This window comes from Streptomyces sp. NPDC006798, from assembly GCF_040635975.1.
In the GTDB taxonomy this organism is placed as follows: Bacteria; Actinomycetota; Actinomycetes; order Streptomycetales; family Streptomycetaceae; genus Streptomyces.
Genome location: NZ_JBEYIS010000040.1, coordinates 1 through 57365 on the forward strand (window position 1 = coordinate 1; position 57365 = coordinate 57365).

General features: G+C 71.7%; 49 protein-coding genes and 4 pseudogenes (1 of these 53 running past the window's edge). 27 read left to right on the forward strand and 26 right to left on the reverse strand.

Features of this window, described 5'->3' with window-relative positions; all coding sequences use genetic code 11:
- Together ABZ714_RS24535 and ABZ714_RS24540 are read right to left on the reverse strand one after the other, a co-directional pair.
- Positions 1-1262: cation:proton antiporter (locus tag ABZ714_RS24535; RefSeq protein ID WP_358827472.1), on the reverse strand; the 1262-nt coding region annotated here is incomplete at its 3' end.
- 55 nt (positions 1263-1317) lie between these two features.
- The gene (locus tag ABZ714_RS24540) at positions 1318-2181 is read right to left on the reverse strand and encodes a (2Fe-2S)-binding protein (RefSeq protein WP_358827473.1); all 864 of its coding nucleotides are present in this window, start codon (positions 2179-2181) and stop codon (positions 1318-1320) included.
- Positions 2182-2924: 743 nt separating this feature from the next.
- On the opposite strand from ABZ714_RS24540, the gene ABZ714_RS24545 reads away from it, so the two are divergent.
- From ABZ714_RS24545 to tgmB, 7 genes are all read left to right on the forward strand, one after another.
- Positions 2925-4193, forward strand: a complete 1269-nt coding sequence (locus ABZ714_RS24545; protein WP_358827474.1) for an ATP-grasp domain-containing protein — start codon at positions 2925-2927, stop codon at positions 4191-4193.
- Positions 4190-5962 carry an IucA/IucC family protein gene (locus tag ABZ714_RS24550; RefSeq protein ID WP_358827475.1) on the forward strand — a complete coding sequence of 591 codons (1773 nt, stop codon included), beginning with the start codon at positions 4190-4192 and terminating at the stop codon, positions 5960-5962. The genes ABZ714_RS24545 and ABZ714_RS24550 overlap by 4 nt, the downstream gene beginning before the upstream one ends.
- Positions 5959-7719, forward strand: a complete 1761-nt coding sequence (locus tag ABZ714_RS24555) for an IucA/IucC family protein (RefSeq protein ID WP_358827476.1) — start codon at positions 5959-5961, stop codon at positions 7717-7719. The genes ABZ714_RS24550 and ABZ714_RS24555 overlap by 4 nt, the downstream gene beginning before the upstream one ends.
- Entirely contained in the window at positions 7716-9032 is a 1317-nt protein-coding gene (locus ABZ714_RS24560) for a type III PLP-dependent enzyme (protein WP_358827477.1), read from the forward strand. Before ABZ714_RS24555 ends, ABZ714_RS24560 begins: the two co-directional genes overlap by 4 nt.
- Before the next feature lie 233 nt (positions 9033-9265).
- Positions 9266-10255, forward strand: coding sequence for a phosphotransferase (locus tag ABZ714_RS24565; protein ID WP_358827478.1), 990 nt, complete (start codon positions 9266-9268; stop codon positions 10253-10255).
- An 803-nt stretch (positions 10256-11058) separates the two neighbouring features.
- A complete protein-coding gene (gene tgmA, locus ABZ714_RS24570) occupies positions 11059-11250 on the forward strand; it encodes a putative ATP-grasp-modified RiPP (protein ID WP_358827479.1) in 192 nt (63 codons plus the stop codon).
- 14 nt (positions 11251-11264) lie between these two features.
- Positions 11265-12194 carry an ATP-grasp ribosomal peptide maturase gene (gene tgmB / locus ABZ714_RS24575; RefSeq protein WP_358827480.1) on the forward strand — a complete coding sequence of 310 codons (930 nt, stop codon included), beginning with the start codon at positions 11265-11267 and terminating at the stop codon, positions 12192-12194.
- 93 nt (positions 12195-12287) lie between these two features.
- Here tgmB and ABZ714_RS24580 read toward each other — a convergent pair whose 3' ends face one another.
- The 3 genes from ABZ714_RS24580 to ABZ714_RS24590 form a co-directional block, all read right to left on the reverse strand.
- Entirely contained in the window at positions 12288-12506 is a 219-nt protein-coding gene (locus ABZ714_RS24580) for a YbdD/YjiX family protein (protein ID WP_358827481.1), read from the reverse strand.
- A complete protein-coding gene (locus ABZ714_RS24585; RefSeq protein WP_358827482.1) occupies positions 12503-14632 on the reverse strand; it encodes a carbon starvation CstA family protein in 2130 nt (709 codons plus the stop codon). Before ABZ714_RS24585 ends, ABZ714_RS24580 begins: the two co-directional genes overlap by 4 nt.
- A 117-nt stretch (positions 14633-14749) precedes the next feature.
- The gene (locus tag ABZ714_RS24590) at positions 14750-14989 is read right to left on the reverse strand and encodes a DUF3311 domain-containing protein (RefSeq protein ID WP_358827483.1); all 240 of its coding nucleotides are present in this window, start codon (positions 14987-14989) and stop codon (positions 14750-14752) included.
- Between the two features lie 170 nt (positions 14990-15159).
- Between ABZ714_RS24590 and ABZ714_RS24595 the strand changes: the two genes are divergently transcribed.
- The 3 genes from ABZ714_RS24595 to ABZ714_RS24605 are packed head-to-tail and all read left to right on the forward strand — an operon-like array spanning position 15160 to position 17617.
- Positions 15160-16716: a sodium:solute symporter gene (locus ABZ714_RS24595; protein WP_358827484.1), complete on the forward strand. Its 1557-nt coding sequence runs from the start codon at positions 15160-15162 to the stop codon at positions 16714-16716.
- A 50-nt stretch (positions 16717-16766) separates the two neighbouring features.
- Entirely contained in the window at positions 16767-17309 is a 543-nt protein-coding gene (locus ABZ714_RS24600; protein WP_358827526.1) for a sigma-70 family RNA polymerase sigma factor, read from the forward strand.
- Positions 17306-17617, forward strand: a complete 312-nt coding sequence (locus ABZ714_RS24605) for a hypothetical protein (RefSeq protein ID WP_358827485.1) — start codon at positions 17306-17308, stop codon at positions 17615-17617. Before ABZ714_RS24600 ends, ABZ714_RS24605 begins: the two co-directional genes overlap by 4 nt.
- A gap of 77 nt (positions 17618-17694) precedes the next feature.
- Here ABZ714_RS24605 and ABZ714_RS24610 read toward each other — a convergent pair whose 3' ends face one another.
- Complete coding sequence (locus tag ABZ714_RS24610; protein ID WP_358827486.1) at positions 17695-19020, reverse strand: cytochrome P450; 1326 nt, start codon at positions 19018-19020, stop codon at positions 17695-17697.
- Between the two features lie 533 nt (positions 19021-19553).
- Here ABZ714_RS24610 and ABZ714_RS24615 point away from each other — a divergent pair.
- Both ABZ714_RS24615 and ABZ714_RS24620 read left to right on the forward strand, forming a co-directional pair.
- Entirely contained in the window at positions 19554-20984 is a 1431-nt protein-coding gene (locus ABZ714_RS24615) for a cytochrome P450 (RefSeq protein WP_358827487.1), read from the forward strand.
- 111 nt (positions 20985-21095) lie between these two features.
- Positions 21096-21482, forward strand: a complete 387-nt coding sequence (locus ABZ714_RS24620) for a BlaI/MecI/CopY family transcriptional regulator (RefSeq protein ID WP_358827488.1) — start codon at positions 21096-21098, stop codon at positions 21480-21482.
- A gap of 87 nt (positions 21483-21569) precedes the next feature.
- On the opposite strand, the gene ABZ714_RS24625 is transcribed toward ABZ714_RS24620, so the two are convergent.
- The 6 genes from ABZ714_RS24625 to ABZ714_RS24650 all read right to left on the reverse strand — a co-directional run bounded on the left by ABZ714_RS24625 (position 21570) and on the right by ABZ714_RS24650 (position 28673).
- Entirely contained in the window at positions 21570-23126 is a 1557-nt protein-coding gene (locus ABZ714_RS24625) for a M6 family metalloprotease domain-containing protein (RefSeq protein ID WP_358827489.1), read from the reverse strand.
- A 312-nt stretch (positions 23127-23438) separates the two neighbouring features.
- Positions 23439-24320, reverse strand: a complete 882-nt coding sequence (locus ABZ714_RS24630) for a universal stress protein (protein ID WP_358827490.1) — start codon at positions 24318-24320, stop codon at positions 23439-23441.
- A gap of 243 nt (positions 24321-24563) precedes the next feature.
- The gene (locus ABZ714_RS24635; RefSeq protein WP_358827491.1) at positions 24564-25790 is read right to left on the reverse strand and encodes an MFS transporter; all 1227 of its coding nucleotides are present in this window, start codon (positions 25788-25790) and stop codon (positions 24564-24566) included.
- 147 nt (positions 25791-25937) lie between these two features.
- A complete protein-coding gene (locus ABZ714_RS24640) occupies positions 25938-27122 on the reverse strand; it encodes an isoaspartyl peptidase/L-asparaginase (RefSeq protein ID WP_358827492.1) in 1185 nt (394 codons plus the stop codon).
- A gap of 111 nt (positions 27123-27233) precedes the next feature.
- On the reverse strand, positions 27234-27995 hold the full coding sequence (locus tag ABZ714_RS24645) for a nitroreductase family protein (RefSeq protein ID WP_358827493.1): 762 nt from the start codon (positions 27993-27995) through the stop codon (positions 27234-27236).
- A 72-nt stretch (positions 27996-28067) separates the two neighbouring features.
- Positions 28068-28673, reverse strand: coding sequence for a TetR/AcrR family transcriptional regulator (locus ABZ714_RS24650; protein ID WP_358827494.1), 606 nt, complete (start codon positions 28671-28673; stop codon positions 28068-28070).
- 133 nt (positions 28674-28806) lie between these two features.
- Between ABZ714_RS24650 and ABZ714_RS24655 the strand changes: the two genes are divergently transcribed.
- The gene (locus tag ABZ714_RS24655) at positions 28807-29244 is read left to right on the forward strand and encodes a VOC family protein (protein ID WP_358827495.1); all 438 of its coding nucleotides are present in this window, start codon (positions 28807-28809) and stop codon (positions 29242-29244) included.
- Between the two features lie 605 nt (positions 29245-29849).
- On the opposite strand, the gene ABZ714_RS24660 is transcribed toward ABZ714_RS24655, so the two are convergent.
- Positions 29850-31004 carry a HAMP domain-containing sensor histidine kinase gene (locus tag ABZ714_RS24660; RefSeq protein WP_358827496.1) on the reverse strand — a complete coding sequence of 385 codons (1155 nt, stop codon included), beginning with the start codon at positions 31002-31004 and terminating at the stop codon, positions 29850-29852.
- A complete protein-coding gene (locus tag ABZ714_RS24665) occupies positions 31001-31666 on the reverse strand; it encodes a response regulator transcription factor (protein WP_358827497.1) in 666 nt (221 codons plus the stop codon). Before ABZ714_RS24665 ends, ABZ714_RS24660 begins: the two co-directional genes overlap by 4 nt.
- Before the next feature lie 191 nt (positions 31667-31857).
- On the opposite strand from ABZ714_RS24665, the gene ABZ714_RS24670 reads away from it, so the two are divergent.
- From ABZ714_RS24670 to ABZ714_RS24685, 4 genes are all read left to right on the forward strand, one after another.
- On the forward strand, positions 31858-32511 hold the full coding sequence (locus ABZ714_RS24670; RefSeq protein ID WP_358827498.1) for a M15 family metallopeptidase: 654 nt from the start codon (positions 31858-31860) through the stop codon (positions 32509-32511).
- Positions 32512-33201: 690 nt separating this feature from the next.
- Positions 33202-33789 (forward strand): carbonic anhydrase, encoded by a 588-nt coding sequence (locus tag ABZ714_RS24675; protein WP_358827499.1) that lies wholly within the window; start codon positions 33202-33204, stop codon positions 33787-33789.
- The gene (locus ABZ714_RS24680; RefSeq protein WP_358827500.1) at positions 33786-35258 is read left to right on the forward strand and encodes a SulP family inorganic anion transporter; all 1473 of its coding nucleotides are present in this window, start codon (positions 33786-33788) and stop codon (positions 35256-35258) included. Before ABZ714_RS24675 ends, ABZ714_RS24680 begins: the two co-directional genes overlap by 4 nt.
- A 198-nt stretch (positions 35259-35456) precedes the next feature.
- Positions 35457-36875 carry an MFS transporter gene (locus ABZ714_RS24685; RefSeq protein ID WP_358827501.1) on the forward strand — a complete coding sequence of 473 codons (1419 nt, stop codon included), beginning with the start codon at positions 35457-35459 and terminating at the stop codon, positions 36873-36875.
- 98 nt (positions 36876-36973) lie between these two features.
- Here the strand turns inward: ABZ714_RS24685 and ABZ714_RS24690 are convergent, their stop codons facing one another.
- Complete coding sequence (locus ABZ714_RS24690; protein WP_358827502.1) at positions 36974-38002, reverse strand: nuclear transport factor 2 family protein; 1029 nt, start codon at positions 38000-38002, stop codon at positions 36974-36976.
- A 226-nt stretch (positions 38003-38228) separates the two neighbouring features.
- Here ABZ714_RS24690 and ABZ714_RS24695 point away from each other — a divergent pair, with 226 nt between their 5' ends.
- Positions 38229-38795 (forward strand): TerB family tellurite resistance protein, encoded by a 567-nt coding sequence (locus ABZ714_RS24695; RefSeq protein WP_358827503.1) that lies wholly within the window; start codon positions 38229-38231, stop codon positions 38793-38795.
- Positions 38796-38856: 61 nt separating this feature from the next.
- On the opposite strand, the gene ABZ714_RS24700 is transcribed toward ABZ714_RS24695, so the two are convergent.
- The 5 genes from ABZ714_RS24700 to ABZ714_RS24720 form a co-directional block, all read right to left on the reverse strand.
- Positions 38857-39432: a hypothetical protein gene (locus tag ABZ714_RS24700; RefSeq protein ID WP_358827504.1), complete on the reverse strand. Its 576-nt coding sequence runs from the start codon at positions 39430-39432 to the stop codon at positions 38857-38859.
- 255 nt (positions 39433-39687) lie between these two features.
- Positions 39688-40608, reverse strand: coding sequence for an endonuclease/exonuclease/phosphatase family protein (locus ABZ714_RS24705; RefSeq protein WP_358827505.1), 921 nt, complete (start codon positions 40606-40608; stop codon positions 39688-39690).
- A gap of 84 nt (positions 40609-40692) precedes the next feature.
- Positions 40693-40995, reverse strand: coding sequence for a hypothetical protein (locus ABZ714_RS24710; protein ID WP_358827506.1), 303 nt, complete (start codon positions 40993-40995; stop codon positions 40693-40695).
- 255 nt (positions 40996-41250) lie between these two features.
- The gene (locus ABZ714_RS24715) at positions 41251-42444 is read right to left on the reverse strand and encodes a PE-PGRS family protein (RefSeq protein ID WP_358827507.1); all 1194 of its coding nucleotides are present in this window, start codon (positions 42442-42444) and stop codon (positions 41251-41253) included.
- A 424-nt stretch (positions 42445-42868) separates the two neighbouring features.
- On the reverse strand, positions 42869-44572 hold the full coding sequence (locus tag ABZ714_RS24720) for a hypothetical protein (protein ID WP_358827508.1): 1704 nt from the start codon (positions 44570-44572) through the stop codon (positions 42869-42871).
- Between the two features lie 197 nt (positions 44573-44769).
- Here ABZ714_RS24720 and ABZ714_RS24725 point away from each other — a divergent pair, with 197 nt between their 5' ends.
- Complete coding sequence (locus ABZ714_RS24725) at positions 44770-45756, forward strand: aldo/keto reductase (protein WP_358827509.1); 987 nt, start codon at positions 44770-44772, stop codon at positions 45754-45756.
- Positions 45757-45790: 34 nt separating this feature from the next.
- Here ABZ714_RS24725 and ABZ714_RS24730 read toward each other — a convergent pair whose 3' ends face one another.
- Positions 45791-46267 (reverse strand): nitroreductase family deazaflavin-dependent oxidoreductase, encoded by a 477-nt coding sequence (locus tag ABZ714_RS24730; protein WP_358827510.1) that lies wholly within the window; start codon positions 46265-46267, stop codon positions 45791-45793.
- A 193-nt stretch (positions 46268-46460) separates the two neighbouring features.
- On the opposite strand from ABZ714_RS24730, the gene ABZ714_RS24735 reads away from it, so the two are divergent.
- A complete protein-coding gene (locus ABZ714_RS24735; RefSeq protein WP_358827511.1) occupies positions 46461-47186 on the forward strand; it encodes a hypothetical protein in 726 nt (241 codons plus the stop codon).
- 495 nt (positions 47187-47681) lie between these two features.
- On the opposite strand, the gene ABZ714_RS24740 is transcribed toward ABZ714_RS24735, so the two are convergent.
- On the reverse strand, positions 47682-48458 hold the full coding sequence (locus tag ABZ714_RS24740; protein WP_358827527.1) for an alpha/beta hydrolase: 777 nt from the start codon (positions 48456-48458) through the stop codon (positions 47682-47684).
- A gap of 187 nt (positions 48459-48645) precedes the next feature.
- Positions 48646-48855: a hypothetical protein gene (locus tag ABZ714_RS24745; protein ID WP_358827512.1), complete on the reverse strand. Its 210-nt coding sequence runs from the start codon at positions 48853-48855 to the stop codon at positions 48646-48648.
- A gap of 459 nt (positions 48856-49314) precedes the next feature.
- Between ABZ714_RS24745 and ABZ714_RS24750 the strand changes: the two are divergent.
- Positions 49315-50570, forward strand: a pseudogene (locus ABZ714_RS24750) (IS481 family transposase).
- A 180-nt stretch (positions 50571-50750) separates the two neighbouring features.
- Here the strand turns inward: ABZ714_RS24750 and ABZ714_RS24755 are convergent.
- A complete protein-coding gene (locus ABZ714_RS24755; RefSeq protein ID WP_358827513.1) occupies positions 50751-51863 on the reverse strand; it encodes a thioester reductase domain-containing protein in 1113 nt (370 codons plus the stop codon).
- 434 nt (positions 51864-52297) lie between these two features.
- Here ABZ714_RS24755 and ABZ714_RS24760 point away from each other — a divergent pair, with 434 nt between their 5' ends.
- Entirely contained in the window at positions 52298-53299 is a 1002-nt protein-coding gene (locus tag ABZ714_RS24760; protein WP_358827514.1) for an IS4 family transposase, read from the forward strand.
- A 425-nt stretch (positions 53300-53724) separates the two neighbouring features.
- A pseudogene (locus tag ABZ714_RS24765) lies at positions 53725-54018 on the forward strand (hypothetical protein).
- Here the strand turns inward: ABZ714_RS24765 and ABZ714_RS24770 are convergent.
- Positions 53997-54197: a hypothetical protein gene (locus ABZ714_RS24770; protein WP_358827515.1), complete on the reverse strand. Its 201-nt coding sequence runs from the start codon at positions 54195-54197 to the stop codon at positions 53997-53999. The pseudogene ABZ714_RS24765 and the gene ABZ714_RS24770 sit on opposite strands and share 22 nt — an antisense overlap.
- The gene (locus ABZ714_RS24775; RefSeq protein WP_358827516.1) at positions 54187-54450 is read right to left on the reverse strand and encodes a hypothetical protein; all 264 of its coding nucleotides are present in this window, start codon (positions 54448-54450) and stop codon (positions 54187-54189) included. Before ABZ714_RS24775 ends, ABZ714_RS24770 begins: the two co-directional genes overlap by 11 nt.
- 616 nt (positions 54451-55066) lie before the next feature.
- Between ABZ714_RS24775 and ABZ714_RS24780 the strand changes: the two are divergent.
- The 4 genes and pseudogenes from ABZ714_RS24780 to ABZ714_RS24795 form a co-directional block, all read left to right on the forward strand.
- Positions 55067-55275 (forward strand): annotated as a pseudogene (locus tag ABZ714_RS24780) (IS5/IS1182 family transposase); the annotation flags it as partial.
- Between the two features lie 20 nt (positions 55276-55295).
- Positions 55296-55712 (forward strand): annotated as a pseudogene (locus tag ABZ714_RS24785) (tyrosine-type recombinase/integrase); the annotation flags it as partial.
- Between the two features lie 388 nt (positions 55713-56100).
- On the forward strand, positions 56101-57282 hold the full coding sequence (locus tag ABZ714_RS24790) for a tyrosine-type recombinase/integrase (protein WP_358827517.1): 1182 nt from the start codon (positions 56101-56103) through the stop codon (positions 57280-57282).
- On the forward strand, positions 57279-57365 hold the 5' portion of the coding sequence (locus ABZ714_RS24795; protein ID WP_358827528.1) for a hypothetical protein. 264 nt of this gene lie beyond the right edge of the window; 87 of the gene's 351 nt are visible here — the first part of the coding sequence; its start codon is at positions 57279-57281; its stop codon lies off the right edge, out of view. The genes ABZ714_RS24790 and ABZ714_RS24795 overlap by 4 nt, the downstream gene beginning before the upstream one ends.

Sequence of the window (57365 nt, forward strand, 5' to 3'; positions counted from 1 at the left end):
CACCTGCTGGGCCGGGAGATGCGGCCGGAGAAGCTGCTGTCGCCGACGGACGAGCCGCTGCACCCGCTGGACGAGCAGGCCGTGACCGAGGTAGCGGTACCGCGACCGGCCCGCAGCCGCAGCGCCAGCGGGGGGAAGAGCAGGACGGACACCATCGCCGCACCCACCAGCGCCGCCGATTCCCCGGACGTCACGGTCCCCTGGTCGAGCCCGATGGTGGTGATGGCGACCACCAGCGGCAGGCAGGTGGCACAGAGCAGGGTCAGCGCCCGGCGGTCCGCCCGTCCCAGGTCGCGGGGTGCCAGCAGGGCCACCGGAAGCCCCCGTACGACCAGGAAGAGCAGCAGGAACAACGGCAGCAGCGCCAGGGCGCGGCCCCCGGCGAGCAGGGCCGCCAGATCGAACTCGATCCCGGTGACCACGAAGAACAGCGGCACCAGGAACCCGAAGCCGAGCGCCTCGATCCGGCCCAGTACCTCGGGGCCGCTCTCCGGCGCCGCGCGGTCGAGGACGATCCGGGTCAGCACCCCCGCCGCGAACGCCCCCAGCAGGGTGTCCAGACCGAACACGGCCGACAGCGCCAGCATCGACACCAGGAGCAGTATCACGAACCGGACGGCGAACTGGCCGCTGCTGTACAGGGTCTCGGTGATCACCCGGGAGAACCACGGCGGGCGCGGCCGGAGCGCCCAGAGCACCGCGAGCGCCGTCACCACGGCGAACCCCGTCAGCAGCACCACCGACTCGGCCGGTCCGCGGCCGCTCAGCAGTACCGCCATGGCGATCACGGGCCCGAACTCGCCGACGGCGCCGAACGCCAGCATCACCGTCCCGAACCGGCCCTTCAGATCGCCCGAGTCCCGCAGTACCGGGAGCACGGTCCCCAGCGCCGTACTGGTGAGAGCCGTCCCGATGACGACGGCCCGGGCCGTATCGCCACCGGCGAGCCCGAGGGCGACGCCCAGCCCGAGGGCGAGCGCCACGAGCCAGGCCCACAGGGCCCGCCGGAGCGTGTCGCCGCGGACGGCGCCCCAGTCGATCTCGTACCCGGCGAGGAAGATGAGCATGGCGAGACCCAGTTGCGAGAGGGTGTCCACGACGGCGTCCGGCTCGGCCCAGCCGAGGACATCGGGCCCGATGAGGATCCCCAGCACGATCTCGAAGACGACCAGCGGGACCCGGATCCAGTGCCCCGCCGCATGGGCCAGCAGGGGCGCCAGCACGGCGGCCGCCATGATCAGGATCAGTGTCTCCGGGCGCATGGGCCCGTGTGTACCAAAGATCCGGATTCATCGGGACGCGCCGCGCGGGGGCGGCTCAGGCGCCCGGCTCCTCCAGGCGCCGCAGCCGCTCCGCGTCGTCCGTCCGGGGGCAGGTCGCGCATGCCGCGTCGGGCCGGATCGCGTAGTAGAGGCAGCACCCCCGGCGGGTCCGGGTCGGATAGCTCCGCCCGTCACGGCCCGTCAGCCGGCGGAAGTCCGCCCCGCCGTGGAACGGGCCGACCGGTCCGGGCAGCAGCAGCCCCGCCTCGTACACGGCCCGCTCCTCGTCGCCCAGCATCCGGCCCGTGTGCCAGACGGCGGAGACCAGATCGTCGCCGACCATGCCCCACAGCGCCCTCGGCCCCCGGCGCAGCCGCGGCCCGAGCGCCGCCAGCAGCGGCCGTACGTGATCGGCCACGGTCTCCCGCAGCCGGTGGCGCAGCGCGTTCTCGTCCGGGGCGACCGTCACCCCCGGCAGCCCCGCCGCCGGATCGTCGGGCAGACAGACGAAGGGGCCCGGTACGACGGCGGGCCCGGCGGTCGTCCGGCTGAACCGGATGTCCTCGGGGCGCGCCAGCGGCACCCGGCGCTCCAGATACCAGGGCCCGGCGATCAGCAGACAAGCCGCCCACAGGCAGGCGTGCAGCGCGCGGGACGCCACCACGTCCGGCCGGGCGGGACGGCCGTGCAGCTCCTCGATCCCGGCCGCCTCGGCCGCCAGAAAGCCCTCGAGCAGTTCGGGGTGGTAGGCGAGTTCGGCTCCCGAGGTCCAGCCCTGGCGGGTGGGGGAGCGGACCGCGGCCACCTCGATCCGGGGCGTCGCCCCGCAGACCGCGGCGAGCCTGCGGTAGGTGGAGTCCATCAGGGTGGAGCAGCTGAGCGCAGCTCCGGCAGGTGCGGGCGCCGGGGCCAGAGGCACGGGGACTACTCCTCACGGGATGGAACGCGTTCGCGGCGCCCGGCCCGAAGGATCCGCGCGGGGCGGCACCGGGACGGCGGCGCGCCACGGCGGGAAGAGCCGTAGGGCGCCGGCGGACGGCGGGGAACGCGAAACGGGCGTGCGGCGGAACGGAAATGCGACAGAACTACAGGGAGATGGAACGGCGAAACGGCTGAAAAGACACACGGTGCTGCGGTGAGACGGCGAAACGGTGAAAATAGCGCAACAGGCATACGAAGGTGCGACAAGCGGTGATACCGCCGGGCGGCGATTCGGCGAAACGAAGGTACGGCGAAACGGTGATGACGCATCAGCGATACGCCGAATCGGTGGTACGGCGCGTCGGTGGTACGGCGGCCCGGAAAGCGGACGGGGCGGTGAAGGTAAGGCTCACCTTAACCACATCGTCCTACGGTGTGCGAACTGAGCCCACGACACGCGGAATTGGCGCGGTTAGGGGTGCCTAACCTAAGCTCCGGCGCATGATCCAGAGCGACCGGACCGCCGCCCGCCGGGCCGATCCGCGGGACGGACGCCCGGTCGCAGCCACGGCCCCCCGCGGGCCCGGAGCGCCCGCCGCGCCGACCGCCGCCGTACCCGCCGAACGGGACCCCGTCCCGCCCGCCCCGGCCCGCGAACGGTCCGCCGACCCCGCCCGGCCCGCTGCCCCGGCTCTCCCCCGTCCCCTCCCCAGCACCTGGGCGCGCGGAAGTATTTCACCCATGCAGACCACGCAGACCCGTCAGTTCCCCCCGGAAGGACCGGCCCCCCGGCCACGGTCCGGCGACCACCACGGCCCGCCGGCCGGACGGCGGATCTACCTTCTCGCCCTCAACCCGACCGACTCGGTCTCCGAGGGCTTCCTCCCCGCCGCCCGCGCCCTCGGCCTCGACGTCACCCTGCTGACCGACCAGCCCGCCGCCCACCGCGACCGGCACCCCGGCCTCGACGTCGTGGAGTGCGACGTCCGCGACCACCACGCCGTCATCAGCGCCGTCACCGCACGCCGCGCTCCCGACGCCGTCTTCAGCAACAGCGACCACCTCCAGGCCACCACGGCCCTGGTCGCCGACTGGTTCGGCCTCCCCGCCAAGGACTGGCGGGCCGCCCTGCGGGTCAAGGACAAGGCCCAGATGCGCCGCGCCCTCGCCGCCACCGGACACGCCGTCCGCAGTGTGGAACTGGCGGCCGGCCAGGACCCGGCCGCGCTCACCGCCGTCCCCTACCCCTGCGTCCTCAAGCCGCGCGAAGGCGTGGCCAGCGAAGACGTCGTCCATATCGCCGACGAGACCGAGTTCCACCGCCGCTGCGCCGAGATCAGGACCCGGCGCCCCGGCGCCGCCCTGGTCGCCGAGGAGTACCTGCCCGGAGCCCTCGGCACCCTGGAGACCCTCGGCGACGGCGACCGCCTCCACGTCATCGGCGGATTCCGGACCGAACTCTCCCCGCTGCCGTACTTCATCGAGGAGCGGCTGACCTACGAACCCGCCCACCCCGCCCCCGTCGTCGCCCAGGTCCTCGACGCCCTCGCCGTCCTCGGCGTCGGCTTCGGCGTCTGCCACACCGAATTCGTCGTCCACCACGGCCGGGCCCGGATCATCGAGGTCAACTACCGGGCCATCGGCGACCAGTGCGATCTGCTCCTCGAACGCCTGATCGGCATTCCCCTCTTCCAGTACGTCCTCCGCGTCCACCTCGGCGAGGAACTCCCCGCCGACCTCGGACTGCGCACCGGCGGCGCCGCCCGGCTGGACTACCCGCTGGCCGACCGGGCCGGCACCCTCACCGCCGCCCCCGGACCCGCCGATCTCACCCTCGGCGACGTCACCCTGACCTACCGTCCGACCCGGGCCGTCGGCGAGACCCACCCCCTCTACGGCACCAACCGCGACTTCCTCGGCATCGTCCGCGCCCTCGGCCCCGACCAGCCCGCCGTCGACCGTGCCGTGGCCGGCTTCCTCGCCCGGCAGAGCTGGGAGATCACCCCGTGACGGACGCCCCCACCCTCCTCGGCGTCCTCGACGCCCTGCTCCGGGAGGACGCCGTCGGCCTCCGGAGCCGTACCACCCGGATCGAACTGCCCGACGGCGCCTGGCTGCGGCTGCCCGCCCCCGGGGACGCCCTGCTGCTGCCCGTACGCACCACCACGCCCGCGTTCCAATACGGCACCCAGGTCCGGCTGCCCCTGCTCCGCCGCGAATCCGACGGCACCGACCTCACCGGCCCGGCCGCCGTCCTCGGCGCGCTCGCCGCCGTCGCCGACCCCCGCGACCGGCCCGGCTTCGCCGCCCTGGAGGCCGAGTGCCGGCAGGCCGACGCGACCGTACGGCTGCACCGCGCCACCGACGAGACCGTACGGAACGACCTCGGCGAACGGTACGGACCCGACCCCGCCCACTGGACCGGACCCGCCGCCGCGCTCGCCTTCGACACTCTCGCCGCCCGGATCGACCACCCCGTCCACCCCACCGGACGAGGCCGCTCCGGATTCACCGAGACCGAGCTACGGGCCTACGCCCCCGAATTCCACCCCCGGTTCCGCCTCCGCTGGCTCGCCGTACCCGACGAAGCCGTCACCGCCACCGGCCGGTTCGACGACATCTGCCCACCCCCCTCCGCCCTCGGCCTGCCCCACCACCTCGACACCACCCACCGCACCCTCCCCGTCCACCCGCTCACCGCGGGCGCGCCCCTGCGCCGGGCCCTGGACGCCACCGGACTCACCGGCCGCGCCGTCCTCGCCGGCCTGCCCCACCACGACGTCGTCCCCACCCTGTCGACCCGGACCGTCTCCCTCGTCCACGACCCCGCGGTCCACCTCAAGATGCCGCTGGCCACCGCCACCCTCGGCGCCCTCAACCGGCGCACCATCAAACCCGGCACCCTCGCCGACGGCGCCGCCGCCCAGCGGCTGATCACCGCCGTCGCCGACCGCGAACCCCGGTTCCGCCACACCGTCCTGCACGCCGACGAAACCGCCTGGGCCCACGCCGGACACGAACTCCTCGCCGTCCTCGTCCGCCGCCCGCCCCCCGGACTCGACCCCGGCACCACCACCGCCGTCCCCCTCGCCGCCCTGCTCGCCCCCGCGCCCGGCGGCGGACTCGTCGTCGACCGGCTCGCCGACCGCTTCCACGGCGGCGACCCCCTCGCCCTCCTCGACGCCGTCCTCACCCTCCTCTTCGACTGGCAGACGACCCTGCTCGGCTACGGCATCGCCCTCGAATCCCACCAGCAGAACATCACCCTGCTCTACGACACCACCGCCTCCCACGGCACCTGCGGCCCCCGCCTCCTCCTCAAGGACAACGACGGCCCCCGCATACATCCCGGCCGGCTGCGCGCCGCCCTCGGCGACGCGGTCGAGGCGACCGGCGTGTTCGAGACGTCCCGCTTCGACGACCGGCGCATCGTCACCGACGACGACCGCGCCCTGCTCGACCTGTTCACCACCATCACCGTCCATCTCTGCGCGGGCGCCTACGCCTTCGGGCTCGCCCGCCGCGGCCATCCGCCGCTCGACCGGCTGCTCGGCCTGATACGGGACCGGCTCGCCGAGGCGGCACAGCGCCTCGGCACGGGCCCCGGAGAGATGGGGGCGCTGCTGCGCGCCCGGGTGCTGGACGCGGCCCGACTGCCCGTCAAGGCCATGGTCACGGCGGGCACCCTGCTGGCCAAGGAGAGATCAGGCGCATTGGACATCAACAAGCACTACACCACCGGACCCAACTATCTGCTGCGGGGGAGTGACCCTCGATGACCAGCACCACATCCGACCGCCCCACCCCCTTCGCCGGGCCCCCGGCCAAACTGCCCACCCCCGAGGAGGCCGTCACCCACACACTCCTCAACTGTCTGCTCCGGGAGGTCTCGGGACCCGAACGCCAGACCGCCGTCAGCGGCGGACGGCTACTGCTGCGGCTGCCGCGCGCCGGAGTACTCCTCCGGGTCGCCCTGCGCCGTACGTCCCTGCTGGGCGCCCACCGCTTCACCGGACCCGTCACCGAGGAACGCGACGGCCGCTGGTCCGCCGTCAACTGGCGGCGCCTCGCCGAATACACCCACACCGAACTGTCGCTGCGCACCGGCGTACCCAACGACGAGTTCCTCGGCCAGATCACCGCCAGCCACCGAGGCGTCTCCTCCGCCCTGCGGGCCCTGCCCCACCCCGGCCCCACCGGTGCCGACCACCGGCTCGCCGCCTATCTCGCCTCCGAGCAGTCCCTCGCCCTCGGCCACCGCTTCCACCCCACGCCCAAAGCCCACAGCGGCGACCCCGCCGCCTGGTCCAGCTACGCCCCCGAAGCCGGGGTCTCCTTCCCGCTGCGCCTGCTCGCCGTCCGCGACCACCTCGTCGCCGAGGAGTACGCCGACCCCGAACCGGGACCGGCCGTACGGGCCCTCGACCGGCTCGCCCCCGTACCGCCCGGCTACCGGCTGCTCCCCGCCCACCCCTGGCAGTACGGCGAACTCGGCCCGGCCCTCGCCCCCCTCATCGCCACCGGAGACATCCTCGACCTCGGCACCGGCCGCCGCCGCTTCACCCCCACGGCCTCCGTCCGCACCCTCTACGACGGCGAGACCTTCCTCAAATTCAGCCTCAACGTCCGCATCACCAACTGCCTCCGCAAGAACGCCGCCTACGAACTCTCCGGCGCCGTCGCCCTCACCCGGCTGCTCGGCCCCGCCCTCGGCGACCTCGCGGACCGCTTCCCCGGCACCGCCGTCCTGCGCGAACCCGCCTACCGCAGCCTCGCCGTCCCCGGACCCGACGGCCGCCCCGTCACCTCGCTCCTCGAAGGCTTCGGCGTGATCGTCCGCGAAGGGCTCGACGGACGGCTCCGGCCCGGCGTCACCCCCCTGCTCGCGGCCTCCGTCGCCGACGAGTACCCCACCGGGCCCGGCCATGTCTCCGCCCTCGGCCCCGCCGCCCACCCGGCGACGGCACTCGCCTGGTGGCGCGCCTACCTCGCCCTGCTGATCCCGCCCGTCCTGGCCGCCTACTTCGACCACGGCCTCGTCCTCGAACCCCACCTCCAGAACGTCGTCGTCGGCATCGGCGACGACGGCCGGCCCGCCCAGATCCTCTTCCGCGACCTGGAGGGCACCAAGCTCCTCCCGGGCCACCACGCCGAAGCCCTGGCCGCCCTTCCGCCGGAAGTGGCCGGACCCATGACCTACGACGCCCGGCGCGGCTGGGACCGCGTCGTCTACTGCCTCCTCGTCAACCATGTCGCCGAACTCCTCGCCGCCCTGGCCGACCTCCACCCGCAGACCGAGGCCGCCCTCTGGTCCGAGGTCCGCCGCACCATCCGGCGGTACGCCGACGAACACGGCTGCCCGCCCGAGCTGAGCGCCCTGCTGGCGGGCGTACCGCTGCCCGCCAAGGCCAACCTCCTCACCCGCTGGGAACGCTCCGCCGACCGCCATGCCGGATATGTCCGGCTGCCCTCGCCGCTCGCCGAGAACGTGCTGCACCAGGCCCACAAGACCGACGCCGAACGGAGCCCGCGATGACCGGCACCACCCCGCCCCCCGTCGCCCCGCCCCTGGAACCCGCGCGTCCGGATCTCGCGAGCCCGGACCCGACGCGCCCGCCGGAGTCCGCCGTCGAGACCCTGGTCCGCTCCCTGCCCGCGAGCGAGCTGCCCGCGTACGTCTACGACCTCCACACCCTGCGCGACCACGCCGCCCGGGTCCGGACGGCCCTCGGCGACCGGATCGAGCTGTACTACGCCGCCAAGGCCAACCCCGACCCCGCGATACTGCGCGCCCTCTCGCCCTGGACCGACGGCTACGAGGTCGCCTCCGGCGGCGAACTCGAGGCGGTGGCCGCCGCCGTCCCCGGCCGCCCGCTCGCCTTCGGCGGCCCCGGCCGGACCCCCGAGGAGACCGCGGCCGCCCTCCGCCGAGGCGTGTCGCTCTTCCATGTCGAAAGCGCCCGTGACCTGCACCAGCTGTCCGCCCTCGCCGACGAGTTCCGGCCGGACGGCGGGCCGCCCGCCGGGGTGCTGCTCCGGGTCAACCTCCCCGTCGCCGGGGGAGTCCCCGCCACCAGCGCCCTCGCCATGGGCGGCAGCCCCTCACCGTTCGGCAGCGACCCCGCCGAAACGGAGGACCTGCTGCGGGAACTCACCGGCGGCGGTCATCCGGGGCTGCGCTGGCGGGGCGTCCACGCCCATCTCGCCAGCGGACTGACCGCATCCGAACACCTCGCCATCGCCCGCTCGGTCGTCGACTGGTCCGCCGCGCTCGCGGCCCGGCACGGAGTGCCGCTGCCCGAGGTCAACGTCGGCGGCGGGATGGCCGTCGACTACACCCGCCCCGGCGACCGCTTCGACTGGGCCGCCCTGGGCACCGGACTGACCCGGCTCGCCGCCGGACACCCCGGCACCGTCCTGCGGATCGAACCCGGCCGGGCCCTGACCGCGTACTGCGGCTGGTACGCCACCGAGGTCATCGATGTGAAACGGAGCCACGGCGAGACCTTCGCGGTCCTCCGCGGCGGCACCCACCATCTGCGCACCCCGGTCACCCGGGGCCACGCCCAGCCCCACACCGTGCTGCCCGTCGGCGACTGGCCCCACCCCTGGCCCCGCCCCACCGCGCCCGCCGAAGGCCCCGTCACCCTCACCGGACAGCTCTGCACCCCCAAGGACGTCCTGGCCCGCGCGGTCGCCGCACCCGGTCTGCGGGCCGGGGACCGGGTGGTCTTCGCCCTCGCGGGGGCGTACGCCTGGAACATCTCGCACCATGACTTCCTGATGCACCCGAAACCCGGCTTCCACCTCATCGGCGCGGAGCCGGAGGACGGCCCGGCCGTGCCTTAGCGCCGACTGAGGCCGCGGGCCCGCGACGCCCGACGGGCCGTCGACGGGACAGGTCCCGAGGGTTGGTGAAACGTGCGACCAGCCCCCGGGCCACCCCGTACCACCGGAAAGGGACACCGGTCGGCGCCGTGCGGCGGCCGGAGTCCCGGCCCCGGCGACGGAACCGGCCGAGTCCGCCCCGGAGCCCGGATATCCATGTGCCCCGGCTCCCCGCCCCGGGTTACCTTCACCCCATGAAAGACCGGCCCGAGGGCATCGACGAATCCGCACTCCGGCGGGCCCTGGACCACTGGGGACCCGGCACCGCCGCCCTCGGCTACGTCCCCCTCGGATTCGGCGACTACCACTGGACGGCCGAGACCCCCTCGGGGCGGCGCTTCGTCACCCTCTCCGACCTGACGGAGAAGTATCACTGCGGGATCGGTCCCGAGGCGGCCTGGCACGGACTGCGCCGGGCCATGGACACCGCCGCCGCACTGGCCGACCGCGGGCTCGGCCCGGCGGACGGCGGATTCGTGGTGGCCCCGCTGCGGACCGCGCGCGGGGAGACGGTCCGCCGGATCGGCGAACGGTACGCGGTCGCCGTCTTCCCCTGGCTCGAAGGCGCGGCGGGCGGCTTCGGCGACGAACCGGCCGCCGATGAGCGCGCCGCCGCCGTCGGAATGCTCGCCGCCCTGCACGGCGAGAAGCCCCCCGCGGCCGCCCGGACCCTCTCGCCCGAACTGTCCGCGCGCGGCAGGCTGGAGGCCGCCCTCGCGGCCGTGGGGGAGCCGTGGACCGGCGGCCCCCGCTCCGAACCCGCCCGAAAGCTCCTCGCGGAGCACGCCGCGGCCGTCCGTGGCCGCCTCGACGACTTCGACCGGCTCGCCGCCCGCGTCCTGGCACGCGGTGCCGCCCCGGTCGTCACCCATGGCGAACCCCACCCCGGGAACATCCTGCGCCACGGCGACCGCCGGTTCCTCCTGGACTGGGACACCGCGGGACTCGCCCTCCCCGAACGCGATCTGTGGCTGGTCGCCCGGGACGACGCCGACCTCGACCGGTACGCCCGGCTCACCGGCCGGGTGCCGGACCCCGACGCCCTGGCGCTCTACCGGCTGCGGTGGAGCCTGGAGGACGTCGACGCCTTCGTCGCCTGGTTCCGCGCGCCGCACACCGCGACGGCCGATCTGGAACAGGCCTGGCGGGGATTCTCCGACACCGTGAATATGCTGCTGTCCTGACGGGGGAGTACGGGGCGCCCCGCGTTCCCGTACAGGACACCCGCACACCGCCTTCCCGCCCATTCCCGCCGAACACCCGCCCGGCGGCGATCCCCGGCGGGCCGGTCCGGTGATAGCGCTTGCCACCGGGCGAATGCCCGTACGGCCGGAACGTTCTCCGGTGTGCGGCGCGATGCGTACGCGAACGTATCTGAAATGCGTCTTTTGCCGTCCCTGTATGCCGTGCGAGTGACGATCCCGGCACGATCGGTGGTGCGCACCGGCGAAAATCGCCAAGCCGTGTGCGAGCCTGGTAGCGGCATGTCGTACGCCCGCAGTCGCGGGGCCGTGACAAGGACGGGGGAGCACGGCCCATTCGCGGACGACCCGCGCCGTCTGCCGGGCAGCGGAACCGCGCTCCGGTATTTCCGTGGCCACCGGGTCACGGACGGGCAGAACTCACCGAAGAGAAACGCGCCATCACACTCTGTTTATCCAACAGCGGAGGTGTGGGAGTGAATTGCGGGGTGATCGGGGCCGGTGTGGCCGGTGAGTCAGATGGTGACGGATGTCACTCCACTTTCCGGTGCACGAAATTGCCGGTTCAAGCGTCTCCTTGTGTGACAGGAAAACGTCAACGGCCCTTCGGTGTCGTCGTGTTCGCCGTCGCATATGCGGTCGGGGAGTCGGTCGGACGTTTCCTGGCGAGCTTTTTCCGCAATATGACGGACCGTGATGAACTGGCTACATCGCGGTCGCGTATTGCTCCTTACGCGGTCACACAGTGGCCCGAGAACAGTCCCGAGCGGGGCAGGGAGAAAAGCATGAAACCGTTCGCGTGGAACTACGCACGTCCGGCCGAGCTGTCGCCCGTCGTCGATCAGTACTCGTACGACGCCACCCTCCAGCTGAACGTCCTGCCGGACGGTCGCCCCGCCATCATGGACCGGGCCCTGCTGGCCGCGGTCGGCACCACCACATCGACGGCGGGTTCCGCGACCCACTTCGACGACTGACGCCCCGAACGACAATGACGGTGCTGATCCTGACCAGCGAGCAGGACGTGACCGCGGACATGGTGGTGGCGCAGCTCCACAAACGCGGCGTCCCCCTCGTCCGGTTCGACCCCGGCGACCTTCCGGGCGAGGGTACGCTCTCCGCCGAGTACGTCCGGGGCGAGTTCCGCGGCTATCTGTCCACCGGCGGGCGTGTGGTCAGCATGGACAGCCTGCGCGCCATCTGGGTGCGCAGGCCCGGCGAACCGGCCGAGCGGGCGCCCGAGCCGTCCCCGTGGCTGACCGCCGAAAGCGGACAGGCGCTCTACGGCATGCTGCACAGTACGACCGCACGCTGGATGAACGAGCCCGGCGCGGCTGCCAGGGCCCGGCTGAAGCCGTGGCAGCTGCGGATCGCCCACCGCAGCGGCTTCCCGGTACCCGCGACCGTGATCACCACCTATCCGCAGGTGGCCCGGCAGTTCGCGGACCAGTACCGGCATGTGGTGGTGAAGGCGGTATCGGGCAAACCGCCCAGCGACCCCCCGATGGCGCTGCCGACCACCCTGGTACCGCCGGACGCGGACTTCTCCGAGGTGGCCGCGGGGCCGACCCTGCTCCAGCGGTATGTCGCCAAGGAGGCCGATATCCGGCTGACCGTGGTGGGGGACGAACTGTTCGCCGCCCGGAAGGTGGCCGCCCCGGGGCAGGTCGACGGCCGGTACGGCGAGACCGGGCACACCTGGGCGGCGGTTCCGGTGCCCGACCGGGTCCGCCGTGCCGTCGTCCGCTATATGGAGCTGGCGCACCTCGCCTACGGTGCCTTCGACTTCGCCGAGGACGCCGAGGGCACCTGGTGGTTCCTGGAGTGCAACCAGGGCGGCCAGTTCGGCTTCGTGGAGCTGGAGACCGAACAGCCGGTGGCCGACGCGGTCGCCGAGTGGCTGTCGGCCCCGGCGGAGTGAGACCGGGGCGCCTCGCGGTACGGCCCCGGGGACCACGGCCGCCGCCCGCTTCCACGGGCGGCGGCGCGTTCGGTCGCGTACGGACGCGGCCGGTCAGCAGCAGCGGGACTGCGGGGCCTCCTCCAGCCGCCGGGCCCGCTGCCGCTGGAACTCCCGCCGCGACGGCACCGGCACGTCCGGCCGGGTCCTGCGGTGATGGGCGCGGTACTTCTCGTAGGCCGAATCGCCGCTGACCTCCCGCAGATACCAGCGCGCGGTCCGCAGCCAGCCCCGCAGCCGGCCGCCGGGCGTGGTGACCGCCGGGGCGCTCATTCCCGGACCACCGCCTTCTCGGCCCCGGCCCCGGCCGGCGCGTCGAGCCGGGAGGCGACGTACGGGGACTCGGTGGTCGGCGGCAGCTCCGGCGCGCGGAGGGTACGGACGCAGATCACCGCCGCGTTGACGACCACCACCGTCACCAGCAGGACGAACAGGATGATCAGCACCCCGTCCACGGTGGAGTTGAGCACGATGGTGTCCATGTCGTCGGCGCTCTTCGCCGGAGCCAGGACCTTCCCCGCGTCGGCGGCGTCGGCGAACTTGTCCCGCTGGGCGAAGAAGCCCACCCGGGGATCGGGCGAGAAGACCTTCTGCCAGCTCGCGGTGAAGGTGACCGCGACGGTGAACGCCAGCGGCACCCCCGTCACCCAGGCCCACCGGAACCGGCCCGACTTGATCAGCAGGGTCGTCGCCACGGTCAGCGCCACCGCCGCCAGAAGCTGGTTCGCGATCCCGAACAACGGGAAGAGCTGGTTGATCCCGCCCAGCGGATCCGTCGCCCCGGCATAGAGGAAGTACCCCCAGCCGCCGACCACCAGCGCGCTCGCCAGCCAGATCCCGGGCTTCCAGTTGACCCGGCCCATCGGCTTCCACACATTGCCCAGCATGTCCTGGAGCATGAAACGGCCCACCCGGGTACCCGCGTCGACCGTGGTCAGAATGAACAACGCCTCGAACATGATGGCGAAGTGGTACCAGAACGCCTTCATGCCCTCGCCGCCGATGACATCGGAGAAGATCTGCGCCATCCCGACCGCGAGCGTCGGCGCGCCACCGGTCCTGGCGACCAGGGTGGACTCCTCCACGGCCTCGGCGGCCGCCGTGAGATCGGCGGGCGAGATGGTGAACCCCAGATTCGCCACCGCCGCCGAGGCCGACTCCACCGAATCGCCCAGCATCCCGGCGGGCGCGTTCATCGCGTAGTAGAGCCCCGGGTCGAGCACCGCCGCGGCGATCAGCGCCATCACGGCCACGAACGACTCCATCAGCATGGCGCCGTAACCGATCGCCCGGACCTGGGACTCCTTGGCGATCAGCTTCGGCGTGGTGCCCGACGAGACGAGGGCGTGGAAGCCGGAGAGGGCTCCGCAGGCGATAGTGATGAAGAGGAACGGGAAGAGGGAGCCCGCGAAGACCGGACCGTCACCGGTCGAGGCGAACTTGCTCACGGCGTCCGCCTGGAGTGAGGGCGCCGCGAAGACCACCCCGAGCGCCAGCAGGGCGATGGTGCCGATCTTCATAAAGGTCGAGAGGTAGTCCCGGGGCGCCAGCAGCATCCACACCGGGAGCACGGAGGCCACGAATCCGTACACCACCAGACAGAACACCAGCGTCTTCGGGCTCAGGGTGAAGGTGTCGGCCAGCGACGACTCCTGGATCCAGCCGCCGCCCACGATCGCCAGCAGCAGCAGCGCGACCCCGATCAGACTGGTCTCCAGCACCCGGCCGGGCCGCAGGATGTGCAGATAGAACCCCATGAACAGGGCGATCGGAATGGTCATCGCCACCGAGAAGGTGCCCCAGGGCGAATGCGCCAGCGCGTTCACCACGACCAGTGCCAGCACCGCCAGCAGAATGATCATGATGGCGAAGACGGCGATCAGCGCGGCCGTGCCGCCGACCTTGCCGATCTCCTCCCGGGCCATCTGCCCGAGGCTCTTGCCGTCCCGCCGCATCGAGAGGAAGAGCACCACCATGTCCTGGACGGCACCGGCGAAGATGACGCCGAAGACGATCCAGATCGTCCCCGGCAGATAGCCCATCTGCACCGCCAGCACCGGACCCACCAGCGGCCCGGCGCCCGCGATCGCGGCGAAGTGGTGACCGAGCAGCACCCGCCGGTCGGTGGGCTGGTAGTCGACACCGTCCTCCAGCCGCTCGGCGGGCGTCGCCCGGGTGTCGTCCGGCTTCAGCACCCGGTCGACGACGAAACGCGAGTAGAAGCGGTAGGCGATGGCGTACGAACCCAGCGCGGCGGCCACCAGCCAGACGGCCGAGATCTCCTCACCGCGCGAGAGCGCCAGAACACCCCAGCACAGGGCGCCGACGACGGCGACCGAGGTCCAGATCAGGATCGATTTCGGATTCGCCCGGAGCGGCGAAACGGGGGAGCGGGACACACGGGCTCCTTGACATGACGTGAGACGGCTACGACGACAAAGGCAACTAAAAAAATAAATAACGGGACAGGGGGCAAAGGGGACTGAAGGGGACGGATTCCTCCGGGGGGCGACGGCTCACAGCGGTGAACGGCGCGGCCGAGTCAGCAGATGCGCCGCCAGCAACCCCAGGGAACAGCCGGGCACCCACGCGAGCTGGTACCAGTAGAAGAACGGGACCCCCGCGAGCGAGGGCCGCCCGGTGGCGTACGACGGCACCCACAGCAGCGCGACCACCGGCGCCAGCAGGACCGCCGAGGCCAGGAGGCGCCGCGTCCGGGACGGCGGACCCCCGGCCCGCCGTACCTCTCCTGCCATGGTTCCTCCGCACTTGTCCGCCGGCGGGCTCGGTGTTCCGGCCGGTCTGTGCAAGAGTTGCCGGTCACCGCGGTTCGGTTGACAGGGAGGGCCGGGGGATTTTCCCCGGCCGCGGGGACGAGTACTCGGACGGGACCGGTGGCGCCGGACCCGGGCCAGGGGGGTGGACGATGAGCGCGACCGCCGTCGCCGCGGCCTTCGCCGCCGTCGTCGGCGCCGCGTCCCTGCTGGCCGCGGCCGCCCCGAGGCTGCGCGCCGCCGACACCCTGCCCTCTCTCGACGGCTGGGCCCTCGCCGACCGGGGCCTCGGCCCCGGCTGGACCTGGCTGCTGCTCGGCGGCACGATCTTCACCGCGTACACCTTCACCGCGGTCCCCGGTCTCGCCTACGGCAACGGCGCGCTGGCCTTCTTCGCCGTCCCCTATACCGTCATCGTCTGCCCGCTGGCCTTCGTCCTGCTGCCCCGGCTCTGGGCGGCGGCCCGGGAACACGGCAGTGTCACCGTCGCCGACCTGGTCAGGGCCCGCTACGGCTCCCCGGCGCTCGAACTCGCCGTCGCCCTCACCGGCATCCTCGCCACCATGCCCTATCTGGCCCTCCAACTCCTCGGCATCCGCGCCGTCCTGGACGCCGGAGGACTGACCCCGGCCGCCTCGGCCGCCGCCGATCTGCTGATGGTCGCCCTCTTCGCCGGACTCGCCGTCGCCACCTACCGGCACGGCCTCCGCGCCCCCGCCGTGATCTCCGGCTTCAAGGGAGCCGCCGTACTCGCCTCCGTGATCGCCCTGGTCTGGCTGGTCCTCGACCGGTTCGGCGGCCCCGGCGGGGTCTTCGCCTCCGCCGCCGCCGAACGCGCCGCCCACGGCCACGACCCCGACACGGCCCTGCTGCTGACGGCGGGCCAGCAGCCCGCCTTCGCCACCCTCGCCCTCGGCTCCGCCCTCGCCCTGCTGATGTACCCCCACGTCCTCACCGTCGGCTTCGCCGCCTCGGGCCCCCGCGCCCTGCGCCGGGCCACCATCGCCCTGCCCGCCTGGACCGCCGTCCTCGCCGTCTTCGGCCTGCTCGGGATCGCCGCCGTCGCCGCCGGGGTCCGCACCCCGCCCGGCGCCGCCGAATCAGCCGTTCCCCTGCTGGTGGAACGGCTGATGCCCGCCCCGCTCGCCGGACTCGTCCTCGGCGCCATCACCGTCGGGGCCCTGGTCCCCGCCGCGGTGATGTCGGTCGCCGCGGCCACCCTCTTCGTCCGCAATGTGTATGTGGCCCGGATCCAGCCCACCGCCACCCCGAAGCACCAGGTACGGATCGCCCGCACGGTCTCCCTCACCGCCAAGGCGGGCGCCGTCGCCTTCGTCTTCGGCCTCCGGGACCAGGCCGCCGTCAACCTCCAACTGCTCGGCGGCGTCTGGATCCTCCAGATACTCCCCGCCGTCGTCCTCGGCCTCTGCGCCCGGCGGCCCAGGCCGGGTCCCCTGCTCGCGGGCTGGGCGGCGGGTATGGCGTTCGGCACCCTCGCCGTCGTGCGGGAGGGCTTCTCGTCCGTGGTTCCCCTCCCCGTCGCCCTCCCCGGTACGGGCGGCGCCCCGCCCGAGGTGTACGCGGGACTCGCCGCCCTCGTCCTCAACGCCGCCGTCACCGCCGCGGCCTCCGCCCTGCCCGGACGCCGCGCCCCGGCCCCCGGCCCGGCGCCCGCACCCCGACCGGACCCGGGACGGAGCACCCCGTGAGACGGACCCCGCGCGCCGCGCGCACCCTGACGGCCCCCGCCCAGCCCCCCGTGGTGACCGGCGGCGACCCGGCCGTCGCCGACGACGGCGATACGGAACGCGAGGCAGCCCTCGCCCGGCTGTTCGAGCTCCACTACACCTCGATGCTGAGGCTCGCCACCCTGCTGGGCGCCGACGATCCGGAGAACATCGTCGCCGAGGCGTACTACGAGCTGTACCGCCGCTGGCGCCGGCTGCGCAGCGCCGAGAGGGCCGAGTCGTATCTGCGCTCCGTCGTCTGCAATCTGACCCGGATGCGGATCCGCCATCTCCAGGTCGTCCGCCGCCACACCCGTAGAACCGACAGCGGCACGGAGCCCGCCGCCGTCGCCTCGGCCGAACACACCGCCCTCCTCCACGACGACCAGCGGGCACTGATCCACGCCCTGCGGCGACTGCCGCCCCGCCAGCGCGAGGCGCTGGTCCTGCGGCACTGGATGGGACTCAAGGAGGGGGAGATAGCCGAGGCCATGGGCATCTCACCGGGTTCGGTCAAGACCCACACCGCGCGCGGGATCGCCGCACTGACGCAGGTCATGGAGAACCGCCGATGAACAGCCGTCCCACCGGGCCAGCGAACCGCCCGGACACCCACGACACCGAGGACCGGCTCCGCGAGGCGATGGAGGCCCTCGCGGGCGGGGTGCACGCCGCTCCCGACGCGTACCGCGCCGCCCGCGGGACCTGGCGGCGGCGCGAGCGCCGCCGGCGTCTGGTGCTCACCCTCCTGATCGTCACCGTCTTCGCCCTCGCCGTACTCGCCGGGCTCCAGGTGCTCAACGCGGCACCCGCCGGCTCCGGCGGCACCTTCCACGACGATCCGCCCGGCCCGTCCGCACCGGCCGCGCCCGGGCCCCGCTGACGGTGCCCAGTTCCCGGACGCCGTGATGAGAGGGCACGGGCGGCGGCCCATTCGTACGGCTCCGACCGGCGCGTCCCTCACCCCCGGGGTGTGACCACCATCGTCGCCCCCTCGGCCCGGGGGATCGTGGACGCCACCTCGCGGGGCCCGGCGCCGTCCGCCGGGACCAGCCGCCACCGCGCCAGGATCGTCGCCAGCGCGATCGTCGCCTCCGTATAGGTGTAGAGGTCCCCGATGCACTTCCGGCTGCCCGCCCCGAACGGGATGTACGCCTCCCGCCCCAGCCCGGCCGCCCGCTGACGCTCCGGCAGCCAGCGGTCGGGATCGTACGCCTCCGGATTCTCGTACACCCGCCCGTCCCGGTGGATCGCGTACAGACTGAACGCGACCTCCGCCCCCGCGGGCAGCCGGTGTCCGGCCAGTTCCACCGGCTCGGTACTGCGCCGCATCAGCAGCGTGACGCTGTGCAGCCGGATCGCCTCGTCCAGCGCCCGGCGCAACGCGGGCAGCCGCGGTACGTCCCCGATCGTCACCGGCCCGTCGCCGACCACCGACCGCACCTCGGCGGCGACCGCCGCCTCGGCCTCCGGGTGGCGGCCGAGTTCGGCCAGCGTCCACGACAGGGCCGCCGTCGTCGTCTCCACCCCGGCGAAGAGGATCGTACTCAGCTCGTCCCTGATCTCCGTGTCGTCCAGCCGCCCGTCGTCCTCCGCGTCCCGGGCCGCCAGCAGCAGCGACAGCAGATCGCCCCGCTCCGGAGCGGCGCCGTCGCGGGCGCCGAGGATCGTCTCGTCGATCACCGCGCGCAGCCGGGCCGCGGCCGCGTCGAAGTCACGGTTGGGGCGGATCGGGATCCGGTCCAGCAGCCGCGGCGAGGCCGCCCGTACCAGCAGATGGTTGAGGAGGACCGGCAGGTTGTCCCGTACCGCCGCCACCGCGGGCCGGCCGAACTCCGTCGAGAACATGGTCGAAGCCAGCGTCTCCACCGCATAGGTGCTCATCACCCGTTCGACTTCGATCCGCTGGCCGGGCCGCCACGACTCCACCAGCTCGGCCGCCTTGCGGCTCATCGTCCCCGAGTACTCCTCGATGTGCTGCCGGGAGAACATCGGCTGCATCAGCCTGCGGTGCCTGCGGTGGTACTCGCCGTCCGCGGTCGCCAGCCCGTTCCCCGCCAGCGGCCGCAGCCGTTCGAAGAACCGTCCCTTCTCGAAGCTTCGCCCCTTCGCCGTCAGGATCTCGTAGACCAGCTCCGACGAGGTCGCGACGTAGACCGGGAGCGTGCCCACGTCCAGCCGGACCAGATCGCCGTACCGGCCCAGTGAGTTCAGCAGACCGAGCGGATCGCGCCAGAGCCGCAGGGCGTGCCCCACCAGCGGAAGCGCCCCGGGCGCGCGCGGCACCGACCTCGTCCCGGCCGACCGTGAAACCTCTGCCACCACGAACCCCCAACCGATCCACGAACTCGAAGACACCCGAGGAAACTCGAGAAGAGCCCGACAGCGATGAACCCTCCATGACCATCCGCGCACCCGCCGGCCGAGGTACCGCCCCACCGGGGTGCCGAGGAGATCACATCACCGGGAGCCCGCTCGTGCGAGCGGTTCCGCGGCATCGACGGGAACACCATCACCCCACTCCGTACGGGAGTTCGAGGAGTGATGGCGACCCGTGGTACTTCGATCGGATGTGCCCTCGCTCTCCTTGCTCGACCATATTTGTCCCGAACGCACGCACCACCCCGAAACCACCACGGGGGAGATCGCGGACGATTCACCGGATCCACCGCCCCCGCCCCCGGCGCCGCACTATGCTGCGGGCTGCCGCGCGCGGGCCACTTCCCTTGCCGAGGGGCCCCGGGACGCGCCACCCACCCCCCGACCCCGTACCCGGACCCGCCGCGCCCGGGTACCCCCCGTCGTCACCCGGAGGCACCATGAGCAACCCGCACACAGAGCAGCCCCTCACCAGGACCGCGACCGTGCCACCCCAGGGGTGTCCCGCACACGGACTGGAGGGCACCCCCGTCCGCCGGGTGTACGGACGCGAGGCCGAGGGCTCCCCCCACGAGCTGTACGAACGGCTCCGCCGCGAACACGGCGCCGTCGCCCCGGTCCTGCTCCCCGGCGACGTCTCCGCCTGGCTGGTACTCGGCCACCGGGAGAACCTGGAGGTGATGCGGACCCCCTCCCTCTTCACCGCCGACTCCCGCAACTGGAGCGCCATGAAGGAGGGGCGGCTCTCCGCCGACTCCCCGCTGCTGCCCGTCACCGCCTGGCAGCCGCTGCTCGCCTTCGTCGACGGCGAGGAACACGCCCGGCTGCGCGGCGCCATCACCACCGCACTCGGCCGGTTCAACCGCCACGGAGTCCGCCGCCATATCGTCCGCCTCACCCACCAGTTGATCGACGCGTTCATCACCCGCGGCGAGGCCGACCTGGTCGCCGAGTTCGCCGACCGCCTGCCCATCCTGGTGATGGCCCGGCTCTGCGGCATCCCCGAGGAATACGGCATCCCCCTCGGCGACGCCGTACGCGACATGGTCTCCGGCAGCGAGACCGCCGTCCGCAGCAACGAGTACGTGATGACCACCATGCGGGAGATGGTCGCGCTCAAGCGGGAGAGCCCCGACAAGGACCTGATCAGCTGGCTCATCGACCACGACGGCGCCCTGACCGACGACGAGGTCGCCGAACACGTCAGGCACGCCCTCACCGTCAGCAACGTCACCACCTCCAACCTGGTGGCCAACACCCTGCGGATGGTGCTCACCGACCCCCGCTTCCGGGGCAATCTGTCGGGTGGCCAGATGACCCTGCCGGACGCCCTCGACCAGGTGCTGTGGGACCAGCCGCCGCTCGCGGTGATCCCCACCCGCTGGGCCCTCGGCGACACGGTCCTCGGCGGACAGGAGATCCGTGCCGGGGACATGGTGATGCTCGGGATCGCCGCGGGCAATGTCGACCCGGAGATCCGGCCCGACCTCAAGGCGCCCATGCACGGCAACCGCTCCCATCTCGCTTTCGGCAGCGGACCCCATGAGTGCCCCGGTATCGATATCGGCCGGGCCATCGCCGATACCGGTATCGACGCCCTGCTCGGCCGGATGCCCGAGATCGAACTCGCCGTCTCCGACGCCGAGCTGACGATGACCGCCACCTGGATGTCCGCCCGGCTCGACCGGCTGCCCGTACGGTTCCCCCGGGCCAGCCCCCGGGAGACCGGGCAGCCCCCGCTCGACATCCCCACCACCCCCGTCGCGCAGCCCCTGCCCGAGGCCGCGCCCGCCGCCCCGCCCGTCCCCGCGGCGGCGCCGGGCGCGCCCGCCCCGCGCGCCTCCTGGTGGCGCAGGCTGTTCGGCGGATGACCCGGGCCCGCCGGGGGACCGGCGTCCCGGCGGGTCACGCGGACGGGCGGAAAGCGGTGATAATCGGAAAACCGGCCGGGGTGGCCGCGTCTGCTCTTTAGTGTGGTTTCCGTGAAGGGACAACTGGGAGAACTTGAAGACGCCGTGATGACCCGGGTGTGGCGCCTCGACCGGCCCGTCACCGTCCGGGAGGTCATGGTCGAACTCCGCCGTGAGCGGACCATCGCCTATACGACCGTCATGACCGTGATGGACAAGGTCCACCGCAAGGGCCTGCTCCGCCGGGAACTCGACGGCCGCGCCTACCGCTATACGGCCGTCGCCACCCGGGCCGACTACGCCGCCGCCCTCATGGACGAGGCGTGGTCGCACGGCGGCCGCCGCGCCGACACCCTGGTGGCCTTCCTCGGCCGGATGACGGCGGATCAGCGCACCGCCTTCGACGAGGCGTTGCGCATTCTCGGCACCCGGGCCGAACCGCCCGGGACCCCGCCCTGATCCGCCGCCCCGGGGGCGTACGACCCGCGTCGTGCGCCCCCGGAAGCCGTCGGCGCACTCGAGGGGATGCCCGCGCGGAGCGGGGACTCAGGCGCCCGGCACCGCCGCGGTCCCCACGGCGCCGGACACCGACTCCTCCGGAGGGGCCGGAGAGGCGGCGGGCACAACGGGCCCGGCCGGGGGAGCGCCCACCCCGGGCGTCACAGGAGCGGCGAGTGCGTCGGGTGAGACTGGTGTGCCGGGAGCCGTCACCGACACGGTCGCCGTCATCACCGGCCCGGAGGCCGAGATCCCGGTGAGCGACACCCCGCTGTCCCCGCCCGCGTACGTCTGCGACCCCGGCTTGCTCTCCGCCGTGAGCGCCGTGTTGTTCTCGCTCCCGGGGAACGGGTCACCCGCGTCACCCCGGTTCCTGGCGCCCTCCAGATCGCCCAGCGCGTCCGCCTGGACGAGCCTGACCTTGTACCGGCTCTCGTCGGCGTTGTCCTGACGGCTCTCGTCGACATGCCACACCAGCAGCCCGCCCGCCGGCAGCGACTCGTCGTAACCGGTCCGCTGCCGGTTCTCCACCAGGAAGTACTCGCTCCCGACGGCCCCGCCGGTCCACAGCCGGTGCGCCGTACCGGACGTCTTCATCTCCTCGAAGGAGACCGTCCCGTCGGCGGTGACCACCGTCTCCGACGCCCAGCCCTGCCGCACTTTGCACCAGGCCGACGGATGGACGGGCATATCGCCGTCGCCGCCCCAGGCACCGCCCGCCATCAGACACCAGTCCCCGACGCCCTCGGACGAGCCGTCGGTGTCGTACAGATCGGGGAAGCCGAAGACGAGATGCCCCAGCTCATGGGCGGCCACCCCGATCCGGGCGTCCTCCGGGATCGTCAGATAGGCGTAGATCCGCGTCCCGTCGGCGTCGTACGCGGACGGCAGCAGCCACTTGTGCGACCACAGGTCCCCGCCGTCCCCGCTGGTCTCGCCGCCGGTACCCGCGTGCACCACGATGAACGCGTCGACGAAACCGTTGCCGTCGTTGTCGTACGGCGTGAAGTCGATCAGCGGATCGGCGGCCCGGGCCGTGTCCTCGGCCATCGTCCGGGCCCGCGGCTCGCCCTCGGGGTTGCCCACCCCCGAGTTGCTGTTGGCGTACCAGGCCAGGGTCCGCGGCAGCCGCAGCGGCCCCACGACCTCCCCGACGATATCGACCAGACCGTTGGTGACCTCGCGGAAGTACTCCCGGACACTGCCCCTGGGCAGGACACCGAGCGAGAAGAACAGATCCTCGAAATGCTGTCGCCCGGCCTCCATGGGCCGGTCGTCGAAGTCGGCGAGGACGACGGCCACCCGGACCGGTCCGCGCAGCGGGGCCCGGTCGGCGGCGGCCGACATCACCGTGAACCGGGGCGTGTCGGGGGGATACGACTCCGCGGGCCTGATGGTCCCGTCGTCGAACCCGGACCACGCCCGACCCGGCGGTGCCGGTGTCAGACGGGGCCCGGAGCCGTCGGCGGCCCGGGTCGCGTACGCCTCCCGCAGCCGCGGACTCGGCGGTACGGCACAGAAGTCCGACCGGACCGCGGTGACCCCCCGTCGGCCGGAATCACCGTCGGCCGGACCGTGGACGTGCTCATGGCGCTGCTGGGACATGCGAAACCCCCCGGAGGACACCGGACGGTCGCGGCCGGCCGGTGGTGGGACAAAGGAAACGGACCAACCGAACGCATCGTAGGTACGGGCCCCGGACCGAGTCGACCGGTTGGCCCGGAGTGTCCCCGGCCCGGGGAGTCCGGCACCAACGGCCGTACGACCCCGTACGCCGGGGCACGCCCCGCGCGGACCCCGCCCGACCCGCCCTGCACGTCCCCACCGACGCACCACTGTCCCCACCGCCCCGGCGACGGAGGGAGCCCGCCGCCCCGAGAGGGGCGACGGGCTTCCGGCCCGCCGGTCAGCCGAGGGTCACGGCTGGTCGCCGCGGACCACCGCGACCGGGCAGTGCGCGTGATGCAGCAGCGCCTGGCTGACCGATCCCAGCAGCAGCCCGGTGAAGCCGCCGCGGCCCCGGGCCCCCATCACCAGCAGTTGCGCCTGCTCCGTCGCCTCGATCAGCGCCTGCCGGATCCGGTTCTCCACCAGCCGCCGGTGCACGGTGACATCCGGATGACGGTCCTGGTGCCCGGCGAGCGCCTCCGCCAGCAGCCGCTCCTCCGCCGCCCGCATCCGGTCGATGCCGTCGACCAGGTTCTGCGGGTATCCGGGGTCGTCGTCACCCCGTTCGGTCCAGGTGTTCCACGCGTGCACGGCCACCAGTTCGGCCCCGCGCGCCGACGCCTCGGCGAAGGCGAAACCGACGGCCGCGTCGGACTCCGGCGAGCCGTCGACCGCGACCACGACCGGCCCGGTCGCCTGTGTGTCGCCCCGTACCACCAGCACCGGACACCGGCCGTGCGCGGCCAGATGTACCGCCGTCGACCCGACCAGCAGACCGATGAACCCGCCCATGCCCCGGCTGCCCACCACGACCAGGGACGCGTCCCGCGACTGCGCCTCCAGCACGGTCAGCGGCTCGCCGGTCACCAGATCCCGGGTGACCTCGATCCCCGGCTCGGTCTCCCGGGCATGGTCCACGGCCTCGGAGAGCAGCCGCTCGGCCGCGTTGCGCAGTCCGCCGTCCCGGGGTCCGCTGGGCGAGGGGCCGAGGGGTACCCGCATCGCGGGCCAGATGAAGGCGTGCACCACATGGAGCCCGACACCCCGCTGCCGCGCCGCCCGCGCCGCGACCTCCACCGCGCCGAGCGCCGACTTCGAGCCGTCCACACCGACCACGACCGGACCGTTCATCACAGCACTTCCGTTCTTCCTCGTGCACCGCACTGGCCGTATTCCCCTCCTCCAGTCTCGGCCCGCGCGCCCGGGCCCGCACGGGCCGAACGTCCGGGTCCCGGGGGGCCGAACAGCCCTGACACCGGAGGGTGCGAAGTCCATTCCGTACGGCGACGGGCCCCGCGGAGCCGAACCGGGCCGGATCCGGGCACCCGCGCCCCGGCCCGGCACCGGCCGGTACCCTCCGCCCGACGTGCCGATTCACCCGCTCGCGGGCCCGCGACCGTACGCGGCGACGGCGAGCACCATCAGAACGGCCGTCGTTCCGCCGAGTACCAGGGCCGCCGACGGCGAGTGACCGTCGGCCGCGGCCCCGCCCAGGAGAGCGCCGAGGGAGATCGTCGCCTGAAACGATGCCGTGAACAGCACGGACGCCGCCTCCGGCGCGTCCGGTACGGCCCGGGTGAACCACCGCTGGGAGCAGACGGGCACGGCCCCGTACGCGACACCCCACACCACGAGCAGCACCGGAGCCGCCCCCGGCACACCGCCGAGCACCGGCAGGGCGAGTACGGCGGCGGCCAGCAGGGCACCCGCCCCGGCGAAAGCCCTCCGCGGCGCCCGGTCCACCAGGGCGCCGCCCGCGAACGACCCCACGATGCCCGCCGCGCCGAAACCGAGCAGACAGAGCGTCACCGCCAACGGCCCGGCCCCGGCGACCTCCTCCAGGAACGGGGTGACATAGGTGTAGGCGCCGAAGTGCCCGAGCACGATCAGCACGGTGAACAGCAGGGCGGCCCTCGTGCCCGGGCGGCGCAGGGCCTCCCGCAGCACCGCCCCCCGGGTGGGCTCGCCGGCGGGCAGCGGAGGCACCGTCACCACCAGCAGGATCAGCGCCCCGAGAGTGCATACGGCCATCGCGCCGAAGGCGGTACGCCAGCCGTACGCGTCACCGATCAGGGTGCCCAGCGGCACCCCGAGCACCGACCCCAGCGGCACCGCCGAGAAGATCACCGCGGTCGCCCGCCCGGCCGACGCCTCCGGGACCAGCCGGGAGGCGAGCCCCGCGCCGACCGACCAGAAGCCGCCGATCACCACCCCCACCAGGACCCGCGAGACCAGGACCGCCCCGTATCCGGTCGCCGTGGCGGCCAGCGCGTTGGCGATCACCAGCAGCGAGAGGAAGAACACCAGCATCCGCCGCCGGTCGTGACGGCCCGTCGCCACCGTCACCAGCGGAGCCGCCACGGCGGCCAGCAGCCCCGGCAGCGTCATCGTCAGCCCGGCCGTGCCGTCGGAGACGGCGAAGTCGCCGCCGATGGCGGTCAGCAGACCGATGGGCAGGATCTCGGTGGTGACGACGGCGAAGATCCCGAGTGCGACGGCGACGACGGCGGGCCGGCCGCCGTGCCGTGGCGGACGGCCCGCGGGCCCGGCGGGGGAGAGGCGGGCGGGCAGGGACGACGAAGGTGCGGTGTGTGCGGACATGGACCCCGTCCTGACGGTGATGGGCTGACGCCCCTCAGTCCAGCGGTCCGGCCGGTCCCGTTCCGGCAGCTCCGCGACACCACCGTCACCCCCGACGGCGATGTCGTGTTTCTGCCACCGGCGACGCCCCGTGCCGCCCCGGCCCCGTCAGGTGTTCGCGGGCGACTCGTCCGGGAAGATCTTCGTCACCACGTCGCCGTCCTCCGTGAGATAGCCGTGCAGCATGCCGGGGCTGCTGTGCGGGGCGTCGAAGACCCCGTCGCGGGTCAGGGCGATCACCCCGCCCGTACCGCCCAGCCGCGGCAGCCGCTCCACCACCACCTCGTACGCCGCCGCCGCCACACCCAGCCCCTTGAACTCCATCAGGGCGGAGACCGTCGACGTCGCCGCGCCCCGGATGAAGTACTCGCCCGCACCGGTCGCGCTCACCGCCGCGGTCGCGTTCTTGGCGTAGGTACCGGCGCCGATCAGCGGGGAGTCCCCGATCCGGCCCGGCAGCTTGTTGGTCATCCCGCCGGTCGACGTGGCCGCGGCGACATCGCCCTCGCGGTCGACCGCGACCGCGCCGACCGTCCCACGGGACTGCTCGTCGGCCGCCGCCTCAGGGGAGCGGGCCGCCGTCTTCGACCCCCGTTCCGCCTCCTTGGCCCGGATCAGGGCGTCCCACCGGGCCTGGGTCCAGTAGTAGTCCTGGGTGACGGTGGCCAGCCCGTGCCGGGCGCCGAAGTCGTCGGCGCCCTCGCCCGAGAGCAGGACGTGCTTGGACTTCTCCATCACCAGCCGCGCCCCGTCCACCGGGTTGCGCAGTCCGCGCACCCCGGCGACCGCGCCCGCCGCGAGATCGGAGCCACGCATCACGGAAGCGTCCAGCTCGTGCCCGGCGTCCGCGTTGAACACGGCGCCCTTGCCCGCGTTGAACAAGGGGTCGTCCTCCAGCTTCCGTACCGCCGCCGCCACCGCGGCCACACTCGACCCGCCCTCGTCGAGTACGTCCTGCCCGGCCCGCAGCGCCGTCGCCAGACCGTCTCGGTACGCCTTCTCCCGGGCCGGGGTCGTGGTCTCCCGGTCGAGCGCCGCACCCGCCCCGCCGTGTACGGCGAGCACGACGTCACGGGCGTCGGGCCGGGCCTTCCCGCCCGGCGGCGGCTGGCCCGGACCCGGTGCCGTACGGATCCGCTCGACCCGTGCGGCTCCCACCGAATGGTCCGCATGGGCCGTGGCGCCGACTGGCTCGCCGACCGGCTGGGACCGTGGTACGGCGATCAGCGCCGCGACGGTCGCGACGGCCAGCAGGGCGGACGGCAGCCAGGAGATGGCGGATCTACGAGACACGGGCGCTCCTCGTCACGGGACGTGCCCCGCCTCTCCGGCGGGGCGCACCGGCCGGTTGGTCGCGCCGCACTCTACTCGCGGTGACATGTGCATGTCCTCGCGAGTGGTCAATTAGATCTCGACCATCACCTGATCGAGTGACTTGCGGATCAGATCGGGCACCTGGCAGTCGGCCGCCGGATATCCCACCGGGATCACCGCGAACGCCTTCTCATTGGCCGGACGCCTCAGGGCCTCGCCCAGAAAGCGCATCGGGCTCGGAGTGTGCACCAGCGCCGCCAGGCCCGAGAGATGAAGGGCGGTCAGCAGCATGCCCACCGCGATCCCGACGGACTCGTCGACGTAGTAGTGCTTCCGCTTGGTGCCGTCGTCACCCAGCCAGTAACGCTGCTGGAAGACCACGATCAGGGCGGGCGCGTCGGTCAGATGCGTCTTGACCTCGTCGGTGCCCAGCGGGCGCAGCGCCGCCAGCCACTCCTCGCCCAGCCGGCCCTGGTAGGAGACGCGTTCCTCCTCCTCGGCGGCCTCCCGGATCCGCCGACGGGTCTCCGGATCCCGGACCAGGACGAACGTCCACGGCTGCTGATGCGCCCCGGACGGCGCGGTCGCCGCACAGGCGACGGCGTCCCGGACCACGTCCAGAGGAACCGGATCGGGTGCGAACTGCCGTACCGTACGCCGTTCGTCCATCCGGAGCCGCAGCCGGGCCGCTCGGGCGAGCGACTCGTCGGCGGGGATCCGCTCGGGCCGGTAGGGGACCGGCCGGTAGGGATCGCCGTGGGTCGGGATCCACCGCTCCGGGGCGGTGGGGGAGGACGTCTGCGCGGCCGGTACGGGCGGGACGGGCGACAGGGGCCCGGGGGATGCGGACATGGGCCCGAGTGTGCCCGCTGCCCGGCGATCAGGGGAGAGGGCGGACATGATCGTCCGGTGAGCGGACGGTCGTCAGTGACGCACCCCGGCCAGCAGCCGGTCCAGAGCCCGCTCGGTGGCGGCGAGCGCGCCGGGGTCCCCTGACCTGGCCAGCCAGACAGCGGCCTCGTTCATCGCGCCGGACAGCAGCCGGGCCAGCGGTTCCACCGGCTGTTCCGGGACGACCCCGGCGATCACCAGGGATCGCAGCGCGTCCGTCAGATGCCGGGCCGACGAGGCGTCGTCCATGGCCCGCCACTCGTCCCACCCCAGCACCGTCGGCGCGTCCAGCAGCAGAATCCGGCGCACGGCCGGATCGGTGCCCGCCGCCAGAAAGGCCCGGCAGCCCGCCCGCAGTTGCTCCCACGGATCGGTATGGGCGTCGGCCGCCGCCGCCACCGTCTCGCCCAACTCCCCCTGAACCTCCGCGACCACCGCCCGGAACAGCCCCGCCTTACTGGCGAAATGGTGGTACGCGGCTCCCTTGGTCACCCCCACCGCCTCGGCGACCTCGGCCAGGACCACATCGTGGAAGCCGTCGGCGGCGAAGCGCCGCCGCCCCTCCGTGAGCAGTGCCCGCCGTGTCGCCGCCCGTTGCTCGGCCCGGTTCGCCGCCATCGCCATGATCACCCTCTCCATTTCACATACCCCGGGTATGCTAACGTCAGATTTCACATACCGGGGGTATGTGAAATGGTCGCGGAGCGCCTCTCCGCCCCGCCCGCGCATACCTCTCCGCCCTCCGGCCAACCCAGCGACGAAAGGCCCTGCCATGACCACCCAGCTCGGCGGCTTCTACCCGGTGATCGGCACCCGTGACATCCCGGCGGCGCGCGACTTCTACACCGGCCACCTCGGATTCGCCATCACCTTCGAGGCCGACTGGTACGTCAGCCTCCACCGCCCCGACGCCCCCCACTACGAACTCGCCCTCCTCGACCCCACCCACCCCACGGTCCCCGAGGGCCACCGCACCCCCCTGACCGGCGGACTGCTGCTGAACTTCGAGGTCGACGACGTCGACGCCGAACACCGGCGGCTCGTCGGCGAGGCCGGGCTGACCGAACTGCTCACCCTCCGTACCGAGGAGTTCGGCCAGCGCCACTTCATCGTCGAGGGCCCGGACGGCGTACTGATCGACATCATCACGGTGATCCCCCCGACCGGCGCCTACGCCGAGCAGTACGCGGAGGGCCACGTCCCCGGATAACCCGCGACAAGTCCCGGCCAGGCCGTGCCCGGGCACAACAGAACCGCCCGGTCCGCGCGCCGGGGAGCGGCCCGGGCGGCCCGGGAACGAGACCGGCCCGAGGCGGCCCCGTATGGGGTCGCGGCGATCCCGGGGAGGAGCTGACTCCGGCGCCCCGAGCCGACGGACCCGGCCCGGCGACCCCAGAAGCGGGAACGGCCCCGCCGCCCCGGCCCCCCCGGGGGGGCAGTCTCTTTACGCCGGCCCGGTACGGCGCCCCGACGCTCCCGGGCGGAAAGCCGACTCCGGCTCGACGCGCCGGGGGCGGCCTCGGCGATGCGATGCCCCGGCAGCTCGGGGAAGGCACTCATCCCAGTGCCTCCACGCCGGGAACGCCCCCGATGGTCCAGGCCCGGAGGGACTCGGCCCTCAAGGCGGGCTCGGTACGGGGGAAGCGCCCCCGGGCCGCCTCGACGGGAATCGGCCCCGGTCGCCCCGCTCCCGTATCCCCGTACCAGCAACAAAGCCGCCGGCTCGTCCCTGATCGGGGTCGGATTCGGAGGGGACGCCGGGCGGTCCTACGCGTCCGGCGAGTCGGTCTCCCACCTGGTCAGTTCCCCGTCTGGTCAGTCCCCCGTACGGGGGATCCGCACCGTCACCGTCAGCCCGCCACCGGGATTGGAGGCCAGGACGAGCCCGCCGTGATGCGCCTCGGCGACCGCGGCGACGATCGCCAGCCCCAGTCCGTGCCCCCTGCGTGCTGCCGTCCGCCCGTCGGCGCGCAGAAAGGGCTCTGTGAGGGTGCGCACCACCTCCGGATCGAGCGCCGCCCCCGTATTGACCACCCGGACCACGGCGAACCCGTCCGACTCCGGATCGGGCCCTGCGGTCACGGCCAGGGAGCCGCCCACCGGAAGATTGTGCCGGACCGCGTTGTGCAGCAGATTCACCACGAGCTGCCGCAACAGCACCTCATGACCGTTCACGGCCACGGGCCGGACCTCGGCGCTGACCTTCACCCCCTGTGCGGCAGCCTCCTCCCGGACCGCCTCCAGCGCCTCCTCGACCGCCTCGGACAAGTCGAGCGGCGCCATCGGCGGCGGCGCGTTCCCGAGCGCGGAGAGCTGGAGCAGAGCGTCCACGATCTCCCCGCCCCGCCGGTTCATCTCGGCCAGCCGCGACAGCAGAACCGGTATGTCCTGTCCCTCCGGGTCGGCCCGGGCCACATCGAGCATCGCCCGGCTCACCGCCAGGGGAGTGCGGAGTTCGTGCGATGCGTTGGCGGCGAACCGCCGCTGCGCCTCGAACGACCGCTGCAGGCGGTCGAGCATATGGTCGAATGTGTCGGAGAGATCGGTGAACTCGTCCCGCCGTCCGGTCAGCCCCACCCGGTGGTCGAGCGCCCCCCGGGCGGCCCGGTCCGCGGCCCGGGTGATCTGCTGAAGCGGCCGCAGCACCTGCCCCGCGAGCACCCAGCCGGCCCCCAGCCCGATGACGGTGAGCAGCAGCAGGGCGTACCCGGACGCCCGGATCAGTACATCGATGATCTCCTCCCGGGAAGGGACGTAGTCGTCGTCCCCGGGATTGGCGGCGATGAACGGGTAGTTCGGCACCGACCACATCACCGCGTAGATGATGGCGAGCGCCACCACCCCCGAGATCACGGCGAAGAAGGCGTATCCCAGAGTCAGGCGGAGCCGTGCCGTCAGCCGCCGGTGCCGCCACTCCGGCAGCGGGCTGTCCTCGTCGGCCCGGGACGTGTCGGCGACAGCGCCGCTCATGGCCGGGCCTCCAGCCGGTAGCCGACACCGGGAACCGTATGGACGACTCCCGGCTCCCCCAGTCTCTTGCGCAGGGTTGAGATGGTGATGCGCACGGCATTGGTGAACGGGTCGGCATGCTCGTCCCAGGCCCGTTCGAGCAGGGTCTCGGAGCTGACGACCCCACCCCCCGCCTCCATCAGCAACCGCAGCACCGCGAACTGCTTACGGGTCAGACCCACATACCGGCCGTCCCGGTACACCTCCCGCCGGAACGGGTCGAGCCGGATCCCCGCGTACTCCAGCACCGGCGGAGCGCCCTCCTTGGGGCGCCGGGCCAGCGACCGCAGCCGGACGACCAGCTCGGGCAGATCGAACGGCTTGGTCAGATAGTCGTCGGCCCCCAGTCCGAAGCCCGCGACCTTCTCCTCCAGACCCCCCGCGGCCGTCAGCATCAGCACCCGGCAGCCCAGCCCGCGCCGCACCACGGCCCGGCAGACGTCGTCACCGTGCGTCCCCGGAATGTCGCGGTCGAGTACGACGACGTCGTACTCGTTGACGTCCAGCCGCTCCAGCGCCGTGTCCCCGTCCCCCGCGATGTCGGCGGCGATCGCCTCCAGGCGCAGCCCCGACTGCACGGCCTCGGCGAGATAGGGCTCGTCCTCCACGATCAGTACCCGCATACGGCCCACTCCCGTCTGTCCGATCCTCCCGGTCTCCCGGTTCGCCGGCTGTTCCGGCGCGACGGGCTCCATGACATCACGGGTCACCTATCGCGCATGTATCGGAATTAAGAGACGCCCGCGGAATGCCTCGCCGCCTTCACTGATCACACCAACGGCGGAATCGGGAATACCTGGAGGCGTGGCGTGTCATGGCGAATGACGACGGCAGGGCGCGGGGAGACGGGGCGGCGAGCCGGACGGACCGCCGGCGCACCCGGCAGGCGGTCCTCGCGACCGGCGGGCTCGCCCTCGCCGTTCTCGCGGGAACCGCCTGGTGGGCAGTGGCCGACGGGTCCGGCGGCGGGCCGTTCGGCAGCATCGGCGCCACCGCCCCCTGGGTCGATACCGGCCCGTCGCGGGAGCGAGCCGAAGAGAGCGGCGAGGTCGGGTCCGGCCGGAGTGTCACCCCCTTCGACACCGGCCATCCCGCGATCCGCAATCTCGACGGGGAACTCCGGAAGGCCCTCCTGCGCGCCGCCGGGGAAGCCCGGAAAGACGGAATCGAGTTCTCCGTCACCTCCGGATGGCGGAGCCCGGAGTACCAGCAGGAGCTGCTCGACCGCGCCGTCCGGCGCCACGGCAGTCTGCAGAAAGCGAGGAAGTTCGTCACCACACCGGAGAAATCGGCCCATGTGACCGGCAAGGCCGTCGACATAGGCCCCACCGACGCCGACGACTGGCTCATCCGGAACGGCGCTCGGTACGGGCTCTGCCAGACGTATGCGAATGAGATGTGGCACTTCGAACTGAGGGACGCCCCGGGCGGTGTCTGCCCCGCCCCGCTCCCCGACGCCGGCGGGTGAACCCCTCCTGCCCCGGGAGCCCCCCCGGGCATCAAAGGCGGCGAAGCCGTTCAACAAGGGGCGTACCACCCCCGTGTGACGCGCGCGAAGTCCTTGCATGTCCCACGAATGATCAACAGGCGTTAACGTGTTCCTTGACCTTCTGTTGACCTAGTTGGTCAACCCTTGACGTGTGCGTACGCGAACCCGAACCCATCGGCCGGAGGGAGGCGCCTCATGCGGACCACGACATCACGAACGCTGATATCCCTGCTCACCGTCGCTCTGCTCGCCTTACCGTTCCTCTCCCCGACGACGGCCCTCGCGACCCCGCACCCGATCAGCCGCGGAAGCACACCCGGCCAGGACCTCACCCTCCGAACCACCCCGGAACCCGGCGCGGAGCACCACAGCCGAGCCGGCGAACCCACCCTTGACCCACTCGGCCCCTTACACGCCCGCGACCACCACCGCCCCGCCGCGACCGTGCCATCAGCGCCGCGCCGCGCACCCCGCGCCGCACCGCGCCACCGCACCCCCGGGCACCTCCTCACCCCGCCCGCCGGTCACCCCCGGCAGGACAGAAGAGCCCCGGCCACCCCCACCCCGGCCGAGTTACAGGTCTTCCGCTGCTGATCCGGAGCCCGCCCCCACGCTCTGTCACGTCAGCCCCGACGCGCCCCCACAGCGCGCCAGGAGGATTCACCCCACATGCAGCCGCTCATCGACCACGCCCGGGCCCATGGCCGGAACCCCGAACGGTTCGCCCCCCACGCCGCCGGGCAGTCCCCCCACACCCTCTTCATCACCTGCTCCGACTCCAGGGTCGTCCCGTCCCTGATCACCGGCGCACGCCCCGGCGAGCTCTTCGAACTCCGCACCGCGGGCAACATCGTCCCGCCCACCACCACCGGCCACCCCACCAGCGAGGCCGCCACCATCGAATACGCCGTCGACGTCCTCGGCGTCCAGGACATCGTCGTCTGCGGCCACTCCCACTGCGGCGCCGTCGGCGCCCTCGTCCGCGGCGACGACCTCACCGCCGTGCCCGCCGTCCGCGACTGGCTCGCCCACGCCGCCCACCAACCCGCCCCGGAAGACGCCGACCCAGACGACCCCGAAGTCGCCCGCGCCGTCCAGCAGCACGTCCTGACCCAACTGCTGCGCCTGCGCTCCTACCCATGCGTGTCCCGACGGCTGACCGCCGGACAACTCCGAATGCACGGCTGGTACTACGAAGTACACACCGGTGCCGTCCAGGCACACCACGCAGCCACCGACACCTTCACCGCCCTGTGAGCGCCGACGTGCCCAGGACCAACTACCCTCATCTGCGCCAGGACTTCGCCGCCTCCCTCGTCGTCTTCCTCGTCGCCCTCCCGCTCTGCGTCGGCGTAGCGGTCGCCTCCGGAGTCCCGGCCGAACTCGGCCTGGTCACCGGCATCGTCGGCGGCATCGTCACCGGCATGATGCGCGGCAGCAGCCTCCAGGTCTCCGGACCCGCCGCCGGAATGACCGTCCTCGTCCTCGAAGCCGTCACCGAATTCGGACTCCCCGTCCTCGGCGCCATCGTCCTCGCCGCCGGGGTACTCCAGATCCTCCTCGGCGTCCTCCGCCTCGGCCGCTGCTTCCGAGCCGTCTCCGTCTCCGTCGTCGAAGGCATGCTCGCCGGAATCGGCCTCATCCTCATCGCCGGACAGCTCTACGCCATGGCGGGCTTCGAAGCCCCCGCCGACGGCATCGGCAAGATCATCGGGCTCCCCGGGGCGCTCTGGCGCACAGCCGGAAACACCGAGGCCCTCGCCTCCATCGCCCTCGGCGCCGCCACCGTCGCCGTCCTCGTCCTCTGGAAGCATCTGCCCCGGAGGATCCGGACCGTCCCCGGACCGCTCGCCGCCGTCGGCCTCGCCACCCTGACCGTCGTCGCCACCGGACTCCCCGTCGCCACCGTCGAGGTACGAGGACTCCTCGACTCCGTCCAGCCCCCGTCCGCCGAGGCGTTCGGCGAACTCGTCGGCCTCGGCGCCATCGGCACCGTCCTGGCGTTCACCCTGATCGCCTCCGCCGAATCCCTCTTCGGCGCCGCCGCCGTCGACCGCCTCCACGACGGCCCCCGCACCGACTACGACAAGGAACTCGTCGCCCAGGGCACGGGCAACGCGCTCTGCGGCGTCCTCGGCGCCCTCCCGATGACCGCGGTCATCGTCCGCAGCGCCGCCAACGTCCAGGCCGGAGCCCGCACCAAAGCCTCCCGCGTCCTCCACGGCGTCTGGCTGCTGCTCTTCGCCGCCCTCCTACCCGCCGCACTGGCCTACATCCCCGTCCCCGCCCTCGCCGCCGTCCTGGTCCACGCCGGCTTCAAACTGGTCCCCGCCCGCGAACTCGCCACCCTCTGGCGCCGTCAGCGCGGCGAAGCTCTCGTCCTCGCCGTCACCGCCCTCGCCATCGTCGTCATCGGCATGTTCGAAGGTGTGATCGCCGGACTCGCCCTCGCCGTGGCCAAAACAGCCTGGGAAGCCTCCCACCTGAGGCTCGACGTCGACGAACGCGGCACAGGACCGGTCCGGGTACGCCTCCGCGGCAACGCCACCTTCCTCCGCCTGCCCAACCTGCTCGACAGCCTCGAAGCCCTCCCGCCCGACCGCGCCGTCGAACTCGACCTCACCGAAGTCCACCACCTCGACCACGCCTGCCGGACCGCCCTCGAAACCTGGTCCGAACGCCACAGCGCCACCGTGACCCGCCGTATGAGAGCCCTCTCCGGCTGACCGTCCACCAACCCCGCCCGCCGCCACGGGCGGGGCCCGGCGCCGTCCGACACCCGAATCCCCGACACAGGCCCGCCCCACACCACACCACCACCTGCCTCTGACCGCGCGTAACCGGCCACCACCGCACACCGTTGCCCCGATATGCGCACACGCCGCCCCCCGGCCCCCCACCCCACGGGCGCCCGAACCCCGTCCATGACCCGCCTCGCCTTCGCCACCCTGGCCGGCACCGCCGTCGAGTTCTACGACTTCTTCGTCTACGGCACCGCCGCCGCACTCGTCCTCGGCCCCCTCTTCTTCCCCTCCTTCTCACCCCTCACCGGCAGCCTCGCCGCCTTCGGCACCTTCGGCGCAGGCTTCATCGCCCGCCCTCTCGGATCCCTGCTCTTCGGCCATATCGGCGACCGCCACGGACGCCGCCCCGTCCTCTTCGCCTCCCTCCTCACCACCGGTATCGCCACCGTCCTCGTCGGCTGCCTGCCCACCTACGACACCATCGGCCCCGCCGCCCCGGTCCTCCTCGTCACCCTCCGCTTCATCCAGGGCATCGGACTCGGCGGCGAATGGGGCGGAGCGGTCCTCCTCACCTCCGAACACGCCCCCGCCCACCGCCGCGCCCTCTGGAGCGCCTTCCCCCAACTGGGCCCACCCGTCGGCTTCCTGCTCGCCAACGGAGTGACCCTCGCCCTCTCCATCGGCCTCACCGACACGCAGTTCCTCACCTGGGGCTGGCGCGTCCCGTTCTGGGTTGCCGGAGTCCTCGCCGGCGTCGGCCTCCTGCTGCGGACATCCCTCGCCGAAACCCCCGCATTCCGCGAACTCAGCGGAACCGGCCGCCGGGCCGCCGCCCCCGCCGCGGAAGTCGTACGCCACCACTGGCGCACCCTGCTCCTCACCGCGGGCGCCCTCTCCAGCGGCTACGCCGTCTTCTACACCGTCACCACCTGGGCCCTCGCCTACGGCACCGAGGAAGCCGGCATCAGCCGTACGGTCATGCTGGCCCTGGTCATGGGAGCCGTCGCGATCAAAGGCACCGCCACCCCCTTCGCCGCCCTCCTCGCCGACCATGTGGGCCGCCGCCCCATGTGCCTGGCGGGCACCGCCCTGACAGCCCTCTGGATGTTCCCCCTCGTCGCCCTCCTCGGCACCGGCCGACCACCCCTGATGTTCCTCGGCTTCGTCATCGCCCTCCTCGCCTTCGTCTCCGTCTTCGCCGTGACCGCCGCCTACCTCCCCGAGCTGTACGAACCCCGGATCCGCTGCACCGGCGCCGCCGTCGGCTACAACCTGGCGGGCGTCCTCGGCGGCGCCCTGACCCCACTGATCACGACCGCCCTGACCCACGGCGGCGGCCCACCGTGGGGCGTCGCCGTCTGGCTCACCGGCGTCGCCGTCCTGAGCCTCTGCTGCTTCGCCGCCCTCCCCGAGACCCGCACCCCGGCCCCCGCCGCGTCACCCGGACCGGACGCGGCCGCCGAACAGATCCCGAAGCCCCCGAGGCACCCGGAGGAAGTCCGCGACCACCCGACGGACAACGCCCCCCGAACGGAACCGGAACCGGCCGACCCCACCGTCCCCCGCCCGTCCGCCCCCACCGACCGCAGCACGGCCTGACCACCCGCACACCCCACCGGCCGACGACCCACCCGCACGGCCCGACGCAACGGCCGTGGTCCGGGAGACAGCTCCCGGACCACGGCGCCCCGCCACCGTCAGACCGCCCCACCGGGGCACGGCGGCAGCTGCGGAAACAACATCCGCCGAAGCTCGGTGATCTCACACTCGGTCGCCACCAGATCCAGGGTCTCGAACGCCAGATCCCACTCCACGTCGCCCTGCCCGTTCCGGGTGAATCGCTCCGTGACGCCGTACGTGATCTCCCGCACCGCCCCGCCCTCCGGCGAAAGCTTCGCGTGCCCCACCCACTCCCGGTACGTCACCTGCCCCTGACGCACGGTCCGCCCCGGCTCCAGCCGCAGCTCATGGACCCGGGTGAAGAGCTTCTCCAGATAGGCCCGCATAGCCGCCTTGCTCGTCAGCGCCTGCCCGCCCAGTCCGGGCCCGGTCATCGACACCACGTCGTCCACCCCGGCCACCAGCGCGGAAGCGTCACGGGTGTTCCACGCCGTCAGCCGGTTCTCCGTCCGCGGCGGCTTCCACGCCACCGCCGGAACCGAAGCGAACAGATGGGGCAACTGACCGTTCAGCGAACGGAACAGCTCCGTCTGGTCCCAGAACCTGCGCCCCTGCTCCACCCGTGCCCCGTCGAGCACCAGCCGGTGCGTCGTGATGTAGTCGAACGGGGCCCCCGGCGACTCGTCCGGATTCTTCTTCCAACCGGAGTTACGCGCCTTCACGAAGACCACCTTCCCGTCCGGCGACGCCACCGCCGACACCGGCTGGAAGTTGTACTTCACGGCCCGCAGCAGGCTGTCCATCTGCGCGGCGATGGCATCCTTGCCGATCGGCGCGGGCAGCCCCGAGTCCATCAAGGTCCCGGTCGGTGTGAACAGATCCATATAGGTGTCGACCTTCGGATCCGCACCCCATTCGCAGTACGCCTTCATGAACGCGTGCGCGTTGGCCGGGAGCGACGACTGCCCGCCCACAACGGCCTGGCAGTACGACGACATGGCCTGCGGCGCGGTCGCCGAAGCCGACGCGGTACCGGAACCGAGGGGCAGCAGCGCGGCGGCGGTCGCCAGCACGACGGCGGAGCGCATCCGGCGGAGACGTGACATGAGTGACTCCCGTTCGACAGTTCGACAGAGGGACCGTGTCGCCGGAGAACCCTCTCCCCGGCGCGGTGATCACACTCTGTCCGACCCCACCCACCAGCGCGATTACCTCCGGGGTAACGGACCCCGCCCTGCGGAACTCCCCGGCCACCCCGTACGTTGGCCCCGGTGACGCGTCGATACGCGTCACCGACAGACGAACTTCAGCCAGGACCGAGGTGGCAATTCAGTGGCGATGTGGGACCGACTCAAGGACCAGGCCAAGGCCCTCCAGCAGCAGGCCCAGGGATCGGGTCACTCGGGATCCGGGGCGCAGAGCCACGGCCGTCCCGCCGCGCAGAGCTCCGGCTCCGGCTCCAAGGCCCAGCTCGTGGGCCTGTTGAAGACCCAGCTCACTTCACTCAAGACCGAGCTGAAGAGCGGCGCCTACCGCGACGCCAGCATGGCCGTCTGCGCCCTGGTGGCCGCGGCCGACGGACATGTCGACCCGGCCGAGCGCCAGCATGTCGAATCGCTGATCCTCTCCAACGACGTCCTTCAGAACTTCCCGCCGGACCAGCTGCGCACCCGCTTCAACAAGCACGTCGACCAGCTGACGGCCGACCCCATCCGGGGCCGCGCCGAAGCCCTCCAGGAGGTGGCCAAGGCCGCCAAGAAGCCCGCAGAGGCCCGCGCGGTCATCCAGACCGGCATCGTCGTCGCGGGAGCCGACGGATACATCTCGCCCGCCGAGGAGCAGATCCTCCGCGACGCGTGCGCCACCCTCGGGATCTCCTCCGCCGAGTTCGGCATCTGATCCGGCGACACCACCGGCCCCGGCCCGCCCGCATCTGCGGCGGACCGGGGCCGGCCCCGTCTCACCAAGTGTGCGCGACGTCCACCACCACCTTGTCCCCGTACTGCAGCACCCGGAACGGCAGCCGCGCCCGGACCCCGACCGCGACCTGGGTCCGCCCCTCGAAGCTCGACCCGAACTTGGTGTCCTTGAACGTCCGGTACCCGCCGACGCCCACCCCCGGAAGCGACCGGCCCGGCGTCCCCGGATAGACCACCCCACCCGTCGACGGGTCGTAGCTCGGCGCGTTGACGAAGATCTCCAGAATCGCCCCGCCCGCGACGGGAATCCTGGTACCGGTGCCGTCCTGATGGAAGGCACCGACATATCCGACCCGGTATCCGGTCTCCTCGGCGGCCCCCGTCACATCGAACACCAGCCGGTCGAAGCACCCGTGCTGACCGGCTCGGATGTTCGTCAACGGCTCGGGCGAGTGCTGTGGCGCCGACTTCAGCCCACTGCCCCACCCGGTGGCACAGGCGCTCGCCGCGACCAGATGATCCACCTGCCCGCAGGACGCCCATGCCGTACCGGCCGTTCCGACGAGCGTGACACCCGTCAACGCCAGGGCCGTGACGGCCCGTCCTACTGGTCTCATGATCAGTACCTCCTCAGACGACGAAGGAGCGGCTCGATCCGCGCGCCCACCATGAGCCCGCGGATACCGAGGCCGACATCCGTACGGATACTCATATCGCCACCTGAGTACGTGCCAAGAGGGAATCACGGAACAGAAGCGAACAAAGGGATCGATGAAACCTTCCGTCGCGCCCCCGCAACGCTTCGCACTACCGGCGCCACCGGGCACCGGCGCTCATTGCGGCACCCCGGTCGCGAGCCCGACCAGGCCCCGTCACACCCGGGGGCGCCCCGCCGCGTCGACCTGAGAAGAGCCCGTACGGCCGATGTCCAGATCGGCCTGCACCAGATGGTGATCCGAATACGGGGTCGGCAGCACCCGGTGTCCGGACGGCACGATGCCCCGCAGGAAGACATAGTCGAACTTGCTCTGCCAGTCCGTGGTCGGCTCACAGCCACCACCGGACGCGGGACGGCACCGTTCGTCCGTGTCCGAGGCCAGCGACCACATCCCGGTCAGCTCCGGAGCGTCCGGTACGGCATTGAAGTCGCCGAGTACGATCGCGCGATCGTACTCGGCGACCTCCGCGGCGAGCACACCCGTCTGGCCCGCCCGGACGTCCTGCTGACGCCGCTGGGCGAGATGCGTATTGAACACCCGGACGGACTCGCCCCCCACCGTGGTGGTCACCGCCATGTACCCCCGGTCCTCGGACCCGCCGTCGGGATACTCCACACTCACCCGGTCCGTCATCGGCGCCGCCGACAACAGCGCCTGCCCGAAGGCGCCGGGGCTCCACGGCGTCCCCCCGCACCGCCCCCGGTTCCGCAGCACCATCCCGTACTCCACGTGGTACACCAGACCGTAGAGACTCTCCAGATAGTCCCGGATCTTCTCGACGTCCCGTACACACGCCTCCTGCAACCCCACGACCTGCGGCGCGTAGGTGGCGATCTCCGCCGCCCGCCCGACATTGCTCTCCTTGCACGGATTGCAGATGTTCCAGGTCATGACCCGGTTCGGCACCACGTCCTCGACCGCCCCCGTCGGCAGGGCCCCGGCGAAGGGCACACCGCTCGGCGCACTCGGCCCCAACAGCACCACACACGCCACCGTCATGGCGCCCGCGATCAACCGCGTACCCCTGCCGAGCACTACCGCCTCCTCGAACGGGACACCCGTGACATCGGGCATCCGTCCCGCACGAGATTATGTGACGCCCCGGTGAACGGCACACGCGGTCCGGCGTCGTGTCCTGCCCCGCCCCCTCGCGAGGTTCTAGACGGTACTGGCGATCCAGCCGATCGTCTCCGACGTGTGCGGACCGTCGGAGAGCGCTCTCCCCGTCCCCACCAGCTCATTCATACGAATCTTGAACCCTGTGGAGGTGACATCGGCGATCCGCAGTCCCGGCGTATCGGGTCCGTTGAACGTCTGGACGAACGGAATGACCACCACAGCGGCGTTGCTCGGGAAGGGCGAGGGGAACGTCACCTGAGTGAAGGTCGTGGTGACCCCGCCCGTCACCTCCGTGGCACTGGTGGAGTTGAGCTGCAGTTTGCCGGTCTGGATCATGCTCATGAGTTCCGCCTCTCCATCGAGGGCCACCATCCCCGCGCCCGGCCGATCTGCCGACGCTCGACGGCGCCCCGGTCCGCTTCCCGCGCTTCCTCGCGAAGCGACTGGGGATAAGTTGCCCGCGTTGATGGGTGTTTAGAGCGGAAGTCGCCGGTATGAGGCAACGCTTCCGGAAGGTCTTGCCAAGACCACCTCGGAACCACCCGCCCCGGCCGACGCACCCCGACGGCAGAGCCCCCCGCCCCGCCCCCGTCTCCTTCAGTCGTCCATCAGTACGAGATCGATCATCCGATGGACGACATCGGACGGCAGCGACGGATTGGCCGCCGCATGACGCGCCGTCGCGGGATCGCGCAGCAACCGTACGAGCACGGGCACGGGCAGCGCCGGATGAACCGTGGCCGCGTACCGCACACCCCCTTCGGGATCGGCGGTCAGCCGAACCAGGGACGCCGCGCCGAGCCGCGCGTCGGACGCGGCCCGAAGCCGCACCTCCCCGGCGGGATCGTGGCTCAACCGCTCCACCAGCTCCGCCGTGGACGCCGGATCGTCCGGTGCCAGCCGCCGCATCCGCGGATCGGGGTCCTCGGCAAACCGGAGCAACCCCGCGCGAGGGAAGCCGGGATGCCCACGGGGCCGGTCGGGGCAGGTCAGACTGCCGGTCCACCAGCGCCAGACCTCCAGGAGCATGTCGCCGGGCGCGTCGTCGCAGGACTCGGCGAGAAAGAGCCGGACCACCCGGTCCTCGTCCCCCGCCAACAGCTCGACGGCATCCGTCGGCAGCCGCCGGGCACGGGCGACACTACGGCGCACCAAAAAATGGGAGGAGCGCGCCAGCCGCCTCATGGCGCCCTCGTCGCCGTGGAGGACTGTGACCCATTCCAGGACGGGATAGTGCCCATCCGGGTCGTACTCGACGGGTATCCGGCTCCGCTCGTCCTCGGTGAGATCGGCGCGCAGGGACGTCACCCACCTCACTCCCTGATCGGGATCCCGGGCGAGCAGGGCGACGAGATCCGGCGGCAGCCAGGGATTGGCGGCCGCGGCGGAACGCTGCCGGGGATCCTCGTGCCCGGCGAGTTCCTCGAAGAACGTACGACTGAGCCGACACGTCCGCAGCGCGTCCACCCCCAACCCCTCCGCGTCGAACACCTCGCGGGACAGCGGAGACGTCCGATGACGCCGGAGCAGCGCCCGGGCCCGCACCCGGCCCGCCGGATCATTCAGCAGCCGCTGCCGGGCCCCGGCGCTCAGATAGGGCCAGGCACGGTCACAGGCGGTAGCGCGTACTGCGGGCTCGGGGTCGGCGGTCATCCGGACCAACTCGGCTACCGGCATCGACCGGAGTTGTACTGCCTCGGCCCGCACCCGTGTCGACGGATCGACGGCGACCCGCCGATGCCCCTCCGCACCGAGATCGACATGCCGGGCCACGGCGAACATCGTGAACATCCACCGGTCACGCTCCGTCGCCGCCCCGAGAACACACCGGGTGAACTGCTCCGCCGTCACATTCGGCTGCGTTTCCGCCGCAACCCGCCGTACTCTCCGGTCGGGATGAGTCAGCGCCGCCTCCACGGCCTCGGCCGGCAACGCCCGCCACAGCACACTCTCCACCCGCCCGACGAGCCGTGCGAGCGCCTCCCCGGAAACCCCGGAATTCGCGGAGATCCCGTCACCCCACCGGTCCCGGACCTGCCGGCTCGGCGTCTCGCCCGCGAACACCTCGCCCCACATGCCGCCCCCGCCTCCTGAATCCCGTACCGACCCTTCGTTGCCGTCCACGACGCGATTCTCCCCACCCGTGGCCGTACGGCCGAACGAAAGATCAGCCCGTCGCAACCGGCGCACCGCCCGCCGGACGGAGCGACACGGTTCAGCCCTCAGCCCCGCTGCCGTGGGAGGCGCCCCCGGTCCGGCAGTGGCAGGACGCCTTCACCGGAACATCGGCCAGGGCCTCCGCCATCTTCAGCTGGTGCGCGACGACACGCGCCTCATCAGCCCGTCCGAGCCGCGTCAGACACTCGTGGAATCCGTGAAGAGCCCACACATTGCCCGGATGCTGGCAGGCCCGGGGCAGAGTGTCGTCCAGCCCGAGATCCGCCCGGTAGACGGCCTCGGCCTCGGCGATACGCCCCTGCTCCAGCAGGAGCGCGCCCAGAGCGTGCCGAGGCGGCTGCATCCAGCCCCACGGTTCGTCGTACGGCAGACCGTCGCTCAGCTCGACCGATCGCCGAAGCGCGGCGAACGCGATATCGAAACGCCCCTTGCGGTACTCCAGCTCCCCGTCGAGCATGGCGGCCGCGATGGCGAGAATGTCGGCGCAGGTGTTGTTGAAGAGCATCCGCGTCTCCTGGACCCTGCCCTTCGCCTCACGGAACCGTTCCCGCTCCGCCGCCGCCTCGTCCACCCGGCCCGTCGCGGACAGTGCGACGCCACGGGCATAGCGCAGCATCGCCGTCGTGGTGCTGTACAGCTCTTGGTCCCGGGGGAGGGGCAGCCGGAGAATGTCCGACCAGCGGCCGAAACGGATCAGCACATGCACACGCATGGCCGCGAACGCCTCCAGCCAATCGGCCATCGGGGGACTCTGCACCCGAAGCAACGGCTCAGGAATGGACGCCTCCAGCTGTGCCGCGGCCTCCAGCGCCACCTCGGACCGGCCGAGGAACATCGCACCGTAGATCTTGAAATGAATGTTGTGGCAGCGATAGAGGGTGTAGAAGTTCATCGCGCCGGACCGTTCGAGCACCTTCGCGTCCACGGCGATCGCGGCGTCGTTGTCCGATACGACCCGCCGGTAGTCCCCGCACAGCACCTCCAGATGGGAGGGCATATGCGCCAGATGCCCCGCGTCGGGCACCAGTCCGCGGAGCCGGTCGGCGACCGCCAGCGCCTGCTCCGGGAACGGCGACATCTCCATCACATGCACATACAGATGGACCACACCAGGATGATTCCGCCCCGCAGGCGTGGCGAGCGCACTCTCCAGCACCTCCTTCGCCTCACTCGTACGCGCACCCGCCGCGGGCTCACCGGTACGCAGATTCCACAACTGCCACGGGGTGAGATTCATCAGCGCGTCGGCATACAAGGCGGCGAGATCCGGATCATCCGGGTCCACCTCGAAGGCGGCACGCATACTCTCGGCATACGGTGCGTTCCAGACGGAGCAGTCCTCGGCCGGGCTCGCCTGCGGATAGCGGAAACGCAGCGCCGAGATCAGAGCCCGCTCGGCGGCCGACGCACCGGCGGACGCCTCGTGCGCGCGCTCGACCGCCGCGTGCGTCCGCTCCACGGTCCGCGCCAGATCCCGCGCGTCGAAGAACTCCCACGGCTTGTTGTAGTTGGGCCCCAGCGCGTACGCGATCCCCCAGTGCGCCATGGCACAGCCGGGATCGGCCTCCGCGGCCTTCTCGAAACAGCGGACCGCCTCCTCGTGATGGAAGGCGTACGTCCACACCAGCCCGCGATCGAACCAGCGCTGTGCCTCGGGGGAGGACGTGGTCACCCGCCGCGAGTGCGTACCGAGGTCGTAGTAGTCGTCGGAGAGTTCCTCGTCCCGTACCCGATCAGCCATGCGTACCCTCCCGAACAGAGCTTGAGCCGGATGTGCGGGCACCCAAGGTAGCCGTGATCACCCGCATACGCCGGGTGACTCCCGGCCCGGTCCGGCCCTTGAGCGCGTCGGCCGGGTCAGGGGCGTTGTTGACATCGAGTGCACTCCACTGTCTACCGTCCCCGGCAGATGATCCGACGAACTCAGGAGGCATCAGCATGACCACCCTCCCCACCCGGAACCTCGGCGAACTGACGGTGTCCGCACAGGGCCTGGGATGCATGGGAATGAGCCATGGCTACGGCGCCTCGAACGACACCCGGTCGATTGCGACGCTCCGCGACGCCCTCGACCTCGGGGTGACTTTCCTGGACACCGCCGACGTGTACGGCTTCGGGCACAACGAGGAACTGGTGGGCCGGGCCGTCGCCGGACGGCGCAACGAAGTGGTGCTGGCCACGAAGTTCGGCTTCGCCAACCGTCCGGACGAGCCCGTCCTGATCCGCGGTGACGCCGCCTACGTACGGCAGGCATGCGAGGCGTCACTGCGTCGGCTGGGCGTCGACCATATCGACCTCTACTACCAGCACCGGGTCGATCCGCGGGTGCCCGTCGAGGAAACCGTCGGTGCCATGGCCGAACTCGTCCGGGCGGGCAAGGTCCGCCACCTCGGACTGTCCGAGGCCGCCGCCGGGACCATCCGGCGGGCGCACACGGTCCACCCGATCACAGCGCTCCAGAGCGAGTGGTCGCTGTGGACCCGCGATCCGGAGGCGGAGGTCGCCCCGGTCTGCCGCGAACTCGGCATCGGCCTGGTCCCGTTCTCCCCGCTCGGACGCGGCTTCCTCACCGGACGGTACGACTCGGTCGAGGCCATGGCGAAGACGGACATCCGGCGTGGCCAGCCCCGCTTCACCGGCGGCAACCTCGAACGCAACCTGGCGGTCGTGGCGAAACTGGAGGAGCTGGCCGCCGCGAAGGGCATCACCGCCGGTCAGCTCGCCCTGGCCTGGGTACAGCACCGGGGCGAGGACGTGGTGCCGATCCCCGGCACCCGGCGCCGGAGCTACCTGGCGGAGAACCTGGCCGCCCTCGCCGTCGAGCTGTCCCCCGACGACCTCGCCGCCATCGAGGCCGCCGCGCCGCCCGAGCGGATCGCGGGCGACCGTTACGACGCGGCCGGCATCGCTCTCGTCGACGGCTGAGCCGCGTACGGCTCAAGCCCCGGCACAAGGCCCCTCAGTCCGCCGCGCGCTCCGCCCGTCCGGCCGGGCGGGGAAGAGGTTCGAGGAGAAAGAGAGGAATGGTGCGGTCGGTCGCGTGCTGGTACTCGGCGTACGGCGGATAGGCCGCGACGGCGCGCTCCCACCACAGGGCCTTTTCGTCGCCGTGAACCTCGCGGGCTGCCATGTCCTGCCGGACCGGCCCGTCCTGGAGTTCGACATCAGGATGGGCTTTGAGGTTGTAGTACCAGACCGGGTGGCGCGGGAATCCGCCCTTCGACGCCACGGCCGCGTATCGTCCTTCGTGTTCCACGCGCATCAGGGGAATCTTGCGGATCTTCCCCGTCTTCGCGCCGCGGGTCGTCATGATGACGACGGGTAAACCTGTGTCCCAGAGCGTTGTGCCCTGTGTGCCGTTCGAGCTCTCGTACAGTTCGACTTGTTCGCGTACCCACTGCTCCGGGCCCGGTTCGTACTCGCCTTCGAGAGGCATCGTGGTCACCTCGTGGTCGCTTGCCGATGGTGTTGCGCAGTCCAGCACAATCCGCGCGCGGGGACGAGGCCGCAGTCCCCCGCGGTGGCGAAAAGCCCGGTGTGCCGCCCGGGGCACGGAGGCGCGAGATCCGAGTGGAGGGACGGTCGGAGATGCGCGTGTCCTCCTGCTGACGCCGTGCGAACATCGGCAGGTGATGGACGATGAGGAGCTACGCGCCGCCGACCTGATCGGAAGACGACTGCTGAAGGTGACCACAGCGTGGCATTACTACGCCGACGACGATCCGACGCTGGTGCACCTGTGGCTCCACCTGGAGGGTCTGGGCCCGGTGCTGTTCCATACACCGTCGACCGGCTTGTCTCTGCGAGCCGACCTGCCGCACGGACCCTACTCGATGGAGGAGCACGGACGCGTCTCCGTAATCGACGACTCGCCGGATGTTCCGCCGACCCGGTTCGTCGGACAGACGATTCGCTCGGTCCGGGAGATCGACTACGACGACGGCCGCATCGGCTTCACGGCCGGCCTCACGCTCCAGTTTCCCAGTGGCAGCATCCGCCTGCTCGGTCTCGTGGACAGCCTCCTCATCGCCCACGACCGGCACCTGGGTGCTGTGGAGGCACACCTGCACGAGGACGTGACCCTCGCGCGGGTGGTCCAGACCTCCGGGAGCTGTCCGTCGCAGTGGGATGCCTGGACGACCACGGGCCAGTACCTGTACCTGCGGTACCGGCACGGTGAGGGAACCGTCGAGCAGCACCCGAGCGAGGACACCGACACTTGGGACAGCGATGAGTCGAGGCTCTGGACCCGCTGGGACGACGGAACCAATGGCGGCCGGATCGAACTCACGGATTTCGTCGCGACGGCTGGACTGTGGCTGGCGCCGGGGGCGGTCGGCTGCAGTATCGAGTGACCGTGGCCCGGCTGTGTCCGGCGCGCTGCCGTTCGGCTGAGCTCGGACGTACAGTGCCGGCGCCGGTGTGGTCTCGCTGTCGCCGTCCCGCCCGCGTCTTGTGCTGGGGACTGTGGGGTGAGGGGGAGAGAATGGGTGTGTGTTCAGGCGCTGGTGGCCGCAGCCACCGATCGATACCAGGCTCGCCCGATTTCGACGACGGAACCATTTCCGCCGATGAGCTCGACGACGAGCTTGCTGACTGGTCGGAGGGAATCTTCCGGCTACGGGGCCGGCGGTCCGGTCTCGTGTGGCTCGGCAAAGAGAAGGCCGCCGCCCACGAGGATCACGGCTGGACGGCTGACTGATCATCCTGTTCTCCCGGGCCTATTCGGCTCTTGCTGTTCTATCGTCTGGTACGGGCTGCAGGGCTCCCGCTTCCTCGCGTTCGTTGGCCTGGCCGCCGCCCTCACCTGCTGTGGGAAGCTCGTAAAGCTCACCACGTCAGACAGCCTTTCAGGCCCGGGCCCATAGCCCCCGTAGTGCTCTGTTGACTGCTTCGGGTTGTTGTGTGTGAGGGTAGTAGCCCGGTACGACGAGGTGTTCGGCACCGAGTGTGTCGGCGAGGTACCGGGCGCAGGCGATCAGTGGTTCTCCGGCGTACTCCCTGTACAGCGGAGGCGCACCCGCCCAGTCTCCCGAGATCAGCAGCTTGGGCCAGGGCGCCGCGGCCAGGGGCTCGAGCGGGATCTCGGCGTCCCAGCAAGGGCGTTCGGCCATCGAGGTGGCGGCGGCGCGCAGCCGTTCCGGGGTGGCCTCCGGGGTGTCCATCCCCAGCGCCTCGGTGGACGCCCGCAGGAAGTCTTCCGGCGTGAACCCGGCGGGCAGTGCCGCGGTCCCCGCCCGGGCCCGCTCCAGCGCCGCGGCGACGACCGGCTCCCCGGCAGCGGGCCTCAGGGCCCCGGGCTGGATGAGAGCGAGCGACCGCACCAGATCAGGCCGCCGTACCGCGGCGACCAGCGCGCTCACCCCACCGTACGCATGCCCCACCAGATGCCCGCCGTCGCCCAGCAGCCCGATCAGGTCGCCGGCATCGGTCTCGTAGTCGCTGCGCCCGGTATCGGGGCTGCGCCCGTAGCCGCGCCGGTCCATCAGCAGCAGCCGGTAGTCGTCGGCGAGCGGGTGCTGAGCGGCGAAGCCGTAGCGTTCGTCGTCGCCCCAGGTCAGGATTCCGTGCGCGAAGACCGCCCGCTCGCCCCGGCCCGCGGTCCTGTCCCATACGGTCGCGTGCACACCGCCGTCCGGTGAACCCGGCGGCCCCGGCCCCGGACCGCCAGCCGGATCACCCGCGAGTTCGTTCATGGATTTTCTTCTACCCACCACAGCCCCGGCCACTACCGCACCGGCAGCCTCACTCCTTCCCGCGCACACGGCTGCGCCCTCTGCCGACAGCCCGCGGAGGCGAGCACCCCCTGCGGTGTCACCACCGCGTGGCGGCGTACGTCATCTCCGCACACCCGCTCAGGATGAAGGCGCCCATGACCAGACCGACGGCCACGCAGATGAAGTAGTTCCAGTGTCTGCGGCGAGTGGCCAGGCGGGGATTCTTCGGGTCGTAGGTCGCATCGATCTCCTCCTCCGTCGGCCATCCGCACTCCGGCACCAAGGAGACGACTTCCTCGTACCTCACCCCATCGGCAGCGGTGAAGGGGGCAACGCGTACTGCTGGACCGAACCGTCCGCGTCCGCCGAACGGGATCCGGTCCCCCGGCCCCTGACGGCGATCCCCCGGCTGCCGCTACGCGTAGCTAACGCCCTGCCACCAAGGGCATCGGCTCCCCATCGCTCGGGCATCTCAGCGAGAATCGACATGGGCAACGAAGTGAGAGTCAGCAGCTTCGTGGCCGGTTCACAGCACACCTTGCGTCGGCCGTTCCGTGCTCTGCGCCGTTGAGCAGCACCTGTATGCAAGTTCGTGCAGAGGGTGACGGTGCGCAGTCCCACGGGTTGTTGGACAGATCCGTCCCGGCTGATGCTTGACGGTCTCAGCTGATTTCGGACGGTCCCGGCACATCCTGGACGCGTGCTGCTCGTTGAGCCTGGCGTGGCTGGAGAACACGAGCAGGAGCCGGTGGACGACCGGCGGTAGATGGCCGAGCACCGGTACCGCGCGATGCTCCGGGTGCTCGATGGGGTCGCGGTCGCGCAGGTAGCCCGTCAGGCCGGTGCTTCGCGCCAGTCTGTGTACTCCTGGGCCGAGCGGTATCACGTCGGCGGGCTCGACGTGCTGGTGGACAGGTCCGGGCGGCCGCACGTCTCGCCGCACCAGGCGCCCGCGCGAAAGTCGAGGCCCTGGTCCGCGAGTTGCGTCGGTCCTATCCGAGGTGGGGTGCCCGCCGGATCGCCCACGAGTTCGGCCGGCGGGGACTTGTGCCGGCGCCCGGCCGCTCGACCGTCCACCGGATCCTGACCCGGCACGGGCTGGTGAACAACCAGGACGCCGCCGACCAGAACCACTGCCGCTTCTACCGGCGGTGGCAGCGGGACGCGCCGATGCAGCTGTGGCAGCTCGACCTCATGGGCGGGGTGTTCCTCCCCGATGGCCGCGAGTGCAAGCTTGTCACCGGCATCGACGACCACTCCAGTTCATCGTGATCGCCAAGGTGGTCGCCGAGCCGTCCGGCCGGGCCGTGTGCACCGCCTTCGCCGAGGCGATGACCGCCTACGGGGTGCCGTCGGAGCTGCTGACCGACAACGGCAAGCAGTTCACCGGTCGGTTCGCGAAGCCCGCCCCGGCAGAGGTGCTCTTCGAAAGGATCTGCCGGGAGAACGGCATCACAGCCCGGCTGACCAAGCCGCGCTCGCCCACCACCACGGGCAAGATCGAGCGATTCCACAAGACACTGCGACGCGAACGCCTGCACCACGTCGGTCACTTCGCCGACCGGGGAACCGCCCGGGCCGCGATCGGCGCCTGGGTGCACGCCCACAACCACAGCCGCCCCCACCAGTCGCTCGCCATGGCCGCTCCGGCCTCGGTCTTCCGGCCGACCCTGGTGGCTACGCCCCCGAGCGAGCATGAGGTCCACCTGCCCGGCGTCGACGAGACGCCGACGACGGCGGTCGCCGAGCTGCTGGCGCCACGACTTCCCGCGTTGCACTACCGTAATCCCGCCGTCTGCACAGGCTCTTCGAGCCCAGCGGCGAGTGCCCGCCGATGGCGTGGTGATGGTGGCGGGCCATCGACTGCGGATCGGCCGCAGCCATGCCGGGAAGACCGTGGCCATCGTGATCGAGGACACCGTCTTCCGGGTCTTGGACGGCGATGCCGAGCTGTCCACACACGCCCGGACCAGCGGCAAGCCGGTCACCCAGTTCAAGGCGACCGTCCGCACGAGGACCTGACGGGCCCTGGCCTGTCCAGAATCTGCCGGTGACGTACAGCATCTCCTGGGACCAGACCGTCCAAGATCTCCTGGCACCTCACTCTCCGGGGAGAACTACATGGCCGTTGACGCTTTCACTGGGCTGGTCCGGGTTACATGAGTTTCGCGACGGTATGGTGCAGCTCGGATGTGTCAGGTGTTACCCGCTGGTGTGTGTGGCGGAGAGCGTCTCTTCGTGGTCGCGCTCCAGGCGGTCGAGCAGGCGGTGGAAGTAGGCGGGGCCGGTATCCGGCACCCGTACGCTTGCTGCCGCGGCGGCGTCTGCCGAGATGTCGGCGCTGAAGCGGGGCGGGCGCCGACCGGGGGTGATCCCCAGGATATAGGTGCAGATCTCCAGGGCGAGCACGGCACGGGCCCACGGGTTCGCGCGGTGCGCGAGCAGAGCCACTCTCCACTGCTGCGCGGTGACCTCCCGCAGGCGGTATCCGTGCTCGCGCGCCCGCTCGAACAGCTCCCGCGCGGGCAGGGGCTCCGGTCGCATGACGTGGAAGACCTTCCCCGCGGTGTCGGGAGCCAGGGACAGGGCGGCGATCGCCTGCGCGGTGTGGTCGACGGTCGAGGCCGGCAACGCCCCCAACGCGGTGGGATAGCAGCCGGTGACGATGGCGGCCGCCAGGACACAGGTGGTGAAGTCGTTCGCGGGGGCGGCCCCGTCGCGTGAGTCCGCGAGGACCAGCCCCGGCCGGTAGAGGGTGGCCGTGAGACCGCTCTCGGCGGCTGCCGCCACCGCCTGTTCGGCTTCGACCTTGGTTCGCAGGTAGCCGAAGGGGCCACACGTCCCCAGGGTGGGAACGGTCGACTCGTCCACGCTGTCCAGCCCCGCCTCTCGCGCGGCCAGGAACACACCCAGGGTCGATATGTGATGCAGATGTTTCGGCGTCCCGGCCGCGCAGAACTCCAGCACCCGCCGGGTCCCTCCGATGTTGACCGGAGCCACCCGCTCGTAGGCGGCGGCCAGATGGACGTAGGCCCCGCAGTGATAGACGGAGTCGACTTCCTCAGCCAGCGTCCGATAGGCGCCTTCATCCAGTCCGAGGCGGGCGGACGAAAGATCAGCGGGCACAGCCCGCATTCGCGGCAAGACCGGCACATCTTCCCCGAGAGCTTCCACTGCTGACCGCATCCGCTGCTCGGCCCGGGCAACACTCTCGGCCCGGACCAGACAGATCACCGGTCCGTCGGTACGCCGGAGCAACTCCACGCAGAGCCTGGCCCCTACAAACCCCGTTCCTCCGGTCAGTAACACCGCCATGCCCTATCTCCCTTCTCGTACTGGCCCTACACCAGATAGATGCCCGAACAGGATCCCGCTGGCACAAGGAAGAAGGACCGGGTCCGCCCCGCTGCTCGGCTGCGGGGAACACCAAGTCCGCATGCTCGGTCGCGCGGATCTCCTGGGAGGCAACGAAGGAGGGACCGCTCTGTGCGGGCCCCGGCTGCCCCGGATCCCGAGCAACCCCACCTGATCCCGGAGCTCCGGTCACCCCGCAGCCTCGGAGCAGACGGCGGGGGAGTGGCAGATACCCCCGTCTCGCTCCGCTACAGCCTTGCCGTCCTCGACAACCCGCTGGTCCTCGGGAGGCCGCGCGCCACCGCGACTGCAGCCGGACGACGCCGGGATCACGAGGAGCAGTGCCGGCAGCCCGGCCCCGGCCGGGACCGGGCGACCTCCAGTCGTTCCCGCGGGTGGACTACCTCGAGGTTCTGCGGCTGCTCAAGGCGGGTGAGGCGGGTGAGGCGGGTTTGCGGGAGTGGGCCGGGGTAAACACATCGTCCCTGACCAGGGCCAGGCAGCGGCTGGGATGGCAGGTGATGCGCGACCTGCACCGGGCCGTCGTGCGCCCCCTGGGCCGGAACGAGGATCTCTTCCGGGGGCTGCGCGTACTGGCACTGGACGGGATGCTGCTGGCTGTCCCTGATTCGGCCGGGAACCGGGACGCCTTCGGCAAGCCGGGGTCGCGACGCAGTCCGATGGGCTACCCCATGGCGCGGGTGGTCGCAGTCGCGGAGTGTTCCACCCACATGGTGCTGGACGCGGTGACCGGGGGCTGGAAAGACTCGGAGCGGATCGTTTCCGATGAGCTCGACCGGCATGCCGGGAAGGGAACACTGCTGCTGGCTGACCGCGGACTGTGGGGCCTGGCCCGATGGCACCGACTGCGCGGTCAGGGTGCCCACCTGCTGTGGCGGACCGAGCGGCGCAAGGCCCGAAGGGTCCAGGACGTCCTGGCCGACGGGAGCTACCTGGCCCGCATCGAGGCGTACAAACACAGCAAGGCGGCCGGCACCGTGAAGGCCCCGCCGGCGTTGGTCCGGGTGATCGAGTACCGGATCGACGGACGTGCCGAAGTGGTGCGGCTCATCACCAGCTTGCTGGACCACCAGGAGTACCCGGCCGGTGAACTTGCCGCGTTGTATGCACGGCGGTGGGAGATCGAACTCGTCTTCGACGAGATCAAGACCCATCAGCGGGACAGACCGGTCCTCCGGTCGCAGACTCCGGACGGGGTGCGGCAGGAGATCTTCGCCCACTTGATCGTGCACCACGCGACGCGGGACCGCCTGGCGGAGGCGGCCCGCCTCGCCCAGAGCCCGGCCGAGCGGACGTCGTTCACGCGGGCGCTGCATGTTGTCCGCCGTTCGGTGATCGCACCGTCCGGCTTTTCCCCCCTCGGCCCGTCGGCGTGACCGCCGGTCCGGCCTCGTCGAGATCGTGGCGGCTCTCCTGCCACGAAGACGGTCACGCGACTGCCCACGAAAGATCAAGTCCTGCATCACACCATTCGCCGGCAAAACCCCTGACGAGCCCGCCGGCAGCCACCGCCCTCCCGTCACAGTCACACTGAACCACCGATGGCACGACCACTGAAGCAACGGCATTGTCATCCGTTCGACAGAGGGGACACAGTCATACCGGGCCCGGAGGCAGGCGGCCCCATTGCAGGACCGCAAAAAACATAACGGGGGCATCGACTGGCCCGTCTCCGACCGTCTGCCCTGCGCCTGATGCCCGCCTCGCGGGAGGGCGGCCCTGCGCCCCGCAGGACGGGAGAGGCCGAACTATCAGTCGCCGCCGGCCTTCCGCTGTCGGTGGTGGCTGGGACGCTGGCCGGATGAACGCCGATGACGAGCAGCTGCTGCGCGGCCGGGTGTACGGCCGCGACCACGACGCCCCCAACCCGGGCCCGCTGCCGCACCAGACGTACGCTGAGCTGGTCGGCGGACCCCTGGACGGACTGCTGCTCGACATCACCGGCCGGAGGAGATAGACGACGGCGTCGCCCTGATGACCGAATTGGGGCGGTGGCCCGGCGGCCGCACCTTGTACGACCCGCTCCCCGACGCGCCGCCCGGCCGCCGGCCCGGGGGTGGTATGCCGCTTTCACTACTCGGGCGACACCCCCTGACTGCTGCTCTCGACGAGGCCGACGCCACCGTGCGGCAGCTCACCCGCTACTGGAAGACGTTCCGGCAGACCGGCGACCCGGCCACGTCCCCGGCCATCACCGCGCTCCAGGACGCCCTCTGGGCGGTACGCGAGGCCCGCGTCCACGTCCTCTTCGACGGGTGCCCCGTCAGTACACACGCTCCCGCTCCACGAACACCCGATACACCCATCGCGTCCCCCCGGCGCGCGCCACCAAGTCCACCTCACCGGGCACGCCCGCGCCCTGGCCGCCGCTGTCCAGCGCCACGCCGCCGCCCCGCCCGGAAGCGACGGCCGCGGCGCCCCCGCCGAAGCCGTCCTCCGCGACGCCGACCGACGCCTCTCCACACTGCTGGAAGGCACCGCCCGCCGCGCCCCGGAACCGCGCCCGCCTCGTACAGGTCCTCTGCACACCACTGGACCGTCTTACCGAACCCGCCTCGGCCGCTTGTGCGCTGGCAGGCGACGGAACCGGACGGCAGCGGGGCGGCGCAGCGGGGCCGTCCGGACCCGCCGCCCGTCCCGGACCCCAGACCGCCCTCCCCTCCGGGGCGCCGTCGCTGCCCCGGCCGCGGCGGCGCGGTCTCGGGCCCGGATACCAGGGCATCAGCACGGAACGCTGAACGGCCGTCCGCAGCTGCGGCCTGCGGCCGACTCGGTACACACGTGCGGGCCCCGGCCTGTTGTGGCCGGGGCCCGCACGGGGTGACGGAGCGGGGGTCAGCTGGGCTGGTCGCCGGTGTACCGGAAGATCTGGTTGCCGCCGTTCACACCCCAGGTCGTGCCGTCGGAGGCCGCGTCGGTGTCGCTCAGTTAGCTGGTGAGGGGTATCGCGTCATGGTTGTCGAGCATGGCGGCGAATCGGAGGCCCAGGTCGTGAGGTCGAACGAGCCTCGGGCAAGTTCTCCGGCCGCCCGGTTTCGCTCGGCTCCCTCCAACTTGTGGCACTGGCCTGTGCCCAGACGGGTTGCCTTGTTCCGGCCTGTATCCCGCATTTCCCGAGCCGGTGACCGTGCTGCCGATCACTCTGGAGGACAGTTTGGGGGTTCATGGTTCGCTGGGCCGTTGCCGGGGTGATCGGGCAGATCCGCGACTACCTGTCCGGCCGGATCCGCCGCGCGATGGGCAAAGGTCCCCGCGCGGTCGCCATCGTGATCGACTCCCAGAGCGCGAGGCCGCCGAGACCGTCTCCAGGGCCACACGCGGCTACGACGCAGGCAAGAAGAGCAACGGACGTTATCTTGAGCCCGCACCAGCGTGTCCTTGATCCTGGTCCGGTGCGGACTACGGATCTCCAGCGCGCTCACGCTGGACGTCGGCTGCCTCGTCCACGACGCCCGAAACGCCCCCTACCTGCGGTATTTCAATACCAAGATGAAACGCGAAGCGGCCGTCCCCATCGACGAGGAACTCCAGGGCGTCATCGGCGGACAGCAACGACGCGTCCTCGCCCGCTGGCCGGAGGGGACTCCAGTCCTGTTCCCGAGACCGCTCGCGAACGTCGCCGGGACCTTCCGAATCGCTGACGGCAGCTACCGCAGAAGGCTCAAGCACTGGCTGACTACCTGTGACGTCCGCGATGAACACGGCCGTCCCGTTCGCTTGACACCACATCAATGGCGTCACACCTTCGCCTGCCGGCTGATCAACCGAGACGTCCCCCAGGAAGTCGTACGCGTTCTCCTCGATCACGAGTCGGACCGGATGACCGCCCACTACGCGCGGATCACCGATCAGATCGTCCGGCGCCGATGGGAAGCGGCGATGAAGGTCAACATCAAGGGCGAACGTGTCGCTCTTGCCACCGACGGCCCGCTCGGCCAGGCCCAGTGGGCCAAAACCCGCTGCGGCATCGCCGCCCAGACCCTGCCCAACGGCTACTGCGGACTACCCGTCCAGAAGACCTGCCCGCACGCGAACGCCCCGTTGACTGAACGAAGCCTGGAGATTGCCCAGTTCAGTGGGCGGGTGGAGTCATCGGGTACTACGGTCACCGGTCGTGATGAACGATGCTCCCCGACGAGATTCGGCGGCTCTGGTGGTCCCCCGGTGGGGTCGACTGGTGGAGACCGGCGACCGGTACGAGCCCTACCGGCTGATCGATCCCGACGGAGCGGCCGTTGTGGCGGTCGCCGTCTACTTCCAGGAGTTGCTGGCAGCCGGGAAAGCGCCGTCAACGGTTCGCTCCTACGGGATGGATCTGTTGCGGTGGTGGCGGTTCCTGCAGGCCGTGGACGTTCCCTGGGACCGAGCGACCCGTCGGGAAGCCCGGGACTTCAGCTGCTGGATCCAAGAGACCGTCAAACCCAGGAAGATCAAGGACCAGGGCCCGCGAGCGGTACGGGGAGCCGGTGCCGCGAACCCGGTGACCGGGAAGCCGTCGACCGGATCCGGATACGCTCCGGCCACCGTCGTACACAGCGAGACGGTCCTGCGCCGGTTCTACTATGTGCACCGCGATTCGGGGACCGGCCCGCTGCTCAACCCGTTCCCGCTGGATCTGTCCCGCCGCTCCGGGCGGGCTCACGCGCACCACAATCCGATGGCCGGCTGGAAGCCCGATCGGGTGGGCCGCTACCGGCCGAGCCTGCCGCGGCGAATCCCGCGCTCGATTCCGGAAGCATGGTTCAACAAGCTGTTCGCGGCACTGCCCTCCAACCGCGACCGGGCCCTGGTCGCCTTCTGGATCTCCACTGGGGTGCGGGCCTCGGAACTGATCGGCATGCGCCAGCGCGACCTCGACCCCGGCCAGCAGTTGATCAGCGTGGTGCGCAAGGGCTCGCGCGCGGTCCAGCAGGTGCCGGCATCGGCAGACGCATTCGTATGGCTGCGCCTCTACCAGCAGGAGGTACACGCCCAGGTTGCGCGAGGCCGCACCCAACCGGTCCGGTGGACACGGCGAGACCCGATCCGACCCCTGACCTACCACGGCGCCCACCGGATGCTCGAGCGCGTCAACGCCTCGCTCGGCGCCGACTGGACCCTTCACGACCTGCGGCACAGCGCAGCCGCCCGCATGGTGCGCGACCCGAAGCTGATGCTGTCCAACGTGCAGTGGGTGCTCGGACACGCTCACCTGTCCACCACGGAGGTATATCTGACGCCGCACAAGGACGAGGTCGTGGCCGGCGTGCTGGCGCACCACGCACGCCAGGCCCGCGAGAACATCCAGCCGGCGCCTCCGCCGCCGGCACCGGGCTACGACCCAGCGTCGCTAGATGTCCTGTTCGGGCGCTCGTCATGACGGCCGTCGTCAAGCACGCGACGCGCAAGCCGTTGGAGATCACGAACGCGACCGCGGAGCAGGCCCAGGCGCGGAACAGCCGG

Excerpts from the sequence above, each read along its gene's own strand:
- tgmA (WP_358827479.1), top strand. The coding sequence starts at position 11,059 with ATGAAACCGTTCGCGTGGAACTACGCACGTCCGGCCGAGCTGTCGCCC.
- ABZ714_RS24710 (WP_358827506.1), bottom strand. The coding sequence starts at position 40,995 with ATGAGCATGATCCAGACCGGCAAACTGCAGCTCAACTCCACCAGTGCC.
- ABZ714_RS24755 (WP_358827513.1), bottom strand. The coding sequence starts at position 51,863 with ATGGCGGTGTTACTGACCGGAGGAACGGGGTTTGTAGGGGCCAGGCTC.
- ABZ714_RS24725 (WP_358827509.1), top strand. The coding sequence starts at position 44,770 with ATGACCACCCTCCCCACCCGGAACCTCGGCGAACTGACGGTGTCCGCA.
- ABZ714_RS24545 (WP_358827474.1), top strand. The coding sequence starts at position 2,925 with ATGCAGACCACGCAGACCCGTCAGTTCCCCCCGGAAGGACCGGCCCCC.
- ABZ714_RS24625 (WP_358827489.1), bottom strand. The coding sequence starts at position 23,126 with ATGTCCCAGCAGCGCCATGAGCACGTCCACGGTCCGGCCGACGGTGAT.
- ABZ714_RS24635 (WP_358827491.1), bottom strand. The coding sequence starts at position 25,790 with ATGTCCGCACACACCGCACCTTCGTCGTCCCTGCCCGCCCGCCTCTCC.
- ABZ714_RS24715 (WP_358827507.1), bottom strand. The coding sequence starts at position 42,444 with ATGTTCACGATGTTCGCCGTGGCCCGGCATGTCGATCTCGGTGCGGAG.
- ABZ714_RS24685 (WP_358827501.1), top strand. The coding sequence starts at position 35,457 with ATGACCCGCCTCGCCTTCGCCACCCTGGCCGGCACCGCCGTCGAGTTC.
- tgmB (WP_358827480.1), top strand. The coding sequence starts at position 11,265 with ATGACGGTGCTGATCCTGACCAGCGAGCAGGACGTGACCGCGGACATG.
- ABZ714_RS24630 (WP_358827490.1), bottom strand. The coding sequence starts at position 24,320 with ATGAACGGTCCGGTCGTGGTCGGTGTGGACGGCTCGAAGTCGGCGCTC.
- ABZ714_RS24560 (WP_358827477.1), top strand. The coding sequence starts at position 7,716 with ATGACCGGCACCACCCCGCCCCCCGTCGCCCCGCCCCTGGAACCCGCG.
- ABZ714_RS24565 (WP_358827478.1), top strand. The coding sequence starts at position 9,266 with ATGAAAGACCGGCCCGAGGGCATCGACGAATCCGCACTCCGGCGGGCC.
- ABZ714_RS24705 (WP_358827505.1), bottom strand. The coding sequence starts at position 40,608 with ATGCCCGATGTCACGGGTGTCCCGTTCGAGGAGGCGGTAGTGCTCGGC.
- ABZ714_RS24645 (WP_358827493.1), bottom strand. The coding sequence starts at position 27,995 with ATGTCCGCATCCCCCGGGCCCCTGTCGCCCGTCCCGCCCGTACCGGCC.
- ABZ714_RS24730 (WP_358827510.1), bottom strand. The coding sequence starts at position 46,267 with ATGCCTCTCGAAGGCGAGTACGAACCGGGCCCGGAGCAGTGGGTACGC.
- ABZ714_RS24555 (WP_358827476.1), top strand. The coding sequence starts at position 5,959 with ATGACCAGCACCACATCCGACCGCCCCACCCCCTTCGCCGGGCCCCCG.
- ABZ714_RS24605 (WP_358827485.1), top strand. The coding sequence starts at position 17,306 with ATGAACAGCCGTCCCACCGGGCCAGCGAACCGCCCGGACACCCACGAC.
- ABZ714_RS24655 (WP_358827495.1), top strand. The coding sequence starts at position 28,807 with ATGACCACCCAGCTCGGCGGCTTCTACCCGGTGATCGGCACCCGTGAC.
- ABZ714_RS24670 (WP_358827498.1), top strand. The coding sequence starts at position 31,858 with ATGGCGAATGACGACGGCAGGGCGCGGGGAGACGGGGCGGCGAGCCGG.
- ABZ714_RS24700 (WP_358827504.1), bottom strand. The coding sequence starts at position 39,432 with ATGAGACCAGTAGGACGGGCCGTCACGGCCCTGGCGTTGACGGGTGTC.
- ABZ714_RS24660 (WP_358827496.1), bottom strand. The coding sequence starts at position 31,004 with ATGAGCGGCGCTGTCGCCGACACGTCCCGGGCCGACGAGGACAGCCCG.
- ABZ714_RS24720 (WP_358827508.1), bottom strand. The coding sequence starts at position 44,572 with ATGGCTGATCGGGTACGGGACGAGGAACTCTCCGACGACTACTACGAC.
- ABZ714_RS24650 (WP_358827494.1), bottom strand. The coding sequence starts at position 28,673 with ATGGAGAGGGTGATCATGGCGATGGCGGCGAACCGGGCCGAGCAACGG.
- ABZ714_RS24590 (WP_358827483.1), bottom strand. The coding sequence starts at position 14,989 with ATGGCAGGAGAGGTACGGCGGGCCGGGGGTCCGCCGTCCCGGACGCGG.
- ABZ714_RS24690 (WP_358827502.1), bottom strand. The coding sequence starts at position 38,002 with ATGTCACGTCTCCGCCGGATGCGCTCCGCCGTCGTGCTGGCGACCGCC.
- ABZ714_RS24675 (WP_358827499.1), top strand. The coding sequence starts at position 33,202 with ATGCAGCCGCTCATCGACCACGCCCGGGCCCATGGCCGGAACCCCGAA.
- ABZ714_RS24580 (WP_358827481.1), bottom strand. The coding sequence starts at position 12,506 with ATGAGCGCCCCGGCGGTCACCACGCCCGGCGGCCGGCTGCGGGGCTGG.
- ABZ714_RS24615 (WP_358827487.1), top strand. The coding sequence starts at position 19,554 with ATGAGCAACCCGCACACAGAGCAGCCCCTCACCAGGACCGCGACCGTG.
- ABZ714_RS24665 (WP_358827497.1), bottom strand. The coding sequence starts at position 31,666 with ATGCGGGTACTGATCGTGGAGGACGAGCCCTATCTCGCCGAGGCCGTG.
- ABZ714_RS24595 (WP_358827484.1), top strand. The coding sequence starts at position 15,160 with ATGAGCGCGACCGCCGTCGCCGCGGCCTTCGCCGCCGTCGTCGGCGCC.